General features: G+C 41.7%; 53 protein-coding genes (1 of these 53 cut by a window edge). 23 read left to right on the forward strand and 30 right to left on the reverse strand.

Annotated elements, in window-relative coordinates; all coding sequences use genetic code 11:
• On the reverse strand, positions 1-798 hold the 5' portion of the coding sequence (purT, locus tag ACIQZD_RS14640; RefSeq protein WP_402903896.1) for a phosphoribosylglycinamide formyltransferase 2. 360 nt of this gene lie to the left of the window's left edge; the window shows 798 of its 1,158 coding nt (coding positions 1-798); it begins with the start codon at positions 796-798; its stop codon lies beyond the left edge, outside the window.
• A 276-nt stretch (positions 799-1,074) separates the two neighbouring features.
• On the opposite strand from purT, the gene ACIQZD_RS14645 reads away from it, so the two are divergent.
• Positions 1,075-1,401 carry a hypothetical protein gene (locus ACIQZD_RS14645; RefSeq protein WP_241663268.1) on the forward strand — a complete coding sequence of 109 codons (327 nt, stop codon included), beginning with the start codon at positions 1,075-1,077 and terminating at the stop codon, positions 1,399-1,401.
• Between the two features lie 438 nt (positions 1,402-1,839).
• Here the strand turns inward: ACIQZD_RS14645 and ACIQZD_RS14650 are convergent, their stop codons facing one another.
• From ACIQZD_RS14650 to katA, 3 genes are all read right to left on the reverse strand, one after another.
• Positions 1,840-3,033, reverse strand: a complete 1,194-nt coding sequence (locus ACIQZD_RS14650) for a M14 family metallopeptidase (RefSeq protein ID WP_402903900.1) — start codon at positions 3,031-3,033, stop codon at positions 1,840-1,842.
• 91 nt (positions 3,034-3,124) lie between these two features.
• Positions 3,125-3,301 carry a hypothetical protein gene (locus ACIQZD_RS14655; protein ID WP_402903903.1) on the reverse strand — a complete coding sequence of 59 codons (177 nt, stop codon included), beginning with the start codon at positions 3,299-3,301 and terminating at the stop codon, positions 3,125-3,127.
• A gap of 247 nt (positions 3,302-3,548) precedes the next feature.
• Complete coding sequence (gene katA, locus ACIQZD_RS14660) at positions 3,549-5,003, reverse strand: catalase KatA (protein WP_101223579.1); 1,455 nt, start codon at positions 5,001-5,003, stop codon at positions 3,549-3,551.
• Positions 5,004-5,616: 613 nt separating this feature from the next.
• Here katA and ACIQZD_RS14665 point away from each other — a divergent pair.
• The 4 genes from ACIQZD_RS14665 to ACIQZD_RS14680 all read left to right on the forward strand — a co-directional run bounded on the left by ACIQZD_RS14665 (position 5,617) and on the right by ACIQZD_RS14680 (position 10,687).
• On the forward strand, positions 5,617-6,507 hold the full coding sequence (locus tag ACIQZD_RS14665) for a TetR/AcrR family transcriptional regulator (RefSeq protein WP_101223580.1): 891 nt from the start codon (positions 5,617-5,619) through the stop codon (positions 6,505-6,507).
• A 465-nt stretch (positions 6,508-6,972) separates the two neighbouring features.
• Positions 6,973-7,320 carry a phage holin family protein gene (locus ACIQZD_RS14670; protein WP_352926458.1) on the forward strand — a complete coding sequence of 116 codons (348 nt, stop codon included), beginning with the start codon at positions 6,973-6,975 and terminating at the stop codon, positions 7,318-7,320.
• Positions 7,321-7,845: 525 nt separating this feature from the next.
• Complete coding sequence (locus tag ACIQZD_RS14675) at positions 7,846-9,003, forward strand: endonuclease (protein WP_402903907.1); 1,158 nt, start codon at positions 7,846-7,848, stop codon at positions 9,001-9,003.
• Between the two features lie 316 nt (positions 9,004-9,319).
• Positions 9,320-10,687, forward strand: a complete 1,368-nt coding sequence (locus tag ACIQZD_RS14680; protein WP_101223582.1) for an amino acid permease — start codon at positions 9,320-9,322, stop codon at positions 10,685-10,687.
• A 45-nt stretch (positions 10,688-10,732) separates the two neighbouring features.
• Here ACIQZD_RS14680 and ACIQZD_RS14685 read toward each other — a convergent pair whose 3' ends face one another.
• Positions 10,733-11,593, reverse strand: coding sequence for a DUF4349 domain-containing protein (locus ACIQZD_RS14685; protein WP_402903911.1), 861 nt, complete (start codon positions 11,591-11,593; stop codon positions 10,733-10,735).
• A 182-nt stretch (positions 11,594-11,775) separates the two neighbouring features.
• Here ACIQZD_RS14685 and ACIQZD_RS14690 point away from each other — a divergent pair, with 182 nt between their 5' ends.
• Positions 11,776-12,195, forward strand: a complete 420-nt coding sequence (locus ACIQZD_RS14690) for a TspO/MBR family protein (protein ID WP_402903914.1) — start codon at positions 11,776-11,778, stop codon at positions 12,193-12,195.
• A 171-nt stretch (positions 12,196-12,366) separates the two neighbouring features.
• On the opposite strand, the gene ACIQZD_RS14695 is transcribed toward ACIQZD_RS14690, so the two are convergent.
• Positions 12,367-16,185: a bifunctional 2',3'-cyclic-nucleotide 2'-phosphodiesterase/3'-nucleotidase gene (locus ACIQZD_RS14695; protein ID WP_402903917.1), complete on the reverse strand. Its 3,819-nt coding sequence runs from the start codon at positions 16,183-16,185 to the stop codon at positions 12,367-12,369.
• Between the two features lie 602 nt (positions 16,186-16,787).
• On the opposite strand from ACIQZD_RS14695, the gene ACIQZD_RS14700 reads away from it, so the two are divergent.
• On the forward strand, positions 16,788-17,270 hold the full coding sequence (locus ACIQZD_RS14700) for a DUF2798 domain-containing protein (RefSeq protein WP_402903920.1): 483 nt from the start codon (positions 16,788-16,790) through the stop codon (positions 17,268-17,270).
• A 268-nt stretch (positions 17,271-17,538) separates the two neighbouring features.
• Here the strand turns inward: ACIQZD_RS14700 and ACIQZD_RS14705 are convergent, their stop codons facing one another.
• The 3 genes from ACIQZD_RS14705 to ACIQZD_RS14715 all read right to left on the reverse strand — a co-directional run bounded on the left by ACIQZD_RS14705 (position 17,539) and on the right by ACIQZD_RS14715 (position 19,418).
• On the reverse strand, positions 17,539-17,997 hold the full coding sequence (locus tag ACIQZD_RS14705; protein WP_402904822.1) for a DinB family protein: 459 nt from the start codon (positions 17,995-17,997) through the stop codon (positions 17,539-17,541).
• A gap of 11 nt (positions 17,998-18,008) precedes the next feature.
• Entirely contained in the window at positions 18,009-18,839 is an 831-nt protein-coding gene (locus ACIQZD_RS14710) for a GNAT family N-acetyltransferase (RefSeq protein WP_402903923.1), read from the reverse strand.
• 414 nt (positions 18,840-19,253) lie between these two features.
• Positions 19,254-19,418: a YvrJ family protein gene (locus tag ACIQZD_RS14715; RefSeq protein ID WP_081088496.1), complete on the reverse strand. Its 165-nt coding sequence runs from the start codon at positions 19,416-19,418 to the stop codon at positions 19,254-19,256.
• Between the two features lie 156 nt (positions 19,419-19,574).
• On the opposite strand from ACIQZD_RS14715, the gene ACIQZD_RS14720 reads away from it, so the two are divergent.
• Together ACIQZD_RS14720 and ACIQZD_RS14725 are read left to right on the forward strand one after the other, a co-directional pair.
• On the forward strand, positions 19,575-20,198 hold the full coding sequence (locus ACIQZD_RS14720) for a sigma-70 family RNA polymerase sigma factor (RefSeq protein ID WP_402903927.1): 624 nt from the start codon (positions 19,575-19,577) through the stop codon (positions 20,196-20,198).
• Positions 20,191-20,409 (forward strand): hypothetical protein, encoded by a 219-nt coding sequence (locus ACIQZD_RS14725; protein WP_081395591.1) that lies wholly within the window; start codon positions 20,191-20,193, stop codon positions 20,407-20,409. The genes ACIQZD_RS14720 and ACIQZD_RS14725 overlap by 8 nt, the downstream gene beginning before the upstream one ends.
• A 54-nt stretch (positions 20,410-20,463) precedes the next feature.
• Here the strand turns inward: ACIQZD_RS14725 and ACIQZD_RS14730 are convergent, their stop codons facing one another.
• The 3 genes from ACIQZD_RS14730 to ACIQZD_RS14740 all read right to left on the reverse strand — a co-directional run bounded on the left by ACIQZD_RS14730 (position 20,464) and on the right by ACIQZD_RS14740 (position 24,529).
• Entirely contained in the window at positions 20,464-22,833 is a 2,370-nt protein-coding gene (locus tag ACIQZD_RS14730) for a penicillin acylase family protein (RefSeq protein WP_402903931.1), read from the reverse strand.
• Positions 22,834-23,052: 219 nt separating this feature from the next.
• Complete coding sequence (locus tag ACIQZD_RS14735; RefSeq protein WP_402903934.1) at positions 23,053-23,490, reverse strand: hypothetical protein; 438 nt, start codon at positions 23,488-23,490, stop codon at positions 23,053-23,055.
• A 175-nt stretch (positions 23,491-23,665) separates the two neighbouring features.
• Entirely contained in the window at positions 23,666-24,529 is an 864-nt protein-coding gene (locus tag ACIQZD_RS14740) for an STAS domain-containing protein (RefSeq protein WP_402903937.1), read from the reverse strand.
• 145 nt (positions 24,530-24,674) lie between these two features.
• Here ACIQZD_RS14740 and ACIQZD_RS14745 point away from each other — a divergent pair, with 145 nt between their 5' ends.
• Positions 24,675-24,818 carry a hypothetical protein gene (locus ACIQZD_RS14745; protein ID WP_241592820.1) on the forward strand — a complete coding sequence of 48 codons (144 nt, stop codon included), beginning with the start codon at positions 24,675-24,677 and terminating at the stop codon, positions 24,816-24,818.
• A 108-nt stretch (positions 24,819-24,926) separates the two neighbouring features.
• On the opposite strand, the gene ACIQZD_RS14750 is transcribed toward ACIQZD_RS14745, so the two are convergent.
• From ACIQZD_RS14750 to ACIQZD_RS14765, 4 genes are all read right to left on the reverse strand, one after another.
• Entirely contained in the window at positions 24,927-25,256 is a 330-nt protein-coding gene (locus ACIQZD_RS14750) for a hypothetical protein (RefSeq protein ID WP_101223592.1), read from the reverse strand.
• Positions 25,257-25,355: 99 nt separating this feature from the next.
• The gene (locus tag ACIQZD_RS14755) at positions 25,356-26,546 is read right to left on the reverse strand and encodes an MFS transporter (RefSeq protein ID WP_402903942.1); all 1,191 of its coding nucleotides are present in this window, start codon (positions 26,544-26,546) and stop codon (positions 25,356-25,358) included.
• A gap of 147 nt (positions 26,547-26,693) precedes the next feature.
• On the reverse strand, positions 26,694-28,016 hold the full coding sequence (locus tag ACIQZD_RS14760; RefSeq protein ID WP_402903944.1) for an APC family permease: 1,323 nt from the start codon (positions 28,014-28,016) through the stop codon (positions 26,694-26,696).
• A 375-nt stretch (positions 28,017-28,391) separates the two neighbouring features.
• Complete coding sequence (locus tag ACIQZD_RS14765; RefSeq protein ID WP_402903947.1) at positions 28,392-29,219, reverse strand: undecaprenyl-diphosphate phosphatase; 828 nt, start codon at positions 29,217-29,219, stop codon at positions 28,392-28,394.
• Between the two features lie 147 nt (positions 29,220-29,366).
• On the opposite strand from ACIQZD_RS14765, the gene ACIQZD_RS14770 reads away from it, so the two are divergent.
• A complete protein-coding gene (locus tag ACIQZD_RS14770; RefSeq protein WP_402903950.1) occupies positions 29,367-30,116 on the forward strand; it encodes a glycerophosphodiester phosphodiesterase in 750 nt (249 codons plus the stop codon).
• 60 nt (positions 30,117-30,176) lie between these two features.
• Here ACIQZD_RS14770 and ACIQZD_RS14775 read toward each other — a convergent pair whose 3' ends face one another.
• A complete protein-coding gene (locus ACIQZD_RS14775) occupies positions 30,177-30,386 on the reverse strand; it encodes an alpha/beta-type small acid-soluble spore protein (protein ID WP_034310322.1) in 210 nt (69 codons plus the stop codon).
• A gap of 165 nt (positions 30,387-30,551) precedes the next feature.
• On the opposite strand from ACIQZD_RS14775, the gene ACIQZD_RS14780 reads away from it, so the two are divergent.
• Positions 30,552-31,838 (forward strand): glycoside hydrolase family 18 protein, encoded by a 1,287-nt coding sequence (locus tag ACIQZD_RS14780; protein WP_402903953.1) that lies wholly within the window; start codon positions 30,552-30,554, stop codon positions 31,836-31,838.
• A gap of 256 nt (positions 31,839-32,094) precedes the next feature.
• Positions 32,095-33,087 carry a potassium channel family protein gene (locus ACIQZD_RS14785; protein WP_402903956.1) on the forward strand — a complete coding sequence of 331 codons (993 nt, stop codon included), beginning with the start codon at positions 32,095-32,097 and terminating at the stop codon, positions 33,085-33,087.
• Here the strand turns inward: ACIQZD_RS14785 and ACIQZD_RS14790 are convergent.
• The 3 genes from ACIQZD_RS14790 to ACIQZD_RS14800 all read right to left on the reverse strand — a co-directional run bounded on the left by ACIQZD_RS14790 (position 33,084) and on the right by ACIQZD_RS14800 (position 36,363).
• The gene (locus ACIQZD_RS14790) at positions 33,084-33,488 is read right to left on the reverse strand and encodes a YugN-like family protein (RefSeq protein WP_402903959.1); all 405 of its coding nucleotides are present in this window, start codon (positions 33,486-33,488) and stop codon (positions 33,084-33,086) included. The genes ACIQZD_RS14785 and ACIQZD_RS14790 overlap by 4 nt on opposite strands.
• A gap of 217 nt (positions 33,489-33,705) precedes the next feature.
• Positions 33,706-35,052: a glucose-6-phosphate isomerase gene (locus tag ACIQZD_RS14795; protein WP_137016333.1), complete on the reverse strand. Its 1,347-nt coding sequence runs from the start codon at positions 35,050-35,052 to the stop codon at positions 33,706-33,708.
• Positions 35,053-35,199: 147 nt separating this feature from the next.
• Complete coding sequence (locus tag ACIQZD_RS14800; RefSeq protein WP_402903962.1) at positions 35,200-36,363, reverse strand: iron-containing alcohol dehydrogenase; 1,164 nt, start codon at positions 36,361-36,363, stop codon at positions 35,200-35,202.
• A 204-nt stretch (positions 36,364-36,567) separates the two neighbouring features.
• Here ACIQZD_RS14800 and ACIQZD_RS14805 point away from each other — a divergent pair, with 204 nt between their 5' ends.
• On the forward strand, positions 36,568-36,801 hold the full coding sequence (locus ACIQZD_RS14805) for a DUF378 domain-containing protein (protein ID WP_063234087.1): 234 nt from the start codon (positions 36,568-36,570) through the stop codon (positions 36,799-36,801).
• A gap of 154 nt (positions 36,802-36,955) precedes the next feature.
• Here ACIQZD_RS14805 and yugI read toward each other — a convergent pair whose 3' ends face one another.
• Positions 36,956-37,360 (reverse strand): S1 domain-containing post-transcriptional regulator GSP13, encoded by a 405-nt coding sequence (gene yugI, locus ACIQZD_RS14810; protein WP_063234086.1) that lies wholly within the window; start codon positions 37,358-37,360, stop codon positions 36,956-36,958.
• 345 nt (positions 37,361-37,705) lie between these two features.
• Between yugI and ACIQZD_RS14815 the strand changes: the two genes are divergently transcribed.
• Both ACIQZD_RS14815 and ACIQZD_RS14820 read left to right on the forward strand, forming a co-directional pair.
• Complete coding sequence (locus ACIQZD_RS14815) at positions 37,706-39,049, forward strand: sodium-dependent transporter (protein ID WP_402903969.1); 1,344 nt, start codon at positions 37,706-37,708, stop codon at positions 39,047-39,049.
• Positions 39,050-39,188: 139 nt separating this feature from the next.
• Complete coding sequence (locus tag ACIQZD_RS14820; protein WP_402903972.1) at positions 39,189-39,542, forward strand: helix-turn-helix domain-containing protein; 354 nt, start codon at positions 39,189-39,191, stop codon at positions 39,540-39,542.
• A gap of 158 nt (positions 39,543-39,700) precedes the next feature.
• Here ACIQZD_RS14820 and ACIQZD_RS14825 read toward each other — a convergent pair whose 3' ends face one another.
• Positions 39,701-40,870 carry an aminotransferase gene (locus ACIQZD_RS14825; RefSeq protein WP_402903975.1) on the reverse strand — a complete coding sequence of 390 codons (1,170 nt, stop codon included), beginning with the start codon at positions 40,868-40,870 and terminating at the stop codon, positions 39,701-39,703.
• Positions 40,867-41,367, reverse strand: coding sequence for an Lrp/AsnC family transcriptional regulator (locus ACIQZD_RS14830; protein WP_241592804.1), 501 nt, complete (start codon positions 41,365-41,367; stop codon positions 40,867-40,869). Before ACIQZD_RS14830 ends, ACIQZD_RS14825 begins: the two co-directional genes overlap by 4 nt.
• 300 nt (positions 41,368-41,667) lie before the next feature.
• Between ACIQZD_RS14830 and ACIQZD_RS14835 the strand changes: the two genes are divergently transcribed.
• Positions 41,668-42,510, forward strand: coding sequence for an alpha/beta fold hydrolase (locus tag ACIQZD_RS14835; protein ID WP_402903980.1), 843 nt, complete (start codon positions 41,668-41,670; stop codon positions 42,508-42,510).
• A 407-nt stretch (positions 42,511-42,917) separates the two neighbouring features.
• Here ACIQZD_RS14835 and ACIQZD_RS14840 read toward each other — a convergent pair whose 3' ends face one another.
• Positions 42,918-43,178 carry a DUF1871 family protein gene (locus tag ACIQZD_RS14840; RefSeq protein WP_402903983.1) on the reverse strand — a complete coding sequence of 87 codons (261 nt, stop codon included), beginning with the start codon at positions 43,176-43,178 and terminating at the stop codon, positions 42,918-42,920.
• 93 nt (positions 43,179-43,271) lie between these two features.
• Here ACIQZD_RS14840 and ACIQZD_RS14845 point away from each other — a divergent pair, with 93 nt between their 5' ends.
• Positions 43,272-44,456 carry a MalY/PatB family protein gene (locus tag ACIQZD_RS14845; RefSeq protein ID WP_402904824.1) on the forward strand — a complete coding sequence of 395 codons (1,185 nt, stop codon included), beginning with the start codon at positions 43,272-43,274 and terminating at the stop codon, positions 44,454-44,456.
• 40 nt (positions 44,457-44,496) lie between these two features.
• Here the strand turns inward: ACIQZD_RS14845 and ACIQZD_RS14850 are convergent, their stop codons facing one another.
• Positions 44,497-45,252 (reverse strand): TraR/DksA C4-type zinc finger protein, encoded by a 756-nt coding sequence (locus tag ACIQZD_RS14850; RefSeq protein ID WP_402903986.1) that lies wholly within the window; start codon positions 45,250-45,252, stop codon positions 44,497-44,499.
• Between the two features lie 143 nt (positions 45,253-45,395).
• Between ACIQZD_RS14850 and ACIQZD_RS14855 the strand changes: the two genes are divergently transcribed.
• The gene (locus tag ACIQZD_RS14855; RefSeq protein ID WP_402903991.1) at positions 45,396-46,253 is read left to right on the forward strand and encodes a manganese catalase family protein; all 858 of its coding nucleotides are present in this window, start codon (positions 45,396-45,398) and stop codon (positions 46,251-46,253) included.
• Between the two features lie 40 nt (positions 46,254-46,293).
• Here the strand turns inward: ACIQZD_RS14855 and ACIQZD_RS14860 are convergent, their stop codons facing one another.
• From ACIQZD_RS14860 to ACIQZD_RS14875, 4 genes are all read right to left on the reverse strand, one after another.
• A complete protein-coding gene (locus ACIQZD_RS14860) occupies positions 46,294-46,908 on the reverse strand; it encodes a PH domain-containing protein (protein WP_214744030.1) in 615 nt (204 codons plus the stop codon).
• Between the two features lie 40 nt (positions 46,909-46,948).
• A complete protein-coding gene (locus ACIQZD_RS14865) occupies positions 46,949-47,425 on the reverse strand; it encodes a GNAT family N-acetyltransferase (RefSeq protein WP_402903995.1) in 477 nt (158 codons plus the stop codon).
• Positions 47,426-47,597: 172 nt separating this feature from the next.
• Positions 47,598-47,822: a hypothetical protein gene (locus ACIQZD_RS14870; RefSeq protein WP_402903997.1), complete on the reverse strand. Its 225-nt coding sequence runs from the start codon at positions 47,820-47,822 to the stop codon at positions 47,598-47,600.
• Positions 47,823-47,957: 135 nt separating this feature from the next.
• Positions 47,958-48,548, reverse strand: coding sequence for a peptidylprolyl isomerase (locus tag ACIQZD_RS14875; RefSeq protein ID WP_402903999.1), 591 nt, complete (start codon positions 48,546-48,548; stop codon positions 47,958-47,960).
• Between the two features lie 179 nt (positions 48,549-48,727).
• Between ACIQZD_RS14875 and kapB the strand changes: the two genes are divergently transcribed.
• A complete protein-coding gene (gene kapB / locus ACIQZD_RS14880) occupies positions 48,728-49,114 on the forward strand; it encodes a kinase-associated lipoprotein KapB (protein ID WP_350300444.1) in 387 nt (128 codons plus the stop codon).
• A gap of 40 nt (positions 49,115-49,154) precedes the next feature.
• Here kapB and kapD read toward each other — a convergent pair whose 3' ends face one another.
• Positions 49,155-49,778, reverse strand: a complete 624-nt coding sequence (kapD, locus tag ACIQZD_RS14885; RefSeq protein WP_402904001.1) for a 3'-5' exonuclease KapD — start codon at positions 49,776-49,778, stop codon at positions 49,155-49,157.
• A 259-nt stretch (positions 49,779-50,037) separates the two neighbouring features.
• Between kapD and ACIQZD_RS14890 the strand changes: the two genes are divergently transcribed.
• Genes ACIQZD_RS14890 through ACIQZD_RS14900 form a run of 3 tightly spaced genes read left to right on the forward strand, consistent with a single transcriptional unit; the run spans position 50,038 to position 51,897 of the window.
• Positions 50,038-50,760 carry a transglycosylase domain-containing protein gene (locus ACIQZD_RS14890; RefSeq protein ID WP_402904003.1) on the forward strand — a complete coding sequence of 241 codons (723 nt, stop codon included), beginning with the start codon at positions 50,038-50,040 and terminating at the stop codon, positions 50,758-50,760.
• A 47-nt stretch (positions 50,761-50,807) separates the two neighbouring features.
• Complete coding sequence (locus ACIQZD_RS14895; protein WP_402904006.1) at positions 50,808-51,731, forward strand: penicillin-binding transpeptidase domain-containing protein; 924 nt, start codon at positions 50,808-50,810, stop codon at positions 51,729-51,731.
• The gene (locus ACIQZD_RS14900) at positions 51,667-51,897 is read left to right on the forward strand and encodes a hypothetical protein (RefSeq protein ID WP_402904009.1); all 231 of its coding nucleotides are present in this window, start codon (positions 51,667-51,669) and stop codon (positions 51,895-51,897) included. Before ACIQZD_RS14895 ends, ACIQZD_RS14900 begins: the two co-directional genes overlap by 65 nt.
• The last annotated feature ends 378 nt before the right edge of the window (positions 51,898-52,275 follow it).

Here is a 52,275-nt window from a genome sequence, read left to right on the forward strand (position 1 = left end):
TTTATCCCCTGAGAGGAAAAGCTCAACCCCGAATAATCCGTACCCACCAAGTTCATCCGTAATGGCATGGGCAATTTTTTTCGCTTCCATTATTTGCGCTTCAGTCATATTATGCGGCTGCCAGGATTCAATATAATCCCCGCCCTGCTGAATATGGCCGATTGGAGCACAAAACATGGTACCATTTACAGCCCGGACAGTAAGCAGCGTGATTTCCGAATCAAAACGGATAAATTCTTCAATGATCACCCGTCCATTTTGAACCCGGCCGCCTTCCATCGCGATTTTCCAGCAATCCTCCAGGTCACCTTCCGTGCGGCACACACTTTGTCCTTTACCTGAAGAACTCATCAGCGGTTTGACGACATTGGGAAAGCCAACTTCCTTGGCAGCTTGGACAAATTCTTCATATGTATCGGCGAATTTGTAGGCTGCGGTCGGAATCTCCAGAGTTTCAGAAGCCAATCTCCTGATTCCTTCACGATCCATAGTCAATTTAGCCGCTCTTGCCGTCGGAATGACATGAAAGCCTTCCTCTTCCAACTTGACTAATTCGGATGTAGCGATGGCCTCGATTTCCGGCACAATCAAATCGGGTTGTTCTTTTTCTACAACTCCCCTTAGTTGTTCCGCATCCAGCATATCGATCACATAACTGCGATGAGCGACTTGCATGGCAGGGGCATGTTCATAGCGGTCTACAGCAACGGTCTCGACACCAAGCCGCTGTGCTTCAAGTATGACCTCTTTCCCCAATTCACCTGAGCCCAATAATAAAATCTTTTTTGATTTATACATTCAGTCTCTCCTCCTTAATTCCTCAAAATCATTATATACGAACTATAAATGAATAAACATAAATATTTATTCGTATTTTCAATCAATTCACTCAGAAAATATAGAGTAAACATATCTATTTCAAGTATTTCAAATACCAACTTGACAAATTGGATTAATCTGTTTTATGCTACTTTTATATAAGGAAAATATATAAGCTGACTAGTTCACTGGAGGCTCTCTATTCAACAAGGATAGGGGGTTTTTTCGTTTTTATCAATGAGGGAGGATTACACTATGCAAAAGGAATCGCTACGGATTATTTCCCCTATCATGAATGAGAAGCAAAATGGGGGCTTAGAAAATATGGAGTACCTTAATCTGCCGGACAGAATATTTTTCCATTGGTGCCAGCAGCAATATCGACTGAATAGAGGGATTTACAACACGATCGATCATTGGTTCTATGAATATGGCATTGTCCATATCCTTTACCGCCGGATCAACCTTTTAGCCTTTTTGGAATTCGCTTCTACCCCTGAACAAGATGCCGGAAAAACAAAGTTCATTAAATTCGGCAATGGTGGCCTAAAGCAAAAGTTGCAGGAATTCATTGCAGATTAACCTGGATCTTATAAGGCCCTTATCAGTAAAATGCCCATTCTCCTCCTACTGGTAAGGGACACTTATGCGAATGTCGAAATTTGCAATACGATTATTTTTGTAAATGTAAGCGCTTTCTATTATAATGAAATTAGGTTGGATGGCATGCGTGGCCGTCAAAGTATCTGGCGTAGGTGGGGCCAATACTAGCGCTAAGGAAGTTAATCTTCTTTACCGCAAAACTATTAGAATCCTTTTAATAGGGGCTGCATATTACTGGGACATGGAGAATGTCCGTTAATTTTAGGCTAAAAAGCGAGTTAATCATGCAATCGATAAGTAAAGCATAACTTTACTTATTTTTTGCAGCAGCCCTCATCGTTTCAAGTCTAATAGTTTATAAGACTAAAAAGCTCTACCCCATGGAAACGGAGTTGAGCTTTTTCATCTGGTCAAATTTCACATATATAACCCTGCTAAGAAAATTCCAAGCGACTTCTGATAAATTTCATCGAACTGTGATATTGGAAGAGGATTCGTTCCTTTGCCCAGCTCCACGGTAAACCCCGGCCTGCGCCAATCCTGAATGTACCAATCCTTATACCCTGCGTAACTACCGGCGGATTTGACAGGCTCATATCCACTGACCCTCGCGAACTCATTGACTATCGTTTCTGACTCGGGTGGTTCCAAACCTTCAAACCCCCAATAAATGACCTCTCCTTGGGTGTGGAAGGCAAGGACTTTGCCAAAATCACGTTTTTTTGTCAACTCTGACATTGCAATAGCCTCTGGCTGTGTAAGCGGCCCTTCCCCTGGATAATTTGCCGGACCTGGCTCCGTTACATTATTGCGAGCTTGCTCCAGTTCCCATTTGGCGGGAAATTGATCATTCAGATCCACCCCGTTAATATTGGCTTTCCAGCCAGAGAAGTCTTCGCTGCCATTATTCCATTCCACGAGCCGTCCTCTCAATGACTCATCAGCAGGCGGGCCTTTCAGAACCAACTCCACTCCGTCCGGATTCACCATTGGGACGATCGACAGCATCGTCTGTTGATAAAAGGGAAACAGAGATAGACCGCGGATGTCAGCCTGATTCGTGATTGCGAGTAAATAATCATTTAAAAAGGTCATGATCACAGGCGTCGTTATCCACTCATTCGCATGAAAGGAACCATTATAGTGAACTCGTTTGTTACCATTCCCAATCAGCACTTCGGGGATATCCCTTTCAAGCACCGAGCTCCCGATGAGGGAGGTTTTAATAAATGGATAGATAGTTTTCAAACGTCTTACATCGGTCATCATCGTCTCATAATCATATTCCCGATTTCCTTGAATTAGCCTCCACGTAATCCTTAATGGCACAGAAATTGTCTGACCGACTTGCAGGGCATTCGGGTTGAGATTGGGGTTAGCCAAAAATAGGGCATCCAATGAAAGATTACGTGATCTGGCAATTGCCCATAACGAATCGCCTTGCTTAATACTATAGCCGGTCGTCGTAAAGCCAGGAATTTTGATTTGTTGGCCAATCATAAGCCCAAGTGGATCAATCCCACTATTGGAATCAATGATAAGTTGGTAATTCACCTTGAATAATTGGCTATAATACCACAAGGAATCATTCTGCCGCACAAAAACGTCCATACTGCGCCTCCTCTTAATCAAATGTATGCTGACTCGATTTAATTATTGCCAACGCACCCTGACCTTTCTGGACTTCATGATTATAGAAAAGTCACTCCTCAAAACGAACCAAATTGGGGGCATCATCCAGAATGCTTAGGTATTGCTCAGTGCTTCCATACGTACCTTCTGGGTCTAATTCCCGATATCTTTTGAATTTCGCCATACGATCTTCTTCTTTGACCCAGCCCAGATACTTCAAGCGAATGTCGGATAACTTGTGAGGCAATTAAATTGGACTGCCTACTTTATCCCGATTCTTTTTACTAGTCATTAATTTCATCCTTTACCGATATCTAAGTAACTGGCCCTCAATTAATCTGACAGCATGACTTCCTTACAAACCATTTATAACTATATATTCATACCGAACTTGTCGGGTGTCATTTATATAATGGAGCCCTGCATAAAACAAAACAGGCATCCATTCATGAATGGATGCCTGTTTGCATTTACTAAATTGGTAGTCCTATATTTTACGCTTCTTGCGGTACAGGTAAACCTAAACCTTCGGCTATGCGCGTTCCGTATTCCGGATCGGCTTTGTAAAAATGGCCGATTTGACGAAGCTTGATTTCTTCCAATTCCACAGGTTTCATTGCGCCCACGATCGTGTCAACAAGGCGAGTTTTCTCTTCGGCACTTAATAGACGGTATAAGTCACCTGCTTGGGTGTAGTGATCATCACTATTATGACCGACTTGTGCAGCTTGCCCAGTCACCTCGAAAGGAGTGACTTTATTTTCCGTTGATTCGGCAGGGCCTCCAAAACTATTCGGCTCATAATAAACAGATCCCTTGCCATTGTCATCTGCACGCATGAAGCCATCACGCTGATAGTTATTCGCTTCCACTTTCGGACGGTTAACCGGAAGCTGGTTATGATTCGAGCCCACACGGTAACGGTGTGCATCTCCATATGCGAATAGGCGTCCTTGAAGCATCTTGTCTGGGGAAGCTTCAATTCCCGGTACGAATGTTCCTGGTGAGAACGTGGCTTGCTCTACTTCAGCAAAGTAGTTTTCAGGATTTCTGTTCAATACCATACGACCAAGCTCGATCAGCGGATAATCTTTTTGAGACCATACCTTCGTCACATCGAATGGATCGAAACGGTATGTATCCGCATCTTCCAGAGGCATGATCTGAACATACAATTTCCATGCAGGGAAGTCCCCTTTTTCAATGGCATTGAAAAGATCTTCCGTATGGTAATCAGGGTTTTCACCTGCTAGTTTTGCAGCTAGATCCACATCAAGGTTTTTGATGCCCTGTTCTGTTTTGAAGTGGTATTTCACCCAAACGCCTTTTCCTTCAGCATTCACCCATTTAAATGTGTGGCTTCCGAAACCATGTGTATGACGGAGTGTAGCAGGAATTCCCCGGTCGGACATCAGGATCGTCACTTGGTGCAGAGATTCCGGTGAATGTGACCAGAAATCCCAAACTGCCGTAGGGTTTTTCAAATGTGTTCTAGGGTCTCTTTTTTGTGTATGGATGAAGTCGGGGAATTTAATCGCATCGCGAATAAAGAATACAGGCGTATTATTACCGACGATATCGTAGTTTCCTTCTTCCGTGTAGAATTTAACAGCAAATCCACGCGGGTCACGGACTGTATCAGCAGAACCCAATTCACCTGCAACTGTGGAGAAACGGATAAAAAGATCTGTCTTCTTGCCCACACCATTGAAAAGTTTAGCTTTCGTGTACTGAGAAAGGTCGTTCGTCACTTCGAAAGTTCCGAATGCACCGGCACCCTTCGCATGAACTACACGTTCAGGCACACGTTCACGGTTGAAGTGGGCTAGCTTTTCCAATAAGTGTACATCTTGAATGAGCACCGGGCCGCGCTCGCCGGCAGTGATCGAGTTTTGATTATCTCCAACTGGCGCTCCCCAGCTTGTAGTAAGGTTTTTCTTATTTGTCATAATTGAACCACCTTTTCATTATTATTTATGTATATAATGATAAAGCTTCTCAGAAAAAAATCAATACTTATTTATAATAATTTTAATATAATAATAAATTCATTATTTATTTATTAATATTATAACTTTAACTGCACCCTACATATGGAAAATAATAATGGTATAAACCATTTAAGGAACAGCATATTGCCATAATCACATTCCTAATAATGGTATACGACCCTTATAACCAATATTCCTTCACGACAAGTGATTTTATCATTTCTCCTACCAATGGTTTAGTAATCGAGAATGATGCCGAATATTCATAGATACTTTGCGCTACTTCACCCATCTCCTTCTATTTATCTTATAACAAACCGAAGTGTTCTCCTGTGACTTTGTTCACTTCATCTGCCTTTATTTACATGGTGAATAGAAGGATGCATAGAAACGATTTTTCATCGCTTTTGTTAACCCTATCTTCAGCAGAACACTTCATGAATTGACTGAAACAAGAGGCCTTCCCCCTTAATTTGCTAGAGCAATTGTAAACATACTGGTTTGTGTTCGTATAGAAAATAAGATACTATTACGTTAAAATGACCGTCCAATAAGAGTAAGGGTGATATATATGAATGAGCGCAAACAATTGGTAGTTAAATATGCACACCAATTATTTATTGAAAAGGGATATCAAGCAACTTCCATTCAGGATATTTTAGATTATAGCGGCATTTCAAAAGGAACATTTTATAACTATTTTTCTTCTAAAAGCGAATTGCTTAAGGCAGTCTTCCTAACTTCGCAAGAAAAATTCGAAAAAGAGCGGAATGAATTGCTGATTGGGCAAAACCTTGCAGATATTGAGATATTCATCAAACAATCGGAATTACAAATGCACTCCAACAAAAACAATAAAATCTTTTTCTTATATGAAGAAGTAATGATTTCGAATGATACCGAACTTAAGAACTTCATCACACATGCTAAATTCCAGCATATCCATTGGCTATCAAAACGGTTTCTGGACATTTTCGGTGCTGATAAAAAACCCTATATTTTGGACTGTGCCATTCTTTACTCGGGAATGATGCATCAAACGATTCATTTTAATGCTTTGGCTAAAGAGCCCGATTTCAACCCTACTGAAATTATCCGTTATTGCGTCGATAGGATTAAATCGATTTTCGAAGATGTCAGCCAGTCAAATGCACAGCTTTTGGAACCCGATCTCATCAAGCAATGGCTGCCAGAGTGCTTCCATTCACAGCAGGATTTTCATACTGCACTCCTGCACTCTGCAAACGACCTAAAAAAGATGATCCTAAGGCTATGCCAAGATGATGAAGCAGAACGGGTTAAAAACCTAAAATTGATTCACTTTATCCAAGAGGAATTATTACAAAACGTTGAACCGCGAACCTTTCTCATTGAAAGTGCCCTGCTTTCCTTAAACACCAATCCAAAATTGAAAAACACATTGGAATTAAGTGAATTCGAAAAGATCATAGCCAACAATTAAATAGAAAAAGAAGACAAATGGGGTTCGGAATGGTCTTATCCCAAACCTTGATTTCACAACAAGACTAAGTTATACTAAATGGTTTTTTACTGTTTTATAAAATCCTCAATGTATTGAAGAAAACTAGCTGAAACGTTCTTTTTGAGGGATTGTAAAATAGAACGTTGATTTCCTCTACAGGCACTCGCTTTCCGCGGGCGGTCCGGGAGCCTCCTCGGCGCAAGCGCCTGTGGGGTCTCCCTTGGACGCGTTTTCCCCACAGGAGTCTCGAACACCCGCTCCAATCAACTGGACTGTTTTTAAAGAAAAACTGCTTTAAGACCCTTTAATGGGCCTTTTTTCACTCTGAGGGAATACATATCGTATTCCTCTTTTTTTTGTGACAATTCTGCAAACATATAACTGAAATTCATGAAATTTTAGTATAATGACTTGTAGTTAAGGTGACTTCAGGAGGAGTTTTTCATGAACATAATAATGCGTTTTCTTATCAACGGGCTGGTATTGCTCGTTATTGACTGGCTTCTCGACTCCATCACGATTAAATCTTACGGAACAGCCTTGCTGGCGGTTTTTATATTATCAATCATGAACTTGCTGGTTAGGCCCATTCTCCAGCTTATCACATTGCCGATCACCATCCTGACGTTCGGGTTGTTTTCTTTCATTATCAATGCCTTCACATTCCAAATCACTTCCTATGCCGTCAGTGGCTTTGTAATAAATTCTTTTTGGGGAGCTTTAATCGGATCATTGTTATTGAGTTTCATTCAAAGTCTTCTTATAAAACAGAGTAAAAAAAAACGTCAGTAGCATACTGACGGTTTCAGCTGTAGACAAACTCGATGAAAAATCGAATTTGTCTACAGTTTTTTTGAGTTTATACATTGATTTCCACTACAGGCACTCGCTTTCCGCGTTCAGGGGAGCCTCGAACACCCGCTCCAATCAACTTTGTTTTAAAATTTAGATAGAAATCATACCTTGGGCCAATTGGTTACTGAAAATCATTTTGGTAAAAGGTACGTATTCCGAAGTCGATCGCCAAAGTTTAGAACCTGTATTTTTGTTAAAACTTCCCTTCATTTCAAATAACGTACCCCTTTTTTCTACAAACTGAATCAGTAAGTTGGATACTGACGGTTTTTCGTATCATTTTCATTTCCAAAACAGCCTTCGATATTTCCCGGGCTATTTCCCTAAATTCCGCTAAGCTTCACTAGCTGTATTCGCTCATTTTTGACAATGCAGAAGGAGAAAGCGCCTCAAATCCATAACTTTACATATACATGCCGATTTCTCTCGAAATGGGTATGAATCGATTTATGGAGGAATGACATGTTCACAAAACATGAACCAAGATTTTCACTGCCCATTTTACTCGTGCTTGCTTTCTTTATTCCCACTTTTTTCATTACCCCATCATTAGCCGCGGCTGGAGATGGCAGCTTGTCATCTCCTTACTCCGTTTCCCAAGCCATTGCGAATCAAGACAGCACGGTTAAAACGGTCAGTGGCTATGTGACGGGACAGCCCACTTCAGCCAATAACGTCATCACGAGCGGCTATCCGAATGATTATGCCATAGCATTGGCAGACAGTTCATCGGAAACAAACAATGCCAAAATGGTATATGTTCAGATCCCATCCTCCCTCCGCCCTGAATTTGGCTTAAAAACAAATCCTTCTTTAAAAGGAAAAAAAGTCACCGTAACTGGCACACTGAGTACCTATTTCACTCATCCAGGCTTAAAAGATGTATCTTCCATGTTTTCAGGGAATGATTCACCAGAACCGGAGACACCGGGGGTTGGCTCATACTATGATTCAGCCAGCGGAAAATCAGGGTTGGCGCTAAAGAATGCCCTCCATCAAATCATCGATGACCATTCGGAAATATCATATTCAAATGTATGGGACGCTTTACGGAAAACCGATGAGGACCCGAATAACACCAATAATGTCATTCTTCTTTATACAGGGCGTTCCCAAGGAAAAACGATGAACGGATCCGGTGTTAATGATTGGAATCGCGAGCATGTATGGGCAAAATCACATGGTGATTTTGGTACCACTTTAGGTCCCGGCACCGATCTGCATCATCTTCGGCCGACTGATGTCTCTGTCAACAGTACAAGAAACAACCTGGACTTTGATAATGGAGGTTCTGAACATACCGAAGCGATAGGAAATTACTATGATTCTGATTCATGGGAACCTCGCGATAGTGTCAAAGGTGATGTCGCCCGGATGCTGTTTTATATGGCGGTTCGGTACGAGGGTGATGCAGGGGAAGTCGATTTAGAATTAAATAATCAAGTGAACAATGGTACCGCCCCATATCATGGTAAATTGGCTGTTTTACTGGAATGGAATGAACAGGATCCTGTAGATGCCTTCGAGCGTAACCGGAATGAGATCATTTATAATGAATATCAGCATAATCGCAACCCTTTCATAGATCATCCTGAATGGGCCTCCGCCATCTGGCAATGATAAAACGAACAAGCTGTTCCTTATTTTTGGGACAGCTTTTCCACTGTTAAATATCTAAATTTTTAGAAAAATCACATAATTATATTTTGGTTAAATAGCATTCCGATTAGTTTTGAAAGTTTGTTAGACGATGATAACAGATAGAATCACTTCCGTGGTAAGCGTTTTCATTTTTTTCTTTACATTCTGACTATTAAAATATATTATTTAGTTGTAATATTATGTGAAAAACCAATGAATAATATGTATTCTGCTCTACTAGTGATAAAATGCTAGATAGAGAAAATTAAACTCCAACATAGAAAAGGGGAAAATTATGCAAAACTCCAAAGAATCTCAACTGCATAGAGGTTTGGAAGAAAGACATATAGCATTAATGTCTCTTGGCGCAGCTATTGGAGTCGGTTTATTTCTCGGCTCGGCATCTGCGATTAAATTAGCCGGTCCAGCCATCATCATTTCCTATGCAATTGGCGGGCTTATGATCTATCTTATCATGCGGGCACTAGGGGAAATGGCGATAAAAAATCCAGTTGCTGGATCTTTCAGTCGCTATGCAAGTGAATTTGTCGGTCCTCTTGCCGGATACATAACCGGATGGAATTACTGGTTCGTGTGGATCGCCACCTGTATGGCTGAAATTACCGCAGTCGGAATCTATATGCAATTTTGGTTTCCTGATACTCCGCAATGGGCTTGGGCGTTAGCCGCACTTGCCATCATGACAACGATTAACTTTCTTGCTGTAAAAGCTTACGGTGAATTGGAGTTTTGGTTCGCCCTTATTAAAATAGTAACGATCATCCTTATGATCGTCCTTGGCTTCGGAATGATCATCTTTGGACTGGGGAACGGCGGAATCGCGGTCGGATTCGGCAACCTTGTTGAAAATGGAGGCTTTTTCCCGAATGGGATTTCTGGTGTCATCCTCTCGTTCCAAATGGTCATGTTCGCCTATTTGGGAATTGAAATGCTCGGTGTAACCGCAGGTGAAGTTAAAAACCCTGAAAAATCTTTAAAAAGAGCCATCGATACCGTTTTTTATCGGATTTTACTTTTTTACGTTTTGGCTCTGACAGTCATTTTATCAATCACTCCATGGGATGAAATGAATGGAGAAAACAGCCCATTCGTTATGATGTTTGATAAAATCGGTATTCCAGGCGCAGCAGGGATCATTCAGTTTGTCGTACTGACAGCGGCCCTTTCATCTTGTAACAGCGGGATCTTCAGTACAGGAAGAATGTTATTCAACCTAGCGCAGCAAGGTGAATCACCAAAAAGTTTCGAGCGTACAACAAAGTCAGGCGTTCCTGGCGTTGCCATTATCGTTTCAGCTATCGTGCTTCTTTTCGGTGTTTACCTTAACTACATGGAAGCCGATAAAGTTTTCACTTACGTCACAAGTGTCGCTACATTCGGTGCCCTCTGGACATGGGGAACCATACTTGTCACACAGATTATGTCTAGGCGGAAAATGAGTCAGGGAGAAAAACAAGGCTTGTCTTACAAGATGCCTCTTTTCCCATTCACTTCTTATTTAACTTTAGCCTTTTTAGTATTCGTAATGGTAGTACTCGGTTTTTCAGCAGATACAAGAATCGCTCTAATCGTTGGTCCGATTTGGATCTTACTGTTGGTAGCCCTGTATTATGTGACCGGATTGCATAAACGGAAAAGATAAATGCCAGAGGGTGCCAATCTAATTGGCACCCTCTAATTCTTGCCTTCACCTTTTACCCCTTCTTTTGATCACCCAATGGACCGCCGCACCAGCTCCGCCTAAAATAATGAGGATGGGCAAGTTTCCTATTATAAAAACAATGATTCCTGAACCCGCTTTAAGTAATAGATTCGCACTTGTTGCAAGTTGTTTCTTCGTTCTTTCCCATGTATTCAATTCCTTATTATCAATGCCCGGCACAACTATCCCGTCCTGTGATAACGTGATGGTAACCGTCGAATAAGAGGTCTGGTTCTCAAGATACTTCATTTGCCCGGTCAGCTGCTCTATTTCTTCTTGCACCACGGCAAGATCGGATGATATTTTCAGCAAATCTTCCGTCTTCTCAGCATCCTTCATGAATGCAAGCAATCTTTCCTCTACTGCCCTCTTTGACTTCAATCTTGCTTTTAAATCTACGTATTGTTCCGTTACATCCTGTCCTGTCACATTCCTTCCGACCACTTCTGAAGCCTCGCCCTCGCTATCGGCTAGAAAATCCTGAAAATGGGCTTCAGGGACCCGAACAGTGATCGTTCCTTCCACCAGTTCTTCATCTTCCCTGTATACATTGGACTCGACAACATATCCGCCATATTCAGCCACCTTATTCTCAATCTTAATTTGTGCCTTTTCGAGGTTCTTCACCTTCAACTCAAGCTGAGCTTGATGGATGACCTTTCTCTCATCCGTCACCCCTACTTCCGCGACTTCTTCCGGCTCCTTATTCCCAGAAAAGGAAGCGTCCATTTTACTGATCGCCTTTTCATCCTGTGATTCAGATGTTGAATCATCTTTTTCATTACTGCTGCAAGCAGCAAGTAAAAGGAACAAACTGAACATAAACATCATTGTTTTACGGTTCATCGACACTCCCCCTTTTCTTAATAGTACCGACGTAAAGTTTGGAAGAAAGTTACACTTCTTGATTAAAGGAGATGTTTTATTTTTAGATGAGAAGGTAAAGGTATAAGAACATACAAATAATGAAGAAAGAAGAGGATTGCATTATGAACTAAGGAAAATTAGCCAAAAGTGTATTGGTACCTGTGGTCGGAGGCTCACTTGTGGGGATATTCGCCACAAGGAATTCAAAAGAAATTTATGACAAACTCAAGAAACCTGCTTTTGCTCCTCCTTCCTGGACTTTCCCCGTTGCTTGGACCAGCCTTTATACAATCATGGGAATAGCGAAATATCGCATTGCATCCAAAGAAAAAGAATCGAAGTCCGCTGAAATCCTCTATGATACTCAACTAGGGTTGAATTTCTTATGGTCTTTTTTATTCTTCAAATGGGGCTTGCGCGGAACAGCCTTTATTGAAATGGCTGCACTGCTGACCTTGATTACATTAACCGCATTCGAGTTTTATAAAATAGACCGTACATCCGGTTTAGCGATGGTTCCCTATATAGCATGGGTCACCTTTGCATTGGGATTGAACTTTTCCATTTTCAGAAACAATTAATCACAAAAAAGGAAGCGCCCCTTATATTAAGGAGCGCTCTCTTTTAGGATTCACGAGTAAATGTTGAAAACTCACGAGTAAATGTGCAAGTTTCACGAGTAAATCCGCTTAACTCACGAGTAAATGCTCAATTTTCACGAGTAACCCGCTTAACTCACGAGTAATTCTCTATTAATTATTGATATTCGTAATTCTGCCTTCAATTTCGGCCGTGATTTTTCCGCCTTTGAACGTTTCTTTTACATAGTTAACGAAAGCTTCCAGATCAGCATGTCCAAACACACGCTCTTTTCCTTTCAGGACGGTATAGTTATCACCGCCGCTTGCCATGAAATCATTGACGGCCACCGTGTATGTTTCGGTATCCTTGATAGGTGTTCCGTCCGCTTTCTTCAATAAAGTGACACGTTCCGTGACAGGTTTACTGAAGTCGGCTGTATAGCTCAGTCCAGAAATTTGCAAAGTTTTCGGAGATCCTTCAACGATCCATTGCTGTTGAAGCAGCGTTTTCACTTCCGCTCCAGTCAGTTCCAGCTTAACCAATACGTTTCCGAACGGCTGGATTTTTGCTAAATCTGAAAAAGTGACTTCCCCCTTTGGAATATCTGCACGAATTCCGCCTGGATTCATGAAGGCAAAATCGGAATTCAAATCTGCCTTCATTGAATCGGCAATTAAATTCCCAAGGCCCGTTTCCTGCGTATACGCATTGGTTCTTAAAATTTTCTCATCCGTTGTCCCAAGCGGGGCTTTCAACTCGGGGAACATGTCTAGATAGTCGTTAATGAATTTTGTCGTCCCGGCATCCGGTGTGATGCCATCTTGTGTAACCGTGACAATCTCAGCTGACTTTTTGACAATATCCTTTGTGTTTGGATTGATTTCCAAATCCACATCTTCAAAAGCCGTTCCATAAGAGTAAGCTTGTACAATCAATTTATTATCCACATAGTTGTTGACCTTTGCATGATTATCTCCTGCTAAAATCACATCTACTTCATCATCCACAGCATTAGCAAGATCAGCCACTTCGCCTGTGATGACCCCTTCCTTTTCAGTGCCTGGGTCATGTGAGATGATCACAATCGATTTGACGCCTTTTTCCTTCAACTCGTTAACCGCCTTATTTACGGCAGGTGCCTGTTCTATGAATTCCACATTCTTAATGCCATCCGGACTTACTTTTTGAGGTGTGGCATTCGTGACTACACCTATGAACCCAATATCAACCCCGCCGACCTTTTTTATGACGTAAGGATCCAAAATCGGTTTTTTCGTGTCTTTATATACGACATTGGCAACTACATATGGAAAGTTCAATTTATCGAATACCACATCGGATATTGGCGACTTTCCGCCATTGATTTGAGCCATCAGGGTTTCTACCCCTTTGTCGAACTCATGGTTCCCGACAGTTCCGACATCGAATTTCATATTATTCAAAAACTGAAGCGTCGGTTTGTCCTGGATCAAAGAAGAAACGGGTGCACTTGCCCCAACAGCATCCCCTGCCGAAAGTAAAAGTGTATTTTCAGGGTTTTCAGCTTTACGCTGCTTCAAGTGCGCAGCTAAATAATCGGCACGCCCTTGTTTGATACCGCCAAAATCTGAAGTTGTATCAAGCTGGCCGTGAAGATCATTGATACCGAGCAGTTGCACCTTAACGTTTTCTTTCCCCAAATTATATTTGTAAATGCCAAAGCCTTTATCATCCTTTTTGCCTGTATAGGAAATCGGGCTGTCTTCATTTAAATATTCCGCACCTTTTGGTGATGAGGTGAAAGTAACGTTCACCTTGCCTGAAATTGGGGCAATCGACCAGTTATTATCAGCAGTTGGATTGATCTCACCCTCTTGAGTGATGTAATCCATCAAGATCTGGCGATTTTCATCCGCAGAGTCAACTACATATTCGCTGCCCTTGACTCCCGGGAAGTTCCCCCCGCCCGAAGCACGGTAATTATTCGTCACGACGATGAAATCTTGATTCGGGTCCACTGGTTCACCATTATATTTCAAATCTGCAATCCTGCTTGAATCCGACACTTTTATCCCTTTTTCATCATAGCGCGGAGCCTTGGTGACATCGATTTGATACGTAACGCCGTCAATCACATCAAAATTATAAACGGCAAACTTTCCATTAAGCAGCTCCTGTTCCTCAGACTTGGCAGGATCGATTGTATTATATTTCCCGGCAGACATTTCTAGCCACTCTTTAACAACTGACCCTTTGACTTTGATTGCCTTCAAGGTATTATCGTATAAATATAAATCACCGGCGCTGCGAATGGTCAGTCCGCCTTCCTTGATTTCGGTGAATTCCTCGACTCCATTGCGACCCGCTTTGAAAGGGGCTCCTACAGAGAGAATCGGCAAGTCCTTGTATTCAGGACGGTTGCTTTGGATGTATTTTTCTACATACCATTTCTGTGCGCTCGTCACGACCTGTACGGAAGGATCGTCTTGCACAAGGGCGAAATAACTATGAATTGGAGCTGTAGTCGTTCCAATTGGCGTGTTAACATACTTGATCGTTCCTTCGTGATCCTTCTTCACGGCTTTTATGACAGATGCATCTTCAGCTGCTTTTTTTCCTGTTATTTTATCGTTGATTGCACGTGTTGATGAATCGGAATTGACGACTTTCCATTTCCCCTTGATATTCTGGATATCAAGATCGATAATCCCGAGATTACTGCCGCCATATCCTGCTTGAACAGCTGGTACACCATTGATGGTACCCTTTTCATTATCCACGCCTTTAAGGACTTTTCCTTGGCTATCTTTGAATAGGCTGTCTAAAGAAGCCTCATCTTGTGCCGGAAAGACCTTATGCGTGTGGGAGAACGTGATGGCATCGATGCCGGATACCTTGCTTAATGAATAGATGACATCCTCGGTATTCTTGATATCGCCATTAAACCCGGAATGCGTGAGCGCCACGATGACATCCGCACCCTTTTTCTTCATTTCAGGTACATATTTTTTTGCAGTCGTGATGATTTCTTTTGTAATGACCTTACCTTCAAGGTTCGCTTTATCCCAATCCATGATTTGCGGAGGGGCAAATCCAATGTAGCCTATTTTTACTGATTTTTCTTTTCCATTGATGTCCTTTACTTTCTTTGTGACGATTTTATAAGGAGTATATTTATTTTTATCATTCTTTGAATTATTGTCTTTATCTTTTTTATAAACATTGGCATTGACATAAGGGAAGTTCGCATCGTTGATGGTCTCGTCCAAATAAGCTAAACCATAATTGAATTCATGATTGCCGAATGTGGCTACATCATAGTCAAGCAAGTTCATCGCTTTATAGACGGGATGGACTTCACCTTTTTTCAGTGGCGCTATTTTTGCTTTGTACGTACCTAGCGGCGTCCCTTGAATAAGGTCGCCGTTATCCACTAAAACGCTATTTTTCACTTCTTTTCGTGCCTGTTTGATTAAAGAAGCCGTGCGGGAAAAGCCGACAGAGTCCGATACGGCATCCTTATAATAATCATAGCTCACCAGATTAGTGTGTATATCTGTCGTTTCCATGATCCTTAGTTCAAAAGGCGCATCCGAAACGGAGGCTGCCAGGCTGTTGCCGAATTTACTCGTATTGCCGTTATACTTGGAGACAACCGATACTTTGATCCAATAACCCGATTTGTACGAGTTGAAGTACGCAGAGAACTTTTGGGCCGATTTAATATCCGCCTCAATGGCTGACTGTGAAATGACCTTCGTCCCATTCATTAATTGGAAGACAACGGTTTCATTTCCTTTGTTTCCTTTTTTCGGTGTGACCGTTACAGTCGCTTTGGTTCCTTTTGAGTAATTAACAGTAGGAGCTGAAATGGTAAATGGTTCAGTCTTGACCGGTTTCTTATTAGACTCTTTGGCGAATGTCTCCCCCGGTACGGTAAATGGGGCTGTAATCAAACTCACAGCAAGAATCGGGGCGAGCATCTTATTAACATGCATTTTGAACGACATACTTCACAACCCTTCTATTTTTGTAAAATGCTAGAATAATATATCATGATTTTGTCGAATAAACGCCAAAATTTACCGTAATATTACGAATTTTGAATAATTGGTACCCTTTACCCATTTTCATTCAGTGAACATGGACCTTTTTCCCTTCAAATATATATAAAAGGCTGGCCCATGAACATGGACCAGCCTGCTTACACCGTATGGGATTTCAATATCTTTCCTTCTTTCTTGGATGCTCTCTACTTCAGTGAAACCGTTTAACAGTAAACGGAAGCGCCGCTGAAGTTAATCCGCTTGATAATTATAAGACCAAGGCAATCACCCCAGCATACTCCCAATCGATAATGAAATGCTTACTGAAGAATCTAATAAATCATCAAAGCCATTGAAACAAATTAAATTCGTTATTATTCTTTATGGTTTTCTTTATCTATTAATTTTTCTCATGCGTTTTTTTGCAAAGTCTCTATAAACAAGGTTTCATCAAACAAAAGTGTAATTTAACGTAACTCAAAATAAAAGTCATAGAAATGTCACTTATGTAAAAATTTCCTGGCATATATAATTACATTTATGCTTGAAAAAAAGGATGTTTTTATTTGCCTAGTAATAAAAAGGAAGGCATAATCTTTGGACTTTTTATGTGTTTTGGTATGGTCCTTATTATGTCAGTTTACAACACAGCTTTACACGGCTTTTCATCGTTCACAGTAGGGGGTGCAGTGATTCAATTTGCGGTAACATTTATCGTCGCTTTTATTGCAGAGTCAGTTGAACCGAAGGCGCGTAAACTTGCATTATCACTGCCTTATGATAAATCGAAAGAAACCAACTTTATTATTGCAATTGCCTTTTGTATGGTCCCTGTAATGGTCCTTATTATGTCAGTATATGGGCTTATTTTAACTAGTTTAATGATAGGGATTGAGGGTTCAATTTTCATAGCTTACCTTAAAACAGTTGGTCTAAACTTTATCGTGGCGCTACCATCACAGTTACTAATTGTTGGACCAATCTCACGCTGGTTATTAACTAAATACATTAAACCAGCGACACAAAAGCCAAAATTAACAAAAATTTGAGCGCGTAAATATTAATATATATGACAAATAAATAAAAAGGATTAAGCTAATACGCTAATCCTTTTTATTTAATATGTTATAACCTACTGCGTTAATACGAAAAATTCCTTATATTATGAATTAAATGTCCAATCCAGATTATGAATTAACCTGTCCAATCCAGATCAAGGCGTTATCCTGTGAAACGACCATTATACCCAATATGGATTCCCTGCTTGTCCTCCCTCCATAATCCCTTTTTTTATTACCAGTTTTTAAAACATAAAGCCTATAAATCCCGATCTATTAAACTGGCGGATACCGGTTCGATGCCCATTTCCCTCGACCAGATGGACAGCTGGCCTATATGGTGAATTTCGTGTGCTATAAGATGACTTAGTATCCTGCCTTTTTCGTATGTCCCCTCCATCCAAGATGGCTGTATCATTCCTTGCTCATCTTCAATGGAATGGGAATTCAAATAGTCCATGACCTCAGAATGATAACGGATAGATAGATCTTCCACTTTTTCGATCGTATCATAGGCGTCCAAATCGATCGCGACATCAGGCTTCCCTTGTACGGCCTTGATCCAGCTGCATTCGACATCGATAATATGGGCAAGAGTCTTCAATATATTACCCATCCCTCCTGTTCGCTGCCGTTTCAGTTCCTCACTCGGTAAGGCCCTGCACCATTTGAACCACTCACTTCGCACCTGCCAGTTATAAATGAATAATGTCAACATCATCACAGCCCCTAACTCTTTGTCGTCCCTTTGTATTGATAATAATCCTGTCTTTGGATGGTTTTGAATCCACAAGATTCATAGAGTCTTAAAGCATGCTCATTAGTCGCCTCGACCTCGAGAAAAATATCATATCCCAGCTGGCATTGTTCGGCTACTACCTTTTTCAATGCCTTTCTGCCAAGTCCTTTTCCCTGGTATTTTGGCAAAATGGAAAATCCATAAATCCATGCTTCCCGGTCTGAGTGATCAACACGGATCTTACCGACTGCAAGGCCATCCTTTTCAATCATCATGGTTTTCAGAGTATCCTCATATAGGATTCGCTGATAATAATCCTTCGCCTCTTGTTTCGTAAATTGAAAACATTGAATATCCAGCTGAATTTCCGTTTTCTCATCATCTCTCCTTGAAGGGCGAACGACTGCATCGCCATAATCGTCAAGCTCCGTTTCGGACCACTTCATTTGAAACTCAGAAAAAGCAAACTCACATGGGAGCTGTTTCAAAAATCCTGTCCCTGAATGGGATTGGGCAGGTGAGTTCAAGAGAATCAACTTATAGTTGCGCTCCACGACACTCCTTATAGCCTCTTCCAGCAGCTTTGTAAAAATGCCTCGCCTCCGGTAATCAGGATGCACCATCCCGCACATCTCCACTTTGTTTCCGAAATCGTAAAGACCAATAAAACCAACAAGCTTCAATCCATCATAGTGAAAAAAGTCATTCTTTTGCACACCATTTCGACTGCGAAGCGTTTCCCAGTTCAGCTTTAAAGTAAAACCTTCACGTTCACATTCTTGCTGTAGGATTCGAATATCTTCTAGCTGTTTATCCTTCAAATTATCCACCCCTTTTCCATATTATCAGTTTATTACCAAAAAAAATAAGAAAAGCAGCACCCTTTTACTTGGATGCCGCATACTATTCATAAGTTTATTGATGAATGTTGTTTTTTTAAAAGTATTTTCACTTTAATCCATAAAACTAAAATCGTACGAGGGGAGGATTTCCTATCTAATTCTATTGTCGGATGAATTATAGTAGTAAAATGATTCCAAATGACGATTGTTTTTTACCTATTTTGTGCTATATTCCAAATAATGGTTTACCATTATTTTACTTAGTTTTAAAGGAGGGATTTAACTAAGTCTTGATTTTTTAAAGTACCCATTTCTTTATACCCGAATTCCGGACCCTTTTTAGAATAGAATCCGAAATTCGGTGTTTATCACCTGGCACATTACGTCCTGAGGTTATCGTTTTTTCGTTTTATGAGCGGACTTTTTTAAGTTCTCTACGTCCGTTGTCAGTTCTTTTAATTGTTTACCGAAGCGGAAGAGCAAAAACATAGAAACGACGAATGGATAGCCAAATTCGCTAACTAATGAAACCCACATAGTAGCATCCTCAATCATCATCCTCTTCACCCCTTTTCTTGTATCTGATATCTAAAGTGAAACTTGTCAAAAAAAATCAATCTAGCACTATTGATTTATGGAAAAAAGAACGAATGTTCCTATATAATTGATTTATTCCCCTTGTCTATCACTTTATTAATAAAAGGAGGGATAACAATGAACCACTTAACTTCTCATTTTTTTTCTCATTCATTGGAGTTTCTGCAGCAACAGTACTCATCTTTCTTTGCACAACCGATCATTCATTTATTTTTACAGAACCCAGAGCATTTAAAGATTTTCACTGAAACTCTTGATTCCCCTTCTTCCCACAACATTGATCATCTCAACGAGACTTTCAAAATTTTCTATTACCGGGCTAAAGTATACAAATACATGTGCTCCTTAATTTACTTTTTCTCTGTTGATTTTGATAAAAGGGCACGGAAACAGCGGGAACGCTATCGAATGGTACTTGATGCGACACCAAGGGATACTGGCGGATTGATCGATCGAGTCGGCACTATGGACGTTCAACTTGAAAAGATGGGGGAAACGAATGAACTCGCTTCACACATAAGTGATGAAGAGATGATAAAAGCCTTGAAAAAGTTAACAGCCAAACAAAACCTGGTGCTCACCATGATCTTTTCCTACGGCCTATCCAACAAGGAAATTGCTGCCTATTTCCATGAGTCGCCACAGAATATCTCAAGCATCCGTAAACAAGCTTTAAAAAAACTTCGAAAGCACTATATGGATGAGGTATATGTTAGAAAGGAGAAAAGCCATTGTGGATAAAAAACTGTCAAAAGAAGAATTGTTGGATCTCATAGACTCTTTGAATCCTAAAATAAAAAAATCGTTAAAAAACACGAACTATCAAGACCGAAATGATCTGGAGCAAGAAATTAAACTCAAGATCATTGAATCATATGAAAAAATCGCAGCAATCGAGGCCCCTAATTTTGAGGAGTTCCTTGCAGAATTCTTTACTAAGCAAAAACAATGAAAAAGTACCAAGTCCAGAGCAAGAATGCTGGACTTGGTATTTTTTTTCTGAATATCAGTATGATGGTTTCAATGTTAGCTTATCACCTTTTGGATCATCCATTGTGGTCTTGTGATAAGTACCTTCTGCCCAATCATCAAGCTGATCATGGTACCACTCACTTTTCACGTTACCTGATTGACCCGGGCCAACGAGGTGATATCCTTGATTCATGTCGGCTAGGTCGATGACGAATCTCCAGGAGCCACCGTGATTAACGGTTCCATCATCTAAAAATGCCGCCGCCTGTACGGTGACACTGCTGCCGCCTACCGGTATTCCGCCGCCGCTGTTAAATAAATAATTTAACGGGGCGACACTCGATAACGGGTGATTAAACCTGACCTGATGATAGTCTCCCCATTCCCAATCAGCTATATTGTCACCTTGTGATTCTTCCAGTTCCGTTAACGTCATCTGTAACGACTTGGCAAGCACCTGCTCAAGTCCGCCTGCCTCTTCAATCCAAGGGCCCGGTTTACCGTCCAGCGCCCGCCTTAGTAGTTCATCAACGGCCGAACGCCTTCCATTAAAGAGGTTGAGGGTTTCTTCCGGTATTTCTTCCGTAAGCAGAACATCCCCTATTTTTCGCATCCAGACATTGAAAATCATCGGTGCCGCTTCATCAACGGAATCAATATGATTCCATTTCTTCAGAATCGTTAGTGCCTGGTCTTCCTGTTTCCCCGATGGACCTTTCAATACATCCACGAATTGAGGAACAAACTCCTTAGCTTGCAAATTCACCTTATCCATCTGCAGGCTTTGCATATCCTCGGCCGTAAGCTTTTTATTGGCTTTTAAAAACTCCTGTATCCTCATCTGACGGTACGGCTGTGCCCAGTTATTGCTGATGTGGTAAGGGTAATCATCCGAGATGACTTTATTATTCGCTGTCGAAATGAATCCCTCTTCCGGATTCACCGTTTTTGGAAGTTCATCAAAGGGAATAAAGCCTTTCCACTCAAATTCATCCGTCCAGCCAGGTACAGGCAGCATACTATCGCCCTTTTTCCGGATTGGGATTTTCCCATTCGCCTTATAGGCAATCGTCCCGTCGACTGAGGCAAAGACGAAATTCTGGGCCGGCGTTTCGAATTGCAAGAGGGCCTTTTCGAATTCTTTCCAGCTTCCCGCTTTATTCATATTCAGTACCGCTTCAAGCTCGGCAGATGGATCAAGTGCCGTCCACCTTAATGCAAGCACTGTATCTTTTCCGCTTTTTCCGGCAAACTCGGAGACAACCGGTCCATGGCGGGTAACCGTCACTTTATAATCGAGTGTTTTACCATCCTTCACCTTGATGGGTTCGTCCAAGATTTCAGCTTGTTCCCATTTACCTTTGTAGGAGAATTCTTTCTCGTTTTCCGGGTTTCTCCTCTCAATATATAGATCCTGTACATCCGGACCGGTATTGGTCACACCCCAAGCCACCTTTTCGTTATGACCGAGGATGATTCCCGGAATCCCGGCAAAAATAACACCGCTCACATTGACCGGTGGGGCCTCCAAATGCATTTGATACCACACGGACGGCGTAGCTAATCCCAGATGGGGATCATCGGCCAATAACGGCTGACCGGAATCCGTTTTCTTGCCTGAAACTACCCAGTTATTGCTGCCATTGAATTCATAAGGAATAACGGCCCCGGCAAAACTTTTTTCAATATCCAGTTCTTCTTTGCTGATGATATATGGAGCGTTCTTTGGATAATCAGGAAATAAATCATATGCTTTTTCCTTTGGGAACGTTTGCAGCAAATACTGCCTAAACGCCTGATCTTCCCAGTTCCCGCCTAAATCAAAGGCCATATATTTACCGATGGTCAGTGAATCGACGGGTGTCCACGGCTCTGGTTCATATCCAAGCAAAGTGAACTCCGCCGGCCATTTCCCATTCTCCTTCAATTCATCGATATAAAGATTTACCCCCTCGGCAAACACATCCAAAGCTTCTTTCCCATCACTTGTATATGCTGCATAAGAGGCTTCAGCTGCCCGCCTCAACCCAAGTGTACGGAAATACTTATCGTTTTTGACGGTTTTCTCACCAATCACTTCACTCAATCTTCCTGAAGCCTGACGCCTGCTTAAATCCATTTGAAATAAACGGTCCTGTGCTTGGATATACCCTTGGGCTAAATACAAATCATGTTCATTCGCTGCGTTGATATGCGGGACCCCACTTGAGTCCCTCACCACCGTAACCGGTTTCAAAAGACCTGGAAGCGATATTACCCCCTTCGTTTCCGGCAAGGATCTTGAAAGAAATACATTTGCAGCAATCAAGACAGACAGCAAAAGTATCATCACGATTCCAAAACTCCATAGCACCCGCTTTCTCCACTTCCGTTTTGGCTTTTGCTGAGGTACGGCAACTTCCATCGATTCATCTCCCTCTCTCTCCCCATAAAACTCTCTTTCTTTCTATTTAAGATATTCCGCGTTTCCACCTATCTTTCCTACCAACATCCTTACATTCTCTCTTTTTATTTCTGTAAGGTTGGAAAGGTCCAAGGACGAATTTCTACCGCGAAATTGCTCCGATAAACATTAAATCAAATGCAAAAACACCGATACAAAGTATCGATGTGGCAGGGGATGCTAGCTATTTGCAATAATGTATTCAATGACTTTATCTGCATCGTCTGTATAAAAGAGAGCTTTATCAAAGTCATGGGCCGCCTTCGTCTCGGCTTCCATGTATTCAATTGGGGAGAGGAGACCAAGTAGCCTCTTCCATTTATGAGTTTTCTCGAGAAGTTTTCTTTCCTTTTTTATATCCTCTGGTATGAATTCATTAATGATAAAACATGGGTCGGAAAATGAGGGGTCCCGAAAACGCTCGTTCAAGGCTCGCAATTTATCCCGGTCCCATTCGACCCTTACCAAGTCCGATATGACCGAGACATTTTGGACCGAGTTGAGGATGCGCTTGGACAAAATATCATATTCTTCGTCCTCCAACCCTATATCCGTCATGATTCCTACACAATACCATTTTTCGTTATGATCAGGTTCTCCATTTTTCTTAAAAAACACTCTTCGTCCACCTTCCTCACACGCTTTACATTATTCACTTTACTTAAATGAAAATCAACATGCCCTCACGCCATTTACTATATCATGAAGAAATATCAATGGCCGATAAAATTTGAAAGCTTCCTGGGAACTACATGACATAGAAAAAAAGATACCCTAAAAAAGGATACCTCCATTATACTGGCTTAACAGCCAGCCCTCTTTGTTTAAACAGATATTCCAGTGCCTGCCTGAATGATAGGAAGGCTTTTACCTGATTTACGAAATCAAGTTTGACGATCTCTTTCACGGCATCAGGGGTAAAGCCGACAAACATCGTTTCCGTACCCATCAACGCCAGTGCCCCCACTAATTGATCCAGCAGGGAGAGCATATTGCTTTCCTTCGTAAAGGTAATTCCGGAGAAATCCATGATCAATACTTCCGCATGCAGATCTGCACATTTTTGCAGTACCGTCGATTGCATCGACTCCATTCTCCAATCGTCAATTCGTCCGATCAACGGTAAGAGCAGCACATCCTTTAATACGGTCTGAACGATCGGGGTGGACAATTCTTCCATGACTTCTTGGTTTTCTTTTATCTTCTGCAAAGAATCGTTTGCCATTTTCGCCATTTCTTTATAATGATTCACGTAACTGATACTCACACAGTGTATGAACTGGTCCAGGATTGCATCAATTATCGAGCTTGCCTTTAGCAGAATTTCAATCGAGTAATAGCGATTGCTTACTTCTTCTTCAATGAAACTCCAGAAAAGGTTACGCACAAGCTGAGCTTCCTCAATATTCTTATCTAAAGGAATGCCCATATCCACGATGCGCTTACCTATTTCCATACCCGTTATTTTCATACTTTCCATTGCTTGTGCCTTTCCATGAATCAAGGCATCTGCATGAATTTGAATAAGCTTTGACCGTACCTCTTTACTGGTTTCAAAATCATAGAGCGGTTCCTCTTCTTCAAACAACTCGATATGCTCCACTAAGATATATTTAAATTTTTCAATTTTTTCACCGATCATTCTTAATTCTTCCATGTAAACCTCCCATACAGGGCTTTTATCACATTTTATCAAATAATGAATGGTTAAGGATATAAAATCCTTCTATTACCAATATGATAATAGAAGTTTACCCTTTTCTTTATAAGGGTATTATGATATATGACTTGGAGGGATTATCATGAAAAAAGATCAACAAGACTTCGAATCTGAAAACATGAGCGATTTAGTAGAACTCATAAACAGTAAAAATAACAGCCGCAGAATCTTGGATGTACTTCGGCGTAATAAAAAGGATAAAAGTAAAAGCAAAGATAAAAAATGAAAAAACCCAGTCCAAAATGGTCTGGGTTTTTTCATTGGATAAAATAAATGTGCTGAGTTTGTTTATTAAGCAAACTCAGCTCTCCCGTCATTAACTATTGAAAAGCCACTACCTTTTTCTCCGGATTTCCTTCACATGGTTTCCTTCAGTGGTAATATAGACTGTTTCATCAATTTTGTATGTTAAATAACGGTCACAATCAATTTCCAACGTTTTCCCATTACTGAATTTCATTGCGCAATTGGATCCCTCTTCGGTTTCCGTAACATCAATGACTTCGTTCGTCTTAAAACCGACTGCCTTGCCATCGGAGAAATGGGGATAGTATTTTTCAACAATCTCCACCTTTTCCAATCTGCCCGGACTTGTTAAGTATACAACGAATAATATAATTAAAACGGCTATTAACCCAATGAGAATTACTGCTTTTCGATTCACTCTATCTATTACCCTCTTCTCTTATCAATCTATTATTCAATATCCATTTTCACTAGATTATATTCAGCATTCCGGAAAAACATGATAGAAAAGATCATTTTATTTAACGATTTTCTTTTCAACCATCATCACACAAGCGGCAGCCAGGATGATCAGAATCGATACAGCCGAGATGACCCCTCCCCAGCCGAACTTCATCAGGAATAAACCGCCTGATGCCCCCACTATACTTGATCCCGCATAGTAAAACAGGAGATATAAAGAGGATGCTTGTGCCTTTTCACTCTTATCAGCCAAGCTTCCGACCCAGCTGCTCGCAATTGAATGGGCTCCAAAAAAGCCAAATGTAAACAAGGCAAGCCCCATTATTTTCAGCAAAAGCGGATCCAATAAGGTTAAAAGGGCGCCCATCAGCATGATAGCGATTCCGGTAAGAAGTACAATCCTCCGAGTATATTGATCGGCGAGCTTTCCCATCCATGTAGAACTAAATGTCCCCACAAGATAGATTATGAAAATGAAGCCAATCAATGTTTGTGATAAATGATATGGCGGTCCCATTAACGGTATACCCACAAAGTTATAAACGGTAACGAACGAGCCCATTAATAGGAAGGCCATGCCGAATAAGAGTACTAGTCGGCTATTCCTTAAGTTATTGATAAGGGAGGTTTTGATTCTCGACAATGAGACTCCTGCGCGGACGGCATGCTGTGAAGGCGGAAGCATCCACCAAAAGGCCAGACTGATGATCAAACTTAAAGCCCCAAGGCTTCCAATCGCTATGTTCCATGAGAAATGGTCGGTCAGCACGCCGACAATCAGCCTGCCAGCCAATCCGCCGATACTCGAACCGCTTACATAGATCCCCATCACATAGCCTAGGCTTTTCGGATGAAACTCTTCATTGATATAGGCCATCGCAATTGCAGGGAAACCTGCAAGCACCGCTCCTTGAATCGCCCGTATTGCAATCAGGATGTATAGATCATCCTGGATGAAGCTGACACATATGGATAACAATGCAGACAGAGTGAGCGCCGTCCCCATTATTTTTTTCCTATCGATATTTTCTGAGAAAAATGAAACAAGCAATAAACAGAGTGCAAGAGTTCCAGTTGCGAAAGATAATGTAAGGCTTGCCATTGCAGGAGAGACTCCGAATTGCTTTGCGAAAACCGGAATGACCGGTTGGGTACTATACAGATCCGCAAACGTTACAAAGCTACCAAGAAATAAAGCCAAGATCGTTTTCCTGAATGATTTACCAGCAGGCTCGATATAATTCACTTTTGTTCAGACCCTTCACTATTTAACTTCCCCCCTATGTTAATACGAACTTCCCGAGTTGTCTATTTCATCACTTTTGTCCAAAGGGAAAGTTATGTTCCAGCAAATCACAAAAACCCTTCACTGCATGCAGTGAAGGGTTTTTCATTAATATGACCGTTTATCATTCCGCTCACTTTTTTTAAGCAGCCAGTACACAGGCATTCCTATAATGAGGATGATCACCGAGTACAAAGCATTTAAAGGTGTTTGGATTAAAGTGCTTAAAACAATGTATATTGCACCAGCAATCGCCACGATGGGGATGAATGGGTAAAATGGCACTTTATACGTTTTCGCATCCGGATCTTTCCTGCGTAAGATGAAGACCGCAAAGAAGGCTAATCCATAAAAACAGAAAACAGAGAATACGGCCATATTGGTAAGTTTGTCAGGGTCTGTTGCAACCATCATGATGATTGCAATGATCACTTGCAATACCGTCGCATTTATAGGCGTTTTAAACTTGGGCGATATTTTTCCGATTTGTTTATGGCCTGGTATCATTTTATCAGTCGCCATCGCCAAGGTAATGCGCGGAAAGGTCAAAAGCTTTCCGTTCAAGCAACCGAAGATTGAAATCGCTATTCCGATTGATATCAATTTCCCGCCCAATTCACCAAATAGAAGCGTTGCGGCAACATTCGCTGCATTCGTACCATGAGCTATGACTCCCTCCGCCCCCAATACATGAAGCATCGCAAGGTTCACAGCCAAGTAAGCGACCATGACCACGACCAATCCCGTTATGATTGCCCGCGGCAGCGTTTTCTGCGGGTTTTTCATTTCCCCTGCCATGAAGCCGACATTCATCCAGCCATCATACGCCCAGAGCGTAGCCAAAATCGCACCGGCCATACTGATTTTCATTGAACTTTCACTATTGATATTGAATACAGGCATATCACCTTGTGCGATACCGAACACCGCTATGAAAATGATTGGGATCAATTTAGCAACGGTCGATAAGGTTTGGATGATACCGCCGTATTTTGTCCCCAGAAGATTCATGCCTGCTATAAATACAATCGTAAAAATCCCTATCGCCAAAGTGTAGCCTGGAGCGATATTAAATATTCCTGCAACTAATATCCCGAAGTATAAACTGAGTGCGCCCATGACTGCAGGTCCATATACCAATGTCTGAACCCAGCCGCATAGGAATCCCCATGCTTTTCCGTACACTTCTTCCATATAGACATATAAGCCGCCCGTTTTAGGAATCCGTGTACTCACTTCCGCAATCGTCAACCCACTTGCAAGGGTAATCAGACCGCCTATCAGCCAAGCTAATAAGGCCATGGTTGAATTACCGCTTAACTCAAGCACGTCACCAGGTCTCATGAAAATACCAGAACCGATAACTGTTCCAACTACAATAGATGTTCCAACCCAAAAGCCAATCGTTTTCTTCAATTGGTCATTCCCCATGTTGTCCTCCCCAGGTGTACACATGTACTTTATTTATACTAAAATTATATCATATAAATTATACGGAAATAGTTTATGTAATCATTTGAATATTGCAAAAAATAACCAAACACGTTGGTATCATTACGCTCAGGGAGCTTTATTACATTTATATTTTTTTTACTAATTATGTCTGGAACTACACTAAAAACCGAATATTTTTTTATTATAAAAAGATTTATTGATATTTTACTCTATAATAACGAATTAAAAACTACAAATCTCAATTATCATTCGTTATAAACTTTATGGTAATTCTGCTTATTTTCGGACGCACAAAAAAACCACCCCGAATCAACGGGGCGGTTCCTCTCCTCTTTCAAGCTTCATTTCGTATTACCAAATAATGAATAGAAGCACAACCGCCAAGACGATCCGGTAAATGGCAAAAGGAGTCAATTTAACTTTATTGATTAAAATCAAGAAAAAGCGGATACAGAATAACGCAAAGATAAATGCACTGATGAAACCTGCAATAAAGAATGGCAGAACTTCAGGTGTGAAGATTTCCCAGTATTTCACGATTTTCAACAAACTGGCACCAGCCATGATCGGCACTGCCATGATGAACGTGAAATCGGAAGCCGCCCGGTAGCTCATTCCTAAAAGCACCCCACCGGAAATGGTCGAGCCTGAACGTGAGAATCCCGGCCATAGAGATAAACATTGAATTAACCCTACACCGAAGGCTTGTTTATAAGTGATTTGGTCAACCGTTTCTGCAGTCAGCTTTGGACGGAATTTATCCGCAGCAATCATCAAAAACGCGCCTAAGAACAATCCGACGATAACCGTCTTCATCGTAAATAAATGTTCATCAATATAATCTTCGAATAATAGACCTAAAACGCCCGCCGGTAACAATCCGACAAAGATCTGCAATAGGTTAAGCTTTTGGCCGTTCACAGCGGATGTGCCTTTAAGCTTCCTTAAACCAAGCAAGTCCATGAATCGCCCCCAGAAGAGCACGACTACGGCGAGTATCGAACCAAGCTGAATGACCACCTTAAAGGCGTTGGCCACTTCACTCCCAAAAAGTTCTTTCGAATTCAGCCATAAATCATCGACGATAATCATATGCCCTGTAGACGATACAGGAGCAAATTCAGTTAATCCCTCTACAAGACCAAGGATAACTGCAACAAAAATTTCCCACATATTCATTTTATTCACCTCATAATTCGAACACCTATTTATGGAAATATCATATGTATTTTACTCGTTGTTTAAAATATTGTCTATTAAACATTGCTGAAACAATTTAAGCGTACATGTATGATAGGGTTCAAGATAAAGTTTAAAGGGGAAGTGATGATTTTGCAAAACATACTGATTTTCGCTCATAGAGGGTCCAAGGGGACCCATCCTGAAAATACCATGGCAGCCTTTCAAAAGGCGGCAGAAATCGGGGCAGAGGGGATCGAGTTCGATGTCCATCTCAGTTCTGACGGGGAATTGGTCATCATCCATGACGAAACACTTGATCGAACGACCAACCTTACTGGTTATGTAAAAGATCATTCGGCACAAAAACTGAAAACGGCTGATGCCGGAAGCAAGTTTTCCTATGAATTCCTTGGGGAGCGGATTCCTTTTTTAATGGACGTTTTCGACTGGGCTAAAGGAAATGCTTTATTGATGAACATCGAAATCAAAACGGATAAACTCGCATACGAAGGAATTGAACAGAAGATCATTGATTCAATTCGTCAATATGGAATGGAAAACCGGGTCATCCTCTCTTCCTTCAACCATCAATCCATTGAAAAAGTGAAGATGCTAGCCCCAGACCTTGAACGTGCATTATTGTTCGAGGGGCTTCCTGAAAACTTCGAAGAAATCTTACGTGATAAAAAAGAATCGGGTTTTCATCCAGATAAAAACAGCCTGACTCCAGCCGTTAGTGAAAAAGCGAAAAAACTTGGATATAAAATCCGGCCTTGGGTCGCCAATGATGAAACTGACATCGTCAAGCTGGCGGATTTGGGAGTCGACGTCATCATGACCGATTTCCCTGAAAAGGCAATCAGGATTTTAAAAGCTTGGCAGTCATATGGCTGAACAATGTGAAAGAGAAGGAGCGATGCTCCTTCTCTTTCAAATCCATATTTATTCAATTAATTAACGAGAAAAGTTTGAACCGCCTAGTTGTTGCTCAGCCATTTGCACTAAACGTTTTGTGATTTCCCCACCAACAGATCCGTTAGCGCGAGAAGTAGTGTCAGCACCTAGGTTTACACCAAATTCACTAGCGATTTCATTTTTCATTTGTTGTAGAGCTTGTTCTGCACCAGATACTAAAAGTTGATTGCTGTTATTGTTGTTTGCCATGTGTTTTCACCTCCTACTAATATTAATTAGCATTTTAAGCTTAAATTATTATTGCCAATTTATTGCATTTTTTTGTTTGCGTTTCTCTCAATCCTAAGCTCTTTATCATGAATTTCTTTTTATGCTCATAAACTGTTAGGAAACTTTCAGTAGGAGGGAAAAGAATTGCAAATACATGTGGTTAGGCCAGGCCAGACGTTATATGGCATCGCCCAGACTTACAGCGTAACCGTTGACAGGCTCGTGGAATCAAATAAGATCCCTAACCCAAATAATCTTGTTTCGGGGCAGGCCCTTGTCATTCCAATCGTCGGCAGTTATTATTTCGTACAACCGGGTGATAGTTTATATTCGATATCTCAAAAAGTTGATGTCCCTGTTCAAGAATTGGCAAATATAAATGGCATTTCCGAAAATCAAATCCTATCCGTTGGATACCGGCTCTACATTCCGGCACGAAAGAAAAGGACCGCCGAATTCAACGGTTATATCGAGCCGCGGGGTACGACGGTTGCACCGGCCCTTGAAACGGCCGCCAGGGAAGCTGCGCCCTATTTAACCTACTTAGCCCCTTTCAGCTTCCAGGCGCTACGAGACGGCTCCTTAAAAGAGCCTTTGCTCAATGACTTCCCTGCCATCGCCAGAGAAAATAAAAATGTCCTGATGATGGTGATCACGAATCAGGAAAATGACCAATTCAGCGATGAGCTCGGGCAAATCATCTTAACGAATACTTCCGTTCAGAATAAGTTCCTGAACAATATCGTTACAACGGCTAAGAAATATGGATTCCGGGATATCCACTTTGACTTTGAGTTTTTAAGGCCGGCCGATAAAGAAGCCTATAATCAATTTCTCCGAAAAGCCAGGGATCGTTTCAAGAAAGAAGGATGGTTCATTTCCACGGCACTGGCACCTAAAACAAGCGCTGAGCAAAAAGGCCGTTGGTATGAGGCACATGACTATAAAGCACATGGTGAAATCGTCGACTTCGTTATCATCATGACTTATGAATGGGGATATAGCGGAGGACCGGCAATGGCCGTGTCTCCTATTGGACCTGTTCGGGAAGTTCTCGAATATGCCGTCACCGATATTCCCTCCAACAAGATCATGATGGGGCAGAATCTATATGGCTATGATTGGACCCTGCCTTTCGTACAGGGATCCACTGCCACGGCCGTGAGTCCGCAGCAGGCCATCCAGATTGCGGCGGCCAATAATGTTGCCATCGAGTATGATGAAACCGCACAGGCCCCGCACTTCAACTATACCGATATTGAGGATAAGCAGCATGAGGTGTGGTTTGAAGATGCCAGATCCATTCAGGCAAAATTCGATTTAATCAAAGAACTGAATCTAAGGGGAATGAGTTATTGGAAGCTCGGCTTAGCCTTCCCTCAAAACTGGCTGCTCATCAGTGATAACTTTAACGTCCGGAGAAGGGTTTAAGAAAAGATAAAGGAATACCGAAACGTAAACGGGCATATAATCAATCATCGAGCATGAAGTCCATTTAGGATATGTGACTCAGCACTAAAAGCCTTCCGGCATCTTCCGGAGGGCTTTTATCATTTTCCCGAAATCGAATGGCAGCTTTCCAGGTAATATGCCGATATTCATAATCCAAAGTTTGTCTGTACGCAACCTTATGAGCCAAGCCTTTTTTGACCATACTAAAAGGAACAGCTTAAGGGGTGTGAAAAACATGATTCGAATCGGTCCATTCATCAGCACCGTTCCTAGATTTCCGCGTTTCATCAGATTGCTTTCTATCATCGCATTATTTTTACTCTCATTCGGCGTCTTGATCCACCTTGTGGAGCCGAAGAGATTCCCCACTTTACTTGATGGCATCTGGTGGGCGATCGTGACTATGTCAACGGTGGGTTACGGAGACTTCACTCCCGTTACCAATCTTGGAAAAGTCATTGGGATGGTCCTCATTTTGTCGGGAGCCGGCCTGATTACCTCTTATTTTGCGCACATTGCTAAAATTTCCATTTCCAATGAACAGCAATTTCTAACAGGAAAGAAAGTATTCGGCGGCGGCGGGCATATTATCATTGTGGGCTGGAATGGCCGTTCCAAGAGAATCATCCAAAACATTCATGATCGTAAGCACCATCAATCCATTGTCCTTATCGATGATACGCTGCAAAAGCACCCGCTTCCAAGAACGAATATCCACTTTATCCAAGGAAAAGCTACATTGGATTCCGTTTTGCAGAAGGCCAATATTAAACAAGCCATGCGCGTCCTTATTACGGCTGACCTCAAGCAAGACGAGCTGCAAACGGATATGTTCTCGATATTAACGTTACTGGCCGTCAAAGGGATGAATCCGCATGTGTATTGTCTTGTGGAAATATTGACGCATGAACAAAAGGAAAATGCTTTACGGGCTGGAGCGGACGGTATAGTGGAAACGAATAAATTCGCGAGTGAATATATGCAGGATTGCTTATCGAAGGGGATCATTGCGGAAGCTAGGGAGCAAAAAGAGTGGGATGAATTGAACCTCAAACAGCTGCCCATCCAGGATGACTGGGTGGAATTGACGTTCAAACAGTTGAACGTTAAGCTATTCGATCAAGACATTTTATTGGTCGGCATCATTTCAGGAGGCAAGACCTTAATCAAGCCCCCTGGAGATGTAATCATACATCGTGATGATACCCTGCTCATCATTGATGATTAATGTAATAATAGCTTTTCCAAATCACGGACAAGCGTTTTTCCATATGAAATATAGTTTTCCGGAAATTCGGCATCCGGATTTTCAGGCTCGGCAAACTGATTGAAGGAAGCGGAGAGGTTTCCGATATTTCCTTCATCGTCAATCCCGTCCTCGTACTGATGAGATAACAAAAACGGTTGTAAAAGTTCGACCATTGCCCCGTCCTGATCGAGTGAACCATCAACAGCCTTGAAAGGGACTCTCAAGAATTGGTAGCCATCACTGTCATCAATCTTATAATCAAAAGACCCGTGGTCATAATCCCATCCTCCGCCAATCGCATATCCTTCCGGTTTTAACTTCGTCTCCAGATCGAACAACCCGAATGTTTTCCCTTCCAATTGAGAAGAAATTTTAATCATTGTATAAAACCTCTTTCGCTAATTTTCTATTAGCTTAACCAAAGTGCCATAAAAAAAACCTGGCCTATTGTTCCTTCAATTGGAAAAAGGAATTGGAGTTCCAAGCTGCCCTTATGCTTTTGTGAAGTTTCTTTCTCTTCGCCTGACACTACTTTAGCTTTTCAAACAGAAAAAAAGGCATCATGCTGGATGTAATTCCAGCTTGATGCCTTTTTTATTATAAGCGCTGTTCGAGCTCAGCTTTTTTCTTTTCATAACCCGGCTTGCCTAAAAGAGCAAACATGTTCACCTTATAAGCTTCCACTCCAGGCTGATCAAATGGATTTACACCCAATAAGTATCCGCTCATCGCACAAGCTTTCTCGAAGAAATATACAAGGTAGCCAAAAGTATAAGCATCGAGTTGCGGAACCGTTACGATCAGGTTTGGAACGCCACCGTCCGTATGGGCTAACAGCGTACCCTCAAATGCTTTATTATTCACGAATTGCACCGATTCACCTGAAAGGTAATTCAGGCCATCCAAATCATTTTCCGCTTCTTCAATCAAGATTTCATGACGAGCCTTTTCCACTTTGATGACTGTTTCAAAAAGGTCACGCCGTCCTTCCTGAACATACTGCCCTAATGAATGCAGGTCAGTCGAAAAGTTGGCCGATGAAGGGAATATCCCTTTTTGATCCTTTCCTTCACTTTCTCCAAATAATTGTTTCCACCACTCAGAGAAGTATTGAAGTCCAGGCTCATAGTTTATCAGCATTTCAATCGTTTTCCCTTTATTGTAAAGGATATTCCGAACCGCCGCATATTGGTAAGCCTGATTCTCACCTAGCTCGGAAGAACTGAAGTCCGCCCTAGCACGCTCGGCCCCCTCCATGATTTGATCGATATCCGCCCCGCTGACCGCAATCGGAAGCAGTCCTACAGCCGTTAAGACCGAGTAACGTCCGCCAACATCATCAGGAATGACGAAAGTTTGGAACCCTTCCTCCGTTGCTACCGTTTTTAATGCGCCCTTTTCTTTATCAGTGGTCGCATAAATGCGGCTCTTAGCTTCTTCAACACCGTATTTTTGCTCCAGCAGTTTCCGGAAAATCCTGAAGGCCAGTGCAGGCTCCGTGGTCGTACCGGATTTAGAGATGACATTGATCGAGAAATCCCTATTTTCCAATAGGTCCATTACGTCCTGCATATATGTAGAGCTTATATTATTACCCACAAATAAAATTTGCGGTGCATTTCTTTTATCCGACGGTAGAATGTTATAAAAACTATGTTGAAGCATCTCAACTGCCGCTCGTGCTCCCAGGTATGATCCGCCGATTCCGATAACCAGCAGCACATCTGAATCTTCTTTTATTTTCGCTGCCGCTTCTTTGATCCTTGAGAACTCTTCTTTATCATAATTGGCGGGTAAATCAAGCCAGCCAAGATATTCATTGCCTGCCCCTGTCTGCTCATGCAGGGAATGGTGTGCCACTTTTACAGCATCCTGTAGATATGTAATCTCATGCTCCCCGAAAAACGGCAGGGCTTTTGAATAATCGAAACGAATATGGGCCATTCAAATTCCTCCTTGGATTCTTTAGTTTCCCTTTCACTTTATCTGATGTAATTCTCATAATCAAGAAATCGATCAAGTAAATAACGAATTATGCCTATAAAGTAATCTCCCACCTGAAAAGGCGGGAGAAAGGATCATATCACTTTTTTATAATGAAGCCCGTAAAATGGCAAGGACATCTTCTCGGTTCAGGACTTTGAATCGTCCAAATTCCCCTCTGCTCATCGCTTTATCAGCCATGACTTCCAATTGTGAGTCATCGATGCCATAGTCCGAAAGATTGGTCGGCGCCCCTAAGCTGCTCCAAAATGACCTAAGTCTTTCAATGCCTTCAAGGGCCGCTTCCTCATCCGTTTTACCTTCCGGATCTACATGGAATACACGGACTGCAACTTGTTTAAAGCGTGCGACATTTTCATGGAGCACATGCTTCATCCAATTAGGGAATAAGATGGCCAATCCTCCTGCATGCGGGATGTCATAAACAGCTGAAACGGCATGTTCAATGTTATGCGTTGCCCAATCACCGCTGTAACCAACCCCAAGCGACCCGTTCAAGGCTAGGTTTCCAGCATATAGGATAGTGGCCCGATGCTCGTAATCTTCCAGGTTTTCCAATAACTTAGGTGCGGTTTCAATTACCGTAGATAACAGCGATTCACAAAAACGGTCTTGAAGCGGCGCATGCGTTTCCGGATGGAAGTACGTTTCGAATACATGTGACATCATATCGACCATTCCGTATACCGTTTGATCTTTTGGTACCGAAAAAGTGTTTTCAGGATCCAAAATGGAGAATTGCGGAAATACCAATGGACTTCCCCATCCATATTTCTCTTTCGTTTCCCAGTTTGTTATGACAGATCCGGAATTCGCCTCAGAGCCGGTTGCAGCTAAAGTCAGCACCGTTCCGAATGGAAGGGCCTCTTCCACTGGCGCCTTCTTGATGACAAGATCCCATGGATCGCCCTCATATTTAGCACCTGCAACGATGGCCTTTGTAGCGTCTATGACGCTTCCTCCTCCAACTGCAAGGACAAAGTCGATACCATATTCTTTACAAAGGTCAACACCTTTTCGGACTGTTGAGATGCGTGGATTCGGTTCAACTCCGGAAAGTTCGTGCACCTCTGCATCGATCTCTTTCAAGGTATTGACCACTTTTTCATATAAGCCATTTTTCTTTATGCTTCCCCCGCCGTATACAAGTAAAACTTTATCGCCATACGCAGGAAGTTCAGCTTTTAAGCTTTCAAGCTGACCTTTCCCGAAAATTACTTTAGTAGGATTTTTATAAGTGAAATTCTCCAATGGATATCTCTCCTTTATGCCACATTGACTCCGTTTTTGAATTGTCGACAGTGCCAAGTGCTAGTTTTTCTTTTATTCATTATGACCAATGTTCCAATTAAATACAAAATATCCGCCCGGAACTTTTGAGTAGATGTATATTTACATGATGAAAAAGCATGATAAGTAAAGAACTGATTTTTTCAAAAAAAAGGAGGCTGTACAATGAGTGGAATACAAAGAACTGCACTTGTTCTTACAATAATTGGGGCAATCAACTGGGGTTTAATAGGTTTTTTCCAATTTGACTTGGTTGCTTCGATTTTCGGAGGGCAAGATGCTGGATTGGCCCGTATCGTTTATGGATTGGTTGGAATTGCCGGTCTCATTAATCTTGGTCTTCTCTTCAAACCAAGTCCTGAAATTTCCAGAGAGCCTGAAACCAAACCGACTCGTTGAGATCATGACAATGGACAATGTTTCTATTCGATAAAATAAAGCCGGACCATGGATAAACACATGACCCGGCTTTATTTCATTCATATCCCCGCTACCTGCCATGACAATGGACAAAAAAAACCGGCTGATCTAATGATCGGCCGGTTCTAAAAAATTATTTTTTGATTAAGTCTTCGCGTTGAGATTGTTCAATCCACTCTTGAAGTTTGTCTTTCAATGTGTTGAAACCTTCAGTAGATTCGATGTGAGATGTCGCTTTAACAGATGCTTGGCGTTTTTTCGGAGCTTTTTTCGGAGCTTCAGTACGCTCAGGAGCTTCTTCTGTAGCGCGGATCGATAAGCCGATTTTTCCAGCAGCTGAATCGATGGAAAGCACTTTAACTTTCACTTCATCGCCCACTTTTAAATGTTCGTTGATATCTTTAACGAAGCCGTGAGTAATTTCAGAAATATGAACTAAACCTTGAGTTGAATCGTCTAGAGCAACAAATGCACCGTATGGTTGAATACCAGTTACTTTACCAGCAACTACCGCACCAATTTCGAATTTTTCAGACATGGTAACACTCCTATTTTATATATATTTTTTCGTCTTTTCACGCAATAAAAAATTATATCACATAATTGGAAAATAATCAAAGTTAAGTATACCATACTTTTTAGGATTTTACTCATTAAAAATGTTTGTTTTTTGGAAATAATAAATATTATAAGATCTTTATTTATAATTTATCCTAATAATTTGCAAATAACCTCTATTTCCCTTAATATATTTACTCATTTTTCTAAAGATTGTAATATTAAAACACTATTCAATTCCACATAATCATAGTAAGATGAGAAAATGTTTTAAAAATGTAATATGCAGCTAGATATTTTTTACATCTAAAGGAGTTTTTCCATCATGTCAAAACAAGATCAATGGACTTCAAAACTTGGGTTCATCCTGGCAGCCGCGGGATCCGCTATTGGATTGGGCGCCATTTGGAAGCTCCCATATATGACTGGGCTAAATGGAGGAGGGGTCTTTTTCCTGCTCTTCATTTTATTCACCCTGCTAATCGGTGCACCGATATTAATAGCGGAATTCACGATTGGCCGCAATGCACAGAAAGATGCCATTAGCGCATATAAACATATCGCCCCGGGGAAGCCTTGGGCATTGATCGGATATGGCGGTGTCGTCGCTTCCATCATTCTGCTATCCTTCTTCAGTGTTGTTGGTGGCTGGATCATCTCTTATTTAGCCAGAAGCTTTACAGGTTCCCTCTCAAACTTGACTCAAGAAGAATATGGAAACTTCTTCAATAAGATAATCAGTAATCCTTATGAAACGGTTATCGCTCAGTTATTATTCATGCTCTTTACCATTTGGGTCGTGCAAGGCGGCGTTTCCAAGGGAATTGAAAAGGCCAATAAATATATGATGCCTTCCTTGTTCATCCTTTTCATCATTCTTCTTATCCGTTCCTTGACTCTGGATGGAGCGATGGAGGGTGTTAAATTTTTCTTGAAGCCGGACTTTTCCGCATTAACAGGGGAAACGATCCTATTGGCACTCGGCCAATCCTTCTTTGCACTAAGTGTCGGTGTTTCCGTGATGGTAACCTACGCATCCTATTTAAGCAAAAAAGAAGATATTACAAAATCGGCCTTTTCGGTAGTTGGACTGAATATCTTCATTTCCTTGCTGGCTGGTTTGGTCATCTTCCCGGCTGTTTTCGCACTAGGCTTCAGCCCTTCAAGCGGGCCTGGACTAGTATTTGTCGTGTTGCCAGCCGTTTTCAATGAAATGGCGCTTGGCGGGATCTTCATGTTCATTTTCTTCATATTATTATTATTTGCCACCCTTACGACGGCATTCTCCATTCTCGAAATCGTCGTTGCCGCCATGATCAAGGGTGATGCTGCAAAGCGTAAGAAGGCTTCTTGGATAGCTGGTATCACCGTTTTCTTAATTGGGATTCCAAGCGCATTATCATTCGGGGTGCTTTCGGATGTGAAGATTTTCAATTTATCCATATTCGATTTCGCTGATTATCTGACAAGCAATATCGCGCTGCCAGTCGGCGCCTTGTTCATATCCCTTTTCATCGGCTATCAAATGAAAAGGATTGAGGTACAAAAGGAGTTCGAATCCGGCGCTGATCCCGGCGGATCACTTTTTAAACTTTGGTACTTCCTGATTCGCTACATCGTGCCGATCATGATCATACTCGTATTCCTTAAGTCAATTAATCTCATTTAACATTCAACGTGCCGTTTCGATATATCTCGATGCGGCATTTTTTCACAAAACCTACATATTCCATTACTCCCCTTAAGTAATAATATGGTAAAATAATTACATAAAGAAAATATATTTCCTGAAAAAGGAGTGTCTGACTATGTCAAATATCGCGAAGAATATCCGGCAATACCGAGAAGATCACAACCTCACTCAACAGGAACTGGCTTTGAAATTACGAATCGGCACGAAGAAAATTGAAAAGTATGAATCAGGTGAATCGGTTCCTGATACACAAACCATTTTACGGCTTTCCACCGTTCTTGACATTCCGGCTTCAGAATTCCTGAAGGATGCCCAAACCGGTAACGCCGTGGGTATCGACGAGGACATAAAAAAACTGATTGAAGAAATCGGAACCAAAAAAGCGGAGCTCATTCTAAGAACAGCTAAGGACTTTAGCGAAGAACAAATTCTGAAAGTTATGCATACTTTATATAATACACAAGCTTAATTCAAAAAATGGGTCGTAGTATGTGTATTTTTTTTCAAGGTACTGGATATACTATGATTAACACTTTCTATGTTAATCCATTAGATTAACTCTTTTTTCTAATTCCCCCTATGGAAAGGGATCCGGCTGTTAAAGGCCGGATCCCTATTTTTTTGCTTTTATTGGCAATGATTCTTCATGAAACGTTCCATTCTTCTAAGCGCCTCTTGAAGCTGTTCCATGGAGGATGCATAAGAACAGCGGATATGGCCTTCACCGCTTTCCCCGAACACATCTCCCGGTACAACTGCAACAAGTTCTTCCGTCAGAAGTTTTTCAGCAAATTCCATCGAAGTCATCCCCGTTTTCTCGATTGATGGAAAAGCATAAAATGCCCCGCCAGGATTATGGCAATCCAGACCCATATCGTTAAATGATTTCACGATATAATTTCGTCTTCTCCGATAACTGCGACGCATTTCTTCCACATCCTGCATACCGTGCTTTAATGCTTCCAATGCAGCATGCTGCGCAACGGTCGGCGCACACATCATCGCATATTGATGAAGCTTAAGCATCGCTTCGGAAATTTCCTTAGGTGCACAAACGAACCCAAGACGCCACCCTGTCATCGCAAACCCTTTCGAAAACCCATTGATGACAATTGTCCGCTCAATCATGCCGTCAATGGCAGCGAAAGAAGTGAATTCCTCATCATAAGCAAGTTCAGCATAGATTTCATCGGAAATCACCAGCAAGTCATGCTTTTTAATGATGTCAGCAAGCATCACTAATTCTTCCTGCCCAAGCTGGGTTCCCGTCGGGTTATTCGGTGAACAGATTAAAACGGCCTTCGTTTTAGGCGTGATCGCCGCTTCGAGTTGTTGAGTAGTCAACTTAAAATCATCTTCCTTGGATGTTTGGACCGTGACCGGTATTCCCCCTGCCATGGTCACAAGCGGTGCATAGGCGACGAAACAAGGTTCGACGACAATGACTTCTTCACCTGGATTCAAGATGGTCCTCAGGGCAATATCTAGGGCCTGGCTTGCTCCGACCGTGACAATGATTTGATCGTCCGGTCTATACGAAACATGGAACTGCTTCTCCATATACCGGCTGATTTCCGACCTTAATTCAAATAATCCGGCATTGGCCGTATATGAGGTATATCCTTCCTCCAAGGAGTTGATCGCCGCTTCCCTTACTGCCCAAGATGTAACGAAATCCGGTTCACCCACACCAAGAGATACGACCCCTTCCAAATTGGCTGCCAAGTCGAAAAAGCGGCGGATGCCTGATGGTTTAAGCTCTGCAATCGTTTTTGAAACATAACTCGTTTTAATCATGGTGACACCACTATCCGCTTATCTTCTTCAGTTTGATCAAAAATGGTGCCATCATGCTTGTATTTTTTCATGATGAAGTGAGTCGTAGTAGAAATGACGGAATCCAGTGTCGAAAGTTTTTCCGAAACGAAGCTTGCCACTTCATTCATCGAACGTCCTTCGACAATGACCGAAAGATCATAAGCCCCTGACATTAAATAAACGGACTGTACTTCTTTGAATTTGTAAATCCTTTTTGCGACCTCATCAAAACCGACACCGCGTTTTGGAGTGACTTTTACATCGATCATCGCTGTGACACCATGGTATTCATCCACTTTTGCCCAGTTAATGACTGTTAAGTAACGTACAATGACCCGCATATCTTCTAATTTCTTCAATGTTATTTCAATGTCCGCTTCTGATTGATCGGTCATTTTAGCCAAATCCTTCAGATCAATCCGGCTGTTATTTTCAATGATTCTCAAGACTTCCAATTCCTCTTCATTCAAGTGCATTGGAAAACCCCCCTTTTGGAATTCACTAATTTAGATATGATGGTTCGGCTGGCAGATAGTCTCACGAATTACCTTATTAGACTCTTTTAAAAATCCTATATGACAATATAATTTAATAAGTCCTATGCTGTCAGGATAAACTTACACTATTATATCAAAATTGGTTGGTGACCTGTTATAGTAATTGTCTTTTTTCATCGTTATTATTACAATTACTGTTATGCAACAGTATTAAAGGACCTTTTTTGGAATATTCAGGGTAACACAGGTTTGACCAATAACGGAGGAGGAGGAGCTTTTATGGAAAGTCATACAATCAAAGATATCGAACGGGTGGGTGATATCGAAATCTATTTTGAATATGACAGAATCGATGATTCCCTCCCCAACCTTGTCCTGCTTCATGGATTTTTGTCATCGAGCTTCAGTTTCCGTAAATTAGTCCCCTATTTAACCAAGGAATACAATGTGATCTCCATAGACCTCCCGCCATTCGGGCAAAGCGGAAAAGATTATCGATATACATATTCATTCCGGAACATCGCTAAATCCGTCGTTCTATTCTTAGAGGGAAAAGGCATCAGGAAATTCAGTATCTGCGGCCATTCCATGGGCGGGCAGATTTCCCTGCAGCTCATCAAATCATACCCTGATCTTGTCGACCATGCCATTCTACTTGCCGGTTCAGGCTATCAGCCCGGATATTCGGAAAAAATGAAGCTGGTCAGTTATCTGCCTTTCTTTTCATACGGGATAAAACGGTATCTGCAAAAATCAGGTATCGAAAAGAACTTGAAAAATGTCGTCCATGATCCGGCGATGATTGACGATGAAATGCGGCAGGGATATCTAGGGCCATTCATTAAGAAGCATGATATTTTCCGGGCATTGGGGAGGATGCTTCGAGATAAGGAAATCGATTTGTTGAAGGAGGACCTTAGTGGTATTCATACACCATGCCTGCTTATTTGGGGAAGGCATGATCGAGTGGTGCCTTTGAGTATTGGTGAAAGGCTCCATGATGACCTGCCTAATTCCGAACTTGTAGTCATTGAGGATTCCGGGCACCTTCTTCCAGAGGAGAAACCGGAAGAAGTGTATCAATTAATTAAGGGGTTTATTGGAGTGGCCACCCCAACTTAAAAATGCAATACTTACAAGTAAACAGCGCAAACTACGAGTAAATCGCTGAAACTCACGAGTATTCTGCGCAAACTCACGAGTAATTCACTGAAATTCACGAGTAATTGCACATTTCACGAGTATATCGCTGAAACTCACGAGTATTCTGCACAAACTCACGAGTAATTCACTGAAATTCACGAGTTTTCTGCGCAAACTCACGAGTAAATCGCTGAAATTCACGAGTAATTGCACATTTCACGAGTACATCACCGAAATTCACGAGTATTTTGCGCAAACTACGAGTAAATCGCTGAAACTCACGAGTATTCTGCGCAAACCACGAGTTAACTGAACAAACTATGAGTATTAGCAAAAAAACAACGTAAAAAAGGTGCCCCTGATTTCCGGGTACACCTTTGTCACCTTTAGATCGAACAGCTGGCATCATTCTTAATGATGAGCAGCTTTTGAGCAACTTCCAGGCACTTATCCATCTGAACGGATTCATCGAACGAGAACTCGTAAATAGATTTTATCTTTTCCGCCAGTTCCTTTGGATCATCTATATCGCGAATTGCTACGACCGTATCGGCAATTTCCGGCTCATATAGATCCCATCCTATCTTGAAAGGGTCCCATTCTTGCAAAACGGCAACCAACGCTAAATTCATTTGCTGTGTATCCATAAAATCATCACCTGCTCAATATTTTCAAAGAACATGATATCATAGTATCATAACAACAGGCTTTTCGCGAAGACGACAAATTTTTATTCGGTGGTGGATATTTTGAACAAGTCAATTTTTGAGGAACAAATCAACAGGGAAAATTCAGGGTCTGCAAAATGGGATAAAAACTTCCTCACATCCTTATATGGGCGCGAGGATGTTCTGCCAATGTGGGTTGCCGATATGGACTTCCCGTCTCCTGAGGGCATTCAAAAGGCATTGATGGAACGCTTGAATCATCCGATTTTCGGTTATACCGTCCCTTCTGAAACGGTCTTCACTGAAATTCAAAGCTGGCTTAGAGACCGGCACTCCTGGCAAATCGATAAAGATTGGATTTCATTCAGCTCCGGCGTAGTTTCCGCAATCGGTACAACGATCCAAGCTTTCACGAACCCGGGCGATAAAATATTGTTACAATCCCCCGTTTATACACCATTTTTTGATATGATCAAAAATAATGACCGGGAAGTGGTCAATAGTCCCCTTATCATTGAAAATGACCGCTTTGAGATTGATTTCACTGATTTTGAGGACAAGCTGAAAAGCGGAGTGAAACTATTCCTTTTTTGCAGTCCGCATAACCCCGGCGGACGCGTTTGGACAAAGGACGAACTCTTAAGGATCGGGGAGCTATGTGAAAAATATGATGTAGTCATCGTCAGTGATGAGATACATGCTGATTTGTTCCATACAACATCAAGGCATTATCCGATCGGCTCGCTTTCAGAAAAATTAGCGGACATGACCGTTACATTGATGGCGCCAAGCAAAACCTTCAATATTGCCGGCCTTCAGGCTTCATTCCTGATCACAAGTAATGAAAAATTGCAGAAGCTTTTGCAAAAGGCGCAAACGAAACTGGCCTTCCATGGTCTTAACATCTTTGCCTTAACAGCAATGGAAGCCGCGTATCGGGAGGGCTTGGAATGGCTTGAAGACATGATTGGCTACATTGAGGAGAATATAAAAGTGGCAGAGGAATTCATTGCAGCCGAAATTCCTTCACTGCATGTCATGCATCCGGAAGCCTCTTACCTTTTATGGATTGACTGCCGTGATCTTGGATTTACCGACAAGGAAATCAAGGATCGACTTATCCATCAAGGGAAGCTCGCATTGGAGCCTGGTTCTAAATACGGACCTGGCGGAGAAGGTTTCGTCCGAATGAATCTCGGTTGTTCACGCAGCGTCCTGATGGATGGGCTAAACCGTTTGAAATTGGCTTTTTCTTAAATAAAAAAAGAACCAGGCTTAGAATCCTGGTTCTTCTTTTTCAATCTTTTTCTTCATCCACATAAGGATCATGCTCATATCGGGGCAAATCCCCAAATGAGGTTTGGATATTTTCTTCAAAAAGTTCTTCCTTCAATTCTTCATATTGTGAGTTCGGATAAACCGTTATTTCCTTACCGTATATATCCACACCAACGAAATTTTCATAATCTTCGACATATCCGATATTTTCCTCGGACTCGACATACATATCTTCGTAATCGCTTGGCGGATTTACAAAATCGGAAGGCGATTCAGATGTGCCATAACTGGCAACATCCTGCCAAGAATCTTCCGCATCGTATGCAACCGATTCGTGACGGTCGTCAAAATCAAACCTTCCAAACGGCGGTCCCAACACTTCCTCTTCGACCGGCCGATTGTCCGAAGTTTCCTGTGATGGGGTATGCTCGACACAATAAGTCGTAGTAGGGATGGCGTTCAAACGTTCAAGAGGTATTTCCTTTGAACAAACCTGGCACTTTCCATACTCACCCGCCTTGATGGCAGAAAGTGCCCTTTCAATATCCCTTATTTCATCTCGGTCATGCTCGGAAAGGGCCAAATCCTTTTCCCGTTCATATAACTCGGTTCCTTCATCTCCGGGATGATTATCGTAACTCGATAACTCACCTGTCGAATCCTCCAAGCTTCTTCTTAAATCGTGGTTGCCTGAATCATTTAATCGCTCTTCCAACTCTTGCTTCGTTTGCTGCAATTGCTGTTGAAATTCTTTAAGCTGCTGATTGGATAGCATGTGCAACATCCTTTCAAAATCGTTCTTCCCTCTAGTATTTCTCTCTTCCCGCCATTCCATAAAGGTACTTTTTACCTTAGGAATAATTTAATTTAGATAACAGAAGCTAAATTAGAAATATTCATTTCAAGGAGGGCTTCCATTTGTATTTCTATAAAGAAGATTTAATCAATATGATCGTTCCCGATAAGCCTGATCCGAATGCAGCAAAAGTCCTTCAGGAAACACTTGGAGGGCAATTCGGTGAAATGCGGACGATGATGCAGTATTCTTTCCAAAGTGCCAATTTCCGTGGCAAAGCTAAACAATATCGTGATTTACTCCGTGGTGTTTTCTTGGAAGAAATCAGCCACGTCGAACTTGTCCAATCAACCATCAACCAGCTGCTGAATGGTGCTGGCGGGGAAATGCCTGGAGATGTCGCTATCGACGGCGCCCCATTGGATGAAGTCATCAAAAGCGGCGCAAACCCTCACCATTTCATCATCGGTGCAAAAGCCTCCCTGCCTGTCGATGCTGGCGGCAATCCATGGAATGGATCATGGGTTTATGATCACGGTAATCTTGTAGCGAACCTTTTGAACAATGTCATGCTTGAATCTACGGGTGTCCTGCAAAAGTCCAGGATTTATGAAATGAGTTCCAATAAAACAATGCGCGAAACACTGGCATTTTTAATGGTTCGCGACAATGCCCACCAAAATGCATTTGCCAAGGCATTGGAAACACTTGGGGTCAACTGGGGGAAAATCTTCCCTGTACCTAATTATGATTTGAACAAATATCCTGAATGCCGCAAATATGTGGATTTAGGCTACCATAATGCCCAATTCAATTTCAGATTGGATCAAACTCAAATCGGCGAAATTTTCAAAGGGGAAACACCGAGCCGAAATGGCGGAAACCTTGCTGTTACCGAGCCGCCAAAAGGATTCCCTGTCCCAGAAATGCCGGATATGCCAAATGAACACAGCCCTGGCTTGACTGATTTGAACAATTAAAAAAGAAGGCGGACACATCATACAGTGTTCGCCTTCTTTTTTAATTATTGATATATTTTTCAAAAACAAAGCCAAAGTCTTTTACATGGTACTTTTTCCGGCTGTCCATCAACCATTCGAAAGCGGCGGAATTAATTTCCTTGAAGCTTGCAGCCATTTGGCTTCCATCTGTGCGAACCTGGTTCAAAGTGGAAGAAGCAAGGTTTACGCTTTGCTGGGCATATTGAAGGGCATACTCATTCTCATGGCAAATTTCCGATATTTTTACGAGTGATTTAAACAAGTCCTTTAATTCTTCAATGAATTTCTTATGAACATCAATGGAGAAAGTCTTTGCACCGATCGAAAATTTTATTTCTGCATCCAAATCCACGGTCCCTGCTGTTTCAAGCGTGGCGTTGGAAATAGTATACTGGCTGTAGCTATATCTTGTTAGTGTGCGCTTTTTGCTTATCGCACTTGTACCGTCCAAATGTATGAACGCTTGATTCGTGAAACAGTACTCATCCGTTTTTGATTTAATCAGGAAATAAATTTTTTCCCCATCTTCATGCATGATATAGTCATCTGCATCCACCTTGTCATAATCTGCAGGACTAATCACACTTCCAATATCACTAAGACCAAGGGCATCAGCCGCCATTTTCTTAAACATCCCTATTCCCCCTATCAATATCCAGGTGAATTACACCTTATTATAAGTATTTCTCCAGTATTATCTCGTCTCGGATCGGAATTCCCTCAAAACTGTAAAATGGAATTTCCGGCTTGATTTTCCGTGATTCTTCCACGGCATTTTTAACGACTTCCGAAATGACATAACCACGCTTTTGAAAAAACTTCAATGCCTGTAGATTATCGTTCGTTGTAATCGCTTTAATAGTATGGCAATTTTTTTCCTTAGCGATATTTTCCATCACATAAAGCAATGATGAGCCAACACCTTGATTCTCATGCTCACTGTTCAAAGAGATGATCTGACATACATGGTCGGACAATTTGTATGTTCCCAACCCCGTGATTTTTTCATTCTCGTCCATCACCCCAAAGCCCTCAAGTTCCGCATAATGAAACAAGCCTCTTGAAAAAACGACTTGGGTCGTCTCCCAGTGCTGAATGAAAAAATCCTTGACCGTATCTGCCGCAATCATTCTTTTAGCTACGATTTGCATAACCAATTACGCCCCCAAAATTTCTCTCTATGCTTATAGTATAAAATGCTTATGCTGATAAGGGAACATTTAATTCCTTACGCCCTTCTAACAAAACATAATACCATTCATATTCAGATAATCAATATTCAAAAAACGGGGGCACCCCAGTGATACATGGCATCTTCCGGAATCAAGAAATGGTATCATCCTTTATACGCTGGTTCCTTCTGGTGACCTCATCTTCGAATTGCTTCGTTTTCATTTCTTCCTTCTTTGAATATCTTATAATTGCCCTCATCGTAAAAACGGCTGCCACTAAAAATATGAAGCAAGTTATACCAGCCGAGATATATTCAGTCTTGTCTTCCGGAAAGTAAAGAAACAAACCTAGTAAAGCATGATTGAGATAGTCCATCCGATACATCCTTCCTGATAGGGAATTAAACTGCATTATCCCATTATATCAATTACCAGAACAATCCACTAGTGGGATTAATCCACTAAACCCCGAAAAAAAAGAGAGGCACTGAGCCCCTCGCTTCTCTTTTATTTATAAAATGGTGATCCCTTTAATGACCACGTCCACTGCAGGCTTGTCTCCCGCAACTGTCTCTACGTTAGCAATCGTATCAACAACGTCCATGCCTTCGACCACCTGTCCAAAGACAGAGTGTTTATGATCCAGCCATGGTGTGCCGCCTTGCTCCATATAAGCACTGATGATTTCTTCCGGATAACCGGCTTGCTTCATTTGCTCACCCATCCTGTTGTCCACATGCTGGGCTTGTACGACGAAGAATTGGCTGCCGTTTGTTCCCGGGCCTGCATTTGCCATGGAAAGAGCCCCGCGCAAATTGAATAGTTGCATGGAGAACTCGTCCTCAAATGGAGTTCCCCAGATACTTTCTCCACCCATTCCAGTGCCTGTCGGATCTCCGCCTTGAAGCATGAAATCCTTGATGACACGGTGGAAGATGATTCCTTCGTAATAACCGTTTTCAGCATGTGTCAAGAAATTCTCCACTGTCTTTGGAGCCAGTTCAGGGAATAGTTTAATTTTAATATCGCCCATCGTCGTTTGCATGATGACCGCTTTTTCATTTTCCAAAACTTCACTTGTTAATTGTGGAAAGTTTGTCATTTTACATAACCTCTTTCTTTTTAAAATTAAATGGCATGAAACACCATTTTTTCATCTTCATTTGTACACTTTACACGATTTTCATAAAAAAAGCATCTTTACGAAATTGAATAAATTCGCTGTGAAAAATCGTCGTTCTTATGTATCATGAAGGAAGTTAAAAGAAAGGTGGTAGGGAAATGTCAGAACAGGATTTTAAAATCGGCGATAAGGTTACCGCCATATATAAAACTGGAAAATACATCGGGGAAGTCACCGATATCAGACCTGCTGCATATCTTGTTAAAGTGTTGGCTGTCTTGAAGCATCCCATGCAGGGAGACCTTCATAACCCGAAGCAAACGGAAGTGTCCATGTTCCATCAGCGGCGTGCTCTAGCTTTCCGGGAGCAAACCAATGTGCCAAAGAATATGGTCAGGAACTTTAATGAGGAGATTCCTGAGTATAAGGAATCCTTAAGAGAAGCTGTTGAGAAAATGAAAGGCACTTTAAGCGAAGCCCAAACAGAGTGGAATGATAAAAGCTTACAGTTGCTTGAAGATCTAGCGGCGGATTATTTTAAATAAAGCATGATAAAAGCCAAATCAGTAATATATGATTTGGCTTTTATAACGCTAAATGATTCAATACTTTTGATAAATCAATGCGATCGCCAATTGTCGTCGGTTCATGATTTTTCATATAACTTTTATCTTTCTCCACTAACTTAAAGATATTATATGTCGTAATCGCATCATCCAGCGCCCGGTGATGCTTGCCTGTCCCTTCTTTGCCATAGGCCTGTACAGCTTTCCAAAGCCCGGTTTGATTTTGATCCCCGAAAAAGCGTTTATACTCCAGGCAAAGATCACTTTGTTTCCCTGTAAAAGGGAAATCCAATCCTGCTTTCTGACAGTTCTGGCGAAGTACCTTCATGTCCATATTTCCCCAGGTAACAATCGTCGTCGGGTGCTGCTCATCTATTTTCTTCAATAAATTAACCAGCTCTTCGAATGAAATCCCCCGGTCCACCTGATCCTGGGTAATGTTCAAGAACTTTTTGCATCTTCCCGTTAAGACTGGAAATTTCATTGGGTTAACAAAAGATGAGAATTGTTCCTGAATGGTCTCATTAATGACGGTGACTAAGCCAACCTCAATGATTTCCGGATAAAACCCTACTGGATTGGCTTTTCCTTCCGGCATCGTAAATTCAAAATCAATGAATACATATTGCTGTTGTTCCTCCATTTTTATGACCCCCTTCATATTCCTGACATCAACATATAAACAAAAAATGGTTTTTTCTCACGAGACTATTATAACAGAAGATTTAGAAAGTTTTTCGTAACACCACCCGGATACGCTTTTGCCATCATACCTAATTTACCCAAAACTCTTTATTGTCTACCTTATTTGGATTATGGTGGATGAATGAACCAAAAGTACCATTTTTTCACCCCTTCAATCCAAGGACATACTAAAAATATATTAGTTAGGAAGTTGAACTATGCGCACGTATCTTGGTTATATCACGATTTTCCTCTTGATTCCCGTATTGATCCTTTTCATTTTCCTTTCCTATCAGGAGTGGTCCTTAGCGCAATCTCCCTATCATGTACTCGACGAGCGAATTCCCATTGAATCGATAGAACTGGCTCAGAATAGTTACATGAAGGCCGCAAATGGAAAGGTCATCAGTGAAATTTCCACTGGTGAGAAACGGACTTACCTAAAACTTGAAGACATCCCCCTATTCCTGGAAAATCTATTCATCGTTACAGAGGATCAGAAATTTTATGATCATGCAGGCGTTGACCTATCCGGCATAAGCAGGGCGCTTCTTATCAATTCACAAAATAAAACAATCGAACAAGGCGGCAGTACCATTACCCAGCAACTGGCCAGGAATGTTTATCTTTCACATGATAGGACGTATAACCGAAAACTCAGTGAACTCATTTACGCCTATCAGATAGAGCGAAAAAAATCAAAACCGGAAATCACGGAGTTGTATTTGAATGCCATATATTTCAGTAATGGAGCGTATGGAGTCGAAGCTGCTTCCCAATATTATTTCAGTAAACCGACTGGAGAGTTATCCAAGGCGGAACTTGCCTTCCTGGCCGCAATCCCTAATAATCCGGAAAACTATAACCCTCTTAAACATTTTGAAGCGACGAAAAAGCGTCAGGAGAGATTACTGAAACAAATGGTGCCGAAGGTGATTTAGAACAGGCCGAGTACGAGAAGCTTATTAAAAGTACGATTAAATTAGACTTGTCCACCCCGGTCGACTTATATCCCGATTATGTGACATATGTTCATCAGGAATTGAAAAACCTGGTGGCATCCTCCGAGGGTCTTGACAAATCTCTGCAAAGCCCTGGAGTCGCCATCCGTAAGAAAGCGGAAGCTGAGCTGGATAAAAAGGTCAAAAAGCTTTTGGATTCCGGTGTAACCATCCATACCGCACTCGATACCAAGCTGCAATCACAGTCAAAGACTGCTGTACAATCAAAAATCGGTGTCAATGATATCGAGGGAGCTTTAGTGGTTATACAGCATCATACGCACGAGCTTGTCTCTTTGATTGGGGGAAAAGATTATAAAAAAAATTCTTTCAACCGTGCATACCAAAGCTATAGGCAGCCAGGATCAGCCATTAAGCCTCTTCTCGATTATGCTCCCTATTTGGAAGAAACGGATGCTGACATCAATCAGCTAGTTAGCGGAGCAAGCTATTGCAGCAATAGCTATTGTCCAAAGAATTATAGCGGCTACAGCTACGGGATGGTCACACTAGGAACTGCCTTCGCTCAGTCCTATAATACACCCGCCATAAGAATTTTTGAAAAGACGGGGGTGGAAACGAGTTTCAATTACCACGATGCTTTCGACTTTAAAAAGGTGAGCAAAAAAGACCACCATACGAGTTCGGCCATAGGCGGATTCGAATATGGCATGAGTCCCCTTGAACTGACAAATGCCTATACGTCCTTCAATGACGGAAACTATCAGCCAGCCCGCGCCATTATTAAAGTCACCGATCAAGAAGGTAAAGTCCTTTATAAATGGAAAGACCGCTCCAAGGAGATATGGAGCAAAAGCACCGTAGCCAAGATGCGGCAGCTGCTCCATGAAACGATCATTTCCGGGACAGCCCGCAAAAGCCTACTTTCCTACAGAATATGTCGGCGGTAAAACCGGTACGACCAATGATGTGAAAGACATGTGGTTTGTCGGCCTGACAGCAAACTATACAACGGGGGTTTGGATTGGAAGGGACAAGCCATCCAATCTACAATCCATTTATTCACATACACCCCATGTATTGATTTGGAAAGATATCAGCCAGACTGCCGAGTGAAAAAAGAAGGTGCCGCAATGGCACCTTCTTAGTTTGTCGATAAATTGAGGTTTGGAACGGTCTCAATCCCTGATGCGATTTGATCATGGAATTATTACTATGAACATGCTCCTACTCCATGATTTGTTTTACATGGGATGAAACCTCACTGGATTGAATAAAATTGCGACACTCCTGCCGAATAGCCTGCAAGCCTAGACCCTGCTAGATGCTTGCTTTATGGGGCTTGGCAGAAAGTCGGCGGAAAGGGAGTGCCTGGAGTGGAAATCTATGTTCAATTAATTTTACACTCCCTCAAAAAAACTATAAGGCAACTCCATTATTATCGACTTTCTGCAGTCTGATGGCACCTTCTTGTTGTGTAGACAAAAGACTTTC

Origin of the sequence: Peribacillus sp. NPDC096447 (assembly GCF_044762725.1) — a bacterium.
Classification (GTDB): domain Bacteria; phylum Bacillota; class Bacilli; order Bacillales; family DSM-1321; genus Peribacillus.

Bases quoted from the DNA above. Each gene is read 5' to 3' on its own strand.
- ACIQZD_RS14645 (WP_241663268.1), top strand. From the start codon at position 1,075: ATGCAAAAGGAATCGCTACGGATTATTTCCCCTATCATGAATGAGAAG.
- ACIQZD_RS14650 (WP_402903900.1), bottom strand. From the start codon at position 3,033: ATGGACGTTTTTGTGCGGCAGAATGATTCCTTGTGGTATTATAGCCAA.
- katA (WP_101223579.1), bottom strand. From the start codon at position 5,003: ATGACAAATAAGAAAAACCTTACTACAAGCTGGGGAGCGCCAGTTGGA.
- ACIQZD_RS14665 (WP_101223580.1), top strand. From the start codon at position 5,617: ATGAATGAGCGCAAACAATTGGTAGTTAAATATGCACACCAATTATTT.
- ACIQZD_RS14670 (WP_352926458.1), top strand. From the start codon at position 6,973: ATGAACATAATAATGCGTTTTCTTATCAACGGGCTGGTATTGCTCGTT.
- ACIQZD_RS14675 (WP_402903907.1), top strand. From the start codon at position 7,846: ATGTTCACAAAACATGAACCAAGATTTTCACTGCCCATTTTACTCGTG.
- ACIQZD_RS14680 (WP_101223582.1), top strand. From the start codon at position 9,320: ATGCAAAACTCCAAAGAATCTCAACTGCATAGAGGTTTGGAAGAAAGA.
- ACIQZD_RS14685 (WP_402903911.1), bottom strand. From the start codon at position 11,593: ATGAACCGTAAAACAATGATGTTTATGTTCAGTTTGTTCCTTTTACTT.
- ACIQZD_RS14695 (WP_402903917.1), bottom strand. From the start codon at position 16,185: ATGTCGTTCAAAATGCATGTTAATAAGATGCTCGCCCCGATTCTTGCT.
- ACIQZD_RS14705 (WP_402904822.1), bottom strand. From the start codon at position 17,997: ATGTTGACATTATTCATTTATAACTGGCAGGTGCGAAGTGAGTGGTTC.
- ACIQZD_RS14715 (WP_081088496.1), bottom strand. From the start codon at position 19,418: ATGATGATTGAGGATGCTACTATGTGGGTTTCATTAGTTAGCGAATTT.
- ACIQZD_RS14720 (WP_402903927.1), top strand. From the start codon at position 19,575: ATGAACCACTTAACTTCTCATTTTTTTTCTCATTCATTGGAGTTTCTG.
- ACIQZD_RS14730 (WP_402903931.1), bottom strand. From the start codon at position 22,833: ATGGAAGTTGCCGTACCTCAGCAAAAGCCAAAACGGAAGTGGAGAAAG.
- ACIQZD_RS14740 (WP_402903937.1), bottom strand. From the start codon at position 24,529: ATGGAAGAATTAAGAATGATCGGTGAAAAAATTGAAAAATTTAAATAT.
- ACIQZD_RS14745 (WP_241592820.1), top strand. From the start codon at position 24,675: ATGAAAAAAGATCAACAAGACTTCGAATCTGAAAACATGAGCGATTTA.
- ACIQZD_RS14760 (WP_402903944.1), bottom strand. From the start codon at position 28,016: ATGGGGAATGACCAATTGAAGAAAACGATTGGCTTTTGGGTTGGAACA.
- ACIQZD_RS14765 (WP_402903947.1), bottom strand. From the start codon at position 29,219: ATGAATATGTGGGAAATTTTTGTTGCAGTTATCCTTGGTCTTGTAGAG.
- ACIQZD_RS14770 (WP_402903950.1), top strand. From the start codon at position 29,367: ATGATTTTGCAAAACATACTGATTTTCGCTCATAGAGGGTCCAAGGGG.
- ACIQZD_RS14775 (WP_034310322.1), bottom strand. From the start codon at position 30,386: ATGGCAAACAACAATAACAGCAATCAACTTTTAGTATCTGGTGCAGAA.
- ACIQZD_RS14785 (WP_402903956.1), top strand. From the start codon at position 32,095: ATGATTCGAATCGGTCCATTCATCAGCACCGTTCCTAGATTTCCGCGT.
- ACIQZD_RS14790 (WP_402903959.1), bottom strand. From the start codon at position 33,488: ATGATTAAAATTTCTTCTCAATTGGAAGGGAAAACATTCGGGTTGTTC.
- ACIQZD_RS14795 (WP_137016333.1), bottom strand. From the start codon at position 35,052: ATGGCCCATATTCGTTTCGATTATTCAAAAGCCCTGCCGTTTTTCGGG.
- ACIQZD_RS14805 (WP_063234087.1), top strand. From the start codon at position 36,568: ATGAGTGGAATACAAAGAACTGCACTTGTTCTTACAATAATTGGGGCA.
- yugI (WP_063234086.1), bottom strand. From the start codon at position 37,360: ATGTCTGAAAAATTCGAAATTGGTGCGGTAGTTGCTGGTAAAGTAACT.
- ACIQZD_RS14815 (WP_402903969.1), top strand. From the start codon at position 37,706: ATGTCAAAACAAGATCAATGGACTTCAAAACTTGGGTTCATCCTGGCA.
- ACIQZD_RS14820 (WP_402903972.1), top strand. From the start codon at position 39,189: ATGTCAAATATCGCGAAGAATATCCGGCAATACCGAGAAGATCACAAC.
- ACIQZD_RS14825 (WP_402903975.1), bottom strand. From the start codon at position 40,870: ATGATTAAAACGAGTTATGTTTCAAAAACGATTGCAGAGCTTAAACCA.
- ACIQZD_RS14830 (WP_241592804.1), bottom strand. From the start codon at position 41,367: ATGCACTTGAATGAAGAGGAATTGGAAGTCTTGAGAATCATTGAAAAT.
- ACIQZD_RS14835 (WP_402903980.1), top strand. From the start codon at position 41,668: ATGGAAAGTCATACAATCAAAGATATCGAACGGGTGGGTGATATCGAA.
- ACIQZD_RS14840 (WP_402903983.1), bottom strand. From the start codon at position 43,178: ATGGATACACAGCAAATGAATTTAGCGTTGGTTGCCGTTTTGCAAGAA.
- ACIQZD_RS14850 (WP_402903986.1), bottom strand. From the start codon at position 45,252: ATGCTATCCAATCAGCAGCTTAAAGAATTTCAACAGCAATTGCAGCAA.
- ACIQZD_RS14860 (WP_214744030.1), bottom strand. From the start codon at position 46,908: ATGTTTAAGAAAATGGCGGCTGATGCCCTTGGTCTTAGTGATATTGGA.
- ACIQZD_RS14865 (WP_402903995.1), bottom strand. From the start codon at position 47,425: ATGCAAATCGTAGCTAAAAGAATGATTGCGGCAGATACGGTCAAGGAT.
- ACIQZD_RS14870 (WP_402903997.1), bottom strand. From the start codon at position 47,822: ATGGACTATCTCAATCATGCTTTACTAGGTTTGTTTCTTTACTTTCCG.
- ACIQZD_RS14875 (WP_402903999.1), bottom strand. From the start codon at position 48,548: ATGACAAACTTTCCACAATTAACAAGTGAAGTTTTGGAAAATGAAAAA.
- kapB (WP_350300444.1), top strand. From the start codon at position 48,728: ATGTCAGAACAGGATTTTAAAATCGGCGATAAGGTTACCGCCATATAT.
- kapD (WP_402904001.1), bottom strand. From the start codon at position 49,778: ATGGAGGAACAACAGCAATATGTATTCATTGATTTTGAATTTACGATG.
- ACIQZD_RS14890 (WP_402904003.1), top strand. From the start codon at position 50,038: ATGCGCACGTATCTTGGTTATATCACGATTTTCCTCTTGATTCCCGTA.
- ACIQZD_RS14900 (WP_402904009.1), top strand. From the start codon at position 51,667: ATGAAACGATCATTTCCGGGACAGCCCGCAAAAGCCTACTTTCCTACA.